We start from the raw sequence: 57,237 nt of genomic DNA on the forward strand, positions 1-57,237 counted from the left end.
CGGCGACGTGCTGCGCGCCACCTGCGAGCTGACCGACCTCGACCCGTCCCGCGTCCGAGTGAAGGCACGGTGTCGGCGCGGCGACGGCAGGACGTCCGCGCAGCTCACGCTGGAACTGCTGGTGCACAAGGAGAACGCCGATGCTTGAGCACGCGGACATCAAGCGGATCCTGCCGCACCGGCACCCTATCCTCCAGGTCGACCGGGTGCTCGAACTCGACCCTGGCAACCGGATCGTTGCGACCAAGGCCGTCACCGGCGCTGAGCCCTGCTACGTGGGACTGCCGGCAGAGGCCCCGGCCTCCGCCTACGCCTACCCGGTCTCGCTGCTGGTCGAATCCCTCGGCCAGGCAGGCGGAATCCTCTGGCTGCACACCGCGGCCCAGCGCGCGGAACCGGTCACCGGCACGCTGATCTTCGGCTCGGCCCGCGACCTGACCCTGACCGGCCACGCCTACCCGGGCGATGTGCTCCGGCACGTCGTGCACCTCGAACTCGTCAAGGGCGACAACGCCTTCATGCGCGGCGAGACGTGGGTCGGCGACACCCGAATCGCCACCGTCGGCGAGATCCTCGCCGTCCTCCGGCAGGACACCACCCTGGTTCCTGCCTAGTTCCGACCGAAACCCAGGAGAAGCAGATGACCCAGGCCGTCACACAGCGCGAGGAGCACTTCGAGGAGCTGCGCGAGATCGCCGCCGAGGTGCTGGAGATCGAGCCGGAGGAGATCACCGACACCAGCCTGTTCGCCGAGGACCACGAGGCGGACTCGCTGCGCGCCATCGAGATCCTGGCCCGCATCGAGAAGAAGTACAAGGTCGACATCCCGCAGTCGGAGCTGCCCAAGATGGTCAACCTCACCGCCGTCTACGAGATCGTCAAGCAGCACGCCAACTGGCAGGACTGACCATGAATCGTCGTGTCGTCATCACCGGCCTCGGCCCGGTGTCGAGCATCGGAATCGGGGCGCGGGAGTTCAGCGCCGCACTACGCGCCGGTCGGAGCGGGATCTCGCCGATCGCCAGCTTCGACGCGGCTGGTTTCCCGCACTACATGGCGGGGGAGGTGCCGGCCTTCGACCCGAAGAGCATCCTCCAGCGCATCTCCCCGGACGCCTGGGGGCGCACCAGCCAGTTCGCCGCCTCCGCCGCCCGACTCGCCGTCGAGGACTCCGGGATCGACCCGACGGAACTGTCCGCGGCGCGCGCGGGTTCCAGCATCGGCACCACCGGCGGTGAGTCGCAGGTGCTCGAACGCCTCACCGGCGACTCGCTGACCGTCGGCTTCGCCGGTGTCGACCGCGAGCTCGCCCGCCAGGTCCCCGCCTCCCGGTTGGCGGTCGCCGTCAACCGGGAGCTGGGCCTGACCGGCGAGGCCATCACGCTGTCCACCGCGTGCTCGGCGAGCAACTACGCGCTCGGCTACGCCTACGACCAGATCCACACCGGCGACCTGGACTACATGATCGCCGGTGGCGCGGACTCCGTCGGCCGCTGGTCCCACGCCGGCTTCTACCGGCTGGGGGCGCTCGCCGAGAAGGCGTGCGCGCCGTTCGACCGGGACCGCAGCGGCATCATCACCGGCGAGGGCGGGGCCGCGCTGTTCCTGGAGAGCCTGGAGTCCGCCACCGCGCGCGGCGCCCGCGTCTACGCCGAGGTGCTCGGCTACGGACTGAACTGCGACGCCAACCACATGGTCGCGCCCGACCCGGTCAGCATCGCGCAGTGCATGCGTCTCGCGCACCGCAACGCCGGCATCAAGGCCGACGAGGTGGACTACATCTGCGCGCACGGCACCGGCACCCCGGCCAACGACGCCGTCGAGGCCAAGGCGGCCGTCGAGGTCTTCGGCGAGCGACCGCCGCCGATCAGCTCGATCAAGTCCATGCTCGGCCACACCATGGGCGCCGCAAGCGGGTTCAGCGCGATCGCGTCGGTGCTCGGCATCGCCGAGTCGTTCATCCCGCCGACGATCAACTTCCGCAACCCAGACCCGCAGATCCCCGACATCGACCCTGTCCCGAACGTGGCGCGCGAGATGACCGTGAACATCGCGCAGGTCAACGGGTTCGCGTTCGGCGGAAACAACGCGATCACGATCTTCGGACGGTACTCATGAGCACGGGAGCCATCGCGATCACCGGCTGGGGCGTGCTGTCCTCGGCCGGGATCGGCGCCGACGAGTTCGCAAGGGCGGTGACGGCGGGGCGCGGCTCCGCCGCCGACGTCAGCGAGATGTTCGAGGAGCCGGTGCCGCGCCAGGACGCGTTCGCCCTGGTGGATTTCAAGGTCCGCGACTACCTCGGCCGCAAGGGAACATCCTTTTTGGACCGAAGTACCTCGCTGGCGATGGTCGCCTGCGGGCAGGCGCTGGCCGACACCGACCTGGTCGTGGACGACAGCAACAACGAACGGGTCGGCATCGCGCTCGGCACCACCGCCGGCAGCGTGAAGTCGACCAGCGACTACAGCCGCGACACCTTCGTGCAGGAGCGGCCCTACCTGGTCAACCCGCTGGTGTTCCCCAACGCGGTGATGAACTGCGCCGCAGGCCAGTCCGCGATCCGCTACCGGCTCAGGGGCGTCAACACCACCGTCGCGGGCGGCGCGCTGGCCGCGCTGAGCGCGCTTCGCTACGCCCGCAACCTGATCGGCTGCGGCTACGCGGACGCGCTGCTGGTCGGCACCACCGAGGAGTTCAGTCCGCAGGTGGCCTGGGCGACGCACTTCGCCATGGAGGCGGGCGGCGGCGACCTGGCCGCGGGGGAGGGCGCCGCGGTGTTCGTGGTCGAGGACGCGGACGCGGTGCGCGAGGCGGGCCGGCGACCCGACGCCGAGGTGCTGGCCATCGAAGTCGGCCTGCACGTGCCGGCCGACGAGGCGACCGCGGGCCCGGAAACCGACTTCTCCGAGAGCCTGGCCGGCTGCGTCGTCCGCGCGCTGAGCAGGGCGGGTGTCGAGCCGGGCGAGGTGTGGGCGGTGGCGTCCGCCGAGAACGGCATGCCGCTGACCGACGGCTTCGAGGACCGCGCCATCCGGGCCGTGCTCGGCGACGGGCCGGTGCGCCTGCGCGTCAAGGAATTCACCGGGGAGAGCCACAGCGCCTCCGGCGCGTTCCAGGTCGCGGCGCTGCTGGCCAGGCACCGCGCGGACCCGACGCTGGACGGCAGGGTGTCGGTCGTGACCACGCGCACCTCCGACGGCGCGATCGGCGCTGCCGTCCTGCGCGGCTGGAGCCGAGGTGTCGAGTAGGGGCGTTAGGGGCGCTGCTGTCACGGGAGGAGCGATGCTCACGTGTCTCGGCGACGCCGACGACACTGTGGCTGCGCTGCTGACCGGCGCGAGCGGCGTCGCGCCACTGCGGTTCGTGGACACCGAGAAGCTGTTCGTGGGCTTCGGTTATCCCATCGACGACGGCGATCGGGAGCGGTCCTTCCGGGCGAGCAGCTGGCTCACCGAGACCGTGGCGGACGCGGTCCGCGAGTCCGGGCTGGACGTCTCGGGCAAGCGGGTCGCCGTCGTCGTCGGCTCCGGGCTGCGCGAGCTGCGCAGCCTGGAGCGGTGGCACGCCGACGGCGCCGGCGCGACCCTGCGGGAGCTGCACTTCGACGCGGCGGTGCGGGCTGTGCTGCCCGAGGCGACCGAGGTGCTGACGGTGTCGAACGCGTGCTCGGCCGGCGGGTACGCGCTGGCCCTCGCGCTGGACCTGCTGGCGCTGGACGAGGCCGACGCGGTCGTCGTGGCCGGCTGCGACTCGATGACCGAGAGCATGCTGACGATGATCGGGCGGGTCGGCGACGAGCTGGTCACCGAGCTGCGGCCGTTCGACCGGGACCGGGGCGGCGTGTTGCTCGGCGAGGGCGCCGCGGCGCTGGTGCTCGAACGCGAGCCCGCCGACGGACGTCCCGTGCTGGCAAGGATTCTGGGCGTCGGACTGAGCTGCGACGCCCACCACGAGACCGCGCCGGACGTGGCCGGCATCGTCGCGGCCATGCGCGACGCGCATACCAGGGCCGGAGTGGCGCCCGAGGACATCGACCTGGTGCTGGCGCACGGCACCGGCACCGCGCTCAACGACCCGACCGAGGCCCGCGCCCTCACCGAGGTGTTCGCCGAGGCGGGGGGCGGACTCGTGACCGCCATCAAGGGCGCGACCGGTCACACCTCCGGCGGCGCGGCCCTGATGAGCCTGCTGGTCGCGGTCGAGGCGATGCGCAGGGGCAGGCTGCCGGCCGTGATCGGCCTCGCCGATCCCATCGACGAGGCCGCCGACCTTGCCGTGCTGGCCGGGGAGTCCGTGCCGATCCAGGCGCGGATCGCCCAGGTCAACGCCTTCGGCTTCGGCGGCGTCAACGCCGTCACGATCGTGGAGGTCTGAGATGACGGTGGCCGTCACCGGCTACGCGACGCACGTGCCCGGCCTGTCCGCGCGCGACCTGCCCGGCTCGCCGGCGGAACCTGCCGTGGCCGCCGACCAGGCGCACGTCGTGTTGGGGCGTAAGGGACTGCTGGCCAAGGAGCCGGCGACCCGGCTGGCGCTGTGCGCCGTGCACGCGGCGCTGGGCCTGCCGCCGGGCCGCCCGACCGGGCCGGTGGCCGGGGCCGGGACGACCGCCGTCGTGGTCAGCTCCAACCTCGGCAACGTGCAGACCGTCTGCGCGGTCGTCGACGAGATGCGCGCCAGCTCGGGGCACGCGGTCAGCCCGCTGCTCGCGCCGAACGCGTCCAGCAACATCATCGCCAGCAGCATCGCCATCCGCTACGGCATCACCGGACCGAACTTCATGCTGTGTGCCGGCGCGACCTCGGGGCTGGACGCGGTGCGGCTCGGCGCGCGACTGCTGCGCGCGGGCCGCACCGACCGCGCGGTCGTGGTCGGCGTGGAACCCGACGACGAGATCGCGCGCGGCCTGCTCGGCCTGCGCGCCACGCCGCCCGGTGGCTTTTCGGAGCCGAGAGCGGCGGCGGCCTGCGTGCTGCTGACCCGGTACGACCCGGCCGCCGAGGGGCCCGCCGTGCTGCTCGACCGGGTCACCAGGTCCGCCCGGCCGCCCGAGGGCGCGGCGGGTCTTCGGCTCGACCCGCATCCCGGGCTCGGCGGCGTCTCGCTCACCGAGCGCGTCGGCGAAACCTATGGGGCGCTTGGGGTGTTGCAGGTCGCCGCAGCGACCGGGTGGCTGCTCGACCCCGCCTCGACCCACACCGCGGCCGAGGTCACCTGCGGCGATCCCGAGGACGGCTACGCCACCGCCCGGCTGTCGCTGACGGCCGCGTCCCAGGACTGGCTCGCCCCCACCGCCGAGGTGATCTTCCGGTGAGGGAGCGGAGCGAGCGAACAGTTCAACACAGTGGACTTGGTGTCTCATCGGCGCCCGGAGCGGAGCGAGGACGTCGATGAGGAACTGGTCACCGGTCGGGGAAATCCCCGATGACGGCATCGGCGCGTGGCGCAGCGGCGCGGCCGGCCCGGCGGTCGTGCTGGTGCACGGCATGGAGGACACCTGGCGCAGCTGGGATGTGCTGGCCGCGCGGCTGGCCGACCGCTGCCGCGTCTACGCCCTCGACCTGCCGTGGCGCGCCGGCAACAACTACGCCTGGCGGACGCACGGCGACCCGGCGACCTGGCTCGCGCGCGGGCTGTCGCTGCTGCCCGAGCCGCCGGACACGCTCGTCGGCCACTCCTTCGGCGCCAACGCCGTCCTTGAGCACCTCGCCAGGCGGCGTCCAGCGCGGACGGCCGTACTGCTGGCCCCCTTCTACCGCCCGGCGTCCGCGCCGGTCGACGCGTTGCTGCGGGAACGGTCCCTTGCCGGCTTCACCGGGATCGTGCGGCACGGCCTGCGGGTGAAACTCGGGGCGCGCGCGGCGAAACTCGGCGACGAGCTCGTCGACGCCATGGGCAACACGCTGCTCAAACAGGTTGTGCCGAAAGCCTTTCCGGTCTTCTTCGACTACTTCGTCGACACCGGGAACCTCGACCTAGGCCGCGTCCGCGCGCCGACGCTCGTGCTGGCCGGCACCAGGGACGCGGCGCTGGCCGGCGAGCGGGCCGTCGCGCTGGCCGCGTCGATGCCGGCCGCCCAGGTCCGCCCACGGGTCCACTACGGACATTTCTGCCACATCGAGCAGGCCGAGGAGGTCGCCACGGAGGTGACCGACTTCCTCGACCGCGAGCCGGTCCGACGAAGCGCTGGAGGAACGAACCCATGACCGCGACCATCCTGTCACCGCCGACACCCTCCGCCCTGGTGGACGGCGGCCCGACGACCATGCTGGGGCGGCCCCGTTACGAGGGCGCGAACATCCGCACCTGGATCGGCTTCAAGCACTTCATGTACCTGGTCGAGGAGGCGGTGCTCGCCTACTTCCGCGAGCGGGGCGTCGGCGCAAGGGACCTGTTCCAGCGGCACGGCCTCGGCCTTGAGATCGTCGACTCCTCGGTGCAGTTGCCGACCGCGCTCGAGGTCGACGACGTGGTGCGGGTGACGATCGCCGCCGGCAGACAGAAGCCGGGCTGTGGCGCCGCGTTCACCGCGCACATCGCGGTCGACAGGGACGGCGTCGACGTGACCGCGCTCAAGGGCAGGCTGCGGGTGGCGCTCATCCGCGAGCAGGACGCGGCCGACGTCGAACCGGTGCCGGACTTCCTTGCCCCCTACGTCTTTCCCGGTGTCGCCGCGCTCGCCGACGCGGCCGACGCGGCGGGCGTCGAGCTGGCGCCCGGCCAGGACGTGGCCGACGCGTTGACCCCGGCAGGCTCCGGCGCGTTCCTGTGGTCCTGGCGGATTCCGTACTTCTACTGCCACTTCTCCGACCGGCTCCAGCACTCGGGCTACGTGCGCGCGATGGAGGAGGTGGTCGACCGCTTCCTGCACAGCAGGGGACTGGCCATCGGCGTGCTGCTCGCGGAGCGCGGCTGGATCCCCGTGGTGTCGCGGGCGCGGGTCCGGCTGCTCGCCGACGCGCACATGGAGGAGACCGTGCACACGGTGTTCGCCGTCGAGGACATCCTGCGCGACATCAGCTACACCGCCAGGATGGACTGCTACGTGCGACGCGGTGACCGCCTCGTGCACACCGCGACCGGCACGATCATGCACGGCTACGCCATCAGCCGGGGGGAGCGAGCGGGCACGGTCGCCGAGCTCGACGCGACCACCCAGGCCGTCCTGCTCGGAGGTGCCCGATGAAGAAGCCGCCACGCCTGTACTTCTCGCTGCGCAGCCCGTTCAGCTGGATGGCCGTCCGGCAGCTGGAGGAGCGGCTGCCCGACGCGCACGAGTTCATCGAGTACATCCCGTTCTGGGAGCCGGACGCGCGGTCGCAGGCCGCGCTGGAGCAGGCCGGTGGGGAGTTCCACTACAGCCTGATGAGCAAGGCCAAGCACCTCTACATCCTTCAGGACACCAAGCGCCTCGCGGAGCGGTTCGGCTACCAGATGAAGTGGCCGATCGACATCGACCCGTGGTGGGAGCTGCCGCACCTGGCCTGGATCAAGGCCAAGCAGCTTGGCATCCAGCGCGAGTACTACCAGGCCGTGATCGCGGCGCGGTGGGAGCGCGGCGAGGACATCTGCGAACCCGAGGTGCTGCGGAGCACGCTGGCCAACGCGGGCCTGCCGGTCGAGCCGCTGGTGACCGCGGTCGACGACGAGGAGATCCGCGCCGAGGGCGTGGCGGCGCTGCTGAACATCTACCACGACGACGTGTTCGGTGTGCCGTACTTCAAGATCGGCCGGCACCGGTTCTGGGGACGCGACCGTCTCGAGGACTTCATGGCCGTACTGGTGCCGGAGTTGGAGAAGGCAATGGAACGCAAGGGAGTCAACGCATGACGATCAGCAGTGTCGAACAGCCCGCCGTGTTGGTGGACGAGCAGTTCGGCCCCGACCCGCTGGCGGGCATCCCGCAGGAAGTCCTCGACGCGACCGGCGACTACGACAGGGACTCGGCCGGCGGCTGCGGCTGACCAATGACTCTCGTGAGTGGAAGCCCGTGCCGAGGGTGGGGGCTTCCACTCACGAGGTCCGAACGCGACCGAGAGGTTCCCCGTGCCTGACCTGAAGGTGAGCCGACGCCGCGTGCTGCTCAGCAGCGTGTCCTCGGACTCGCACACCTGGAACCTCGTGTTCCTCCAACTGCTCATCGAGGAACTGGGCCACGAGGTGGTCAACCTCGGTGCGTGCGTGCCCGAGGACGAGCTGGTGGCGCAGTGCCTGCGGCACGACCCCGACCTGGTGGTGATCAGCACGGTCAACGGGCACGGCTACGCCGACGGCCGGCGGCTGATCGGCGCGCTGCGCCGGACCGGGGAACTCGCCGCCGTGCCGGTGGTCATCGGCGGCAAGCTGGGCGTGGCCGGCGCGGCGGACGAGCAGTACGCCGCCGAGCTGCTCGCGCTGGGCTTCGACGCGGTGTTCCAGGACGGCGCGGACCTGGCGGGCCTTGCGCGGTTCATCGAGTCGGTGCGGCCGCTGGAGGTCACGGCGTGATGAGCGGTTCCTTCGCCGGCTTCGTCCGGGACGCGCGGCGGCGCGGAAACCTCGTGGTGCAGCCGAGAATGGGCTTCAGCGACCCGGCCGAGATGCGCGCGGGGCTGCTCGCGACCAAGCGGGCGCGGGCCACCGCCGTCGGCACGGTCACGCTGGACAGCTACACCAGGGTCGGCGACCACGACGCCGTCGCCCGCGCGCTGGCGGAGGGCTTGGCGCTCAACGGGTATCCCATCGTCGACCACGATCCCGCGACCACCGACGGCGTGCTCGCCGGCGTCCGGGACGAGACGTTCCCAGTCCAGGTGCGGCACGGTTCTCCTTTGCCGGAAAGCATTTTCGCGGCGCTGGTCTCGGCGGGCCTCGACGCCACCGAGGGCGGCCCGGTGTCCTACTGCCTGCCCTACAGCCGGGCGCCGCTCAAGCGGGCGGTCCGCAGCTGGGCCCGATGCTGCGAGCGGTTCGCCACGCTCGCCGACCGCGGCGTCGAACCGCACCTGGAGAGTTTCGGCGGCTGCCTGCTCGGCCAGCTGTGTCCGCCGAGCCTGCTGCTCGCCATGACGGTGCTGGAGGGGATGTTCTTCCGCCAGCACGGCATCCGCAGCATGTCGCTGAGCTTCACCCAGCAGACCAGCGCGGCCCAGGACGAGGAGGCGCTGCGCGGACTGCACCGGCTCATCGACGAATATCTGTCCGATGTGGACAGTCACGTCGTGCTCTACGCCTACATGGGCGTGCATCCGAGGACCCCGGCCGGGTCGTTCCGGCTGCTCGCGGACGCGACCAGGCTCGCGGTCCGTGGCGGCGCGGCGCGCCTCATCGTCAAGACGCCGGCCGAGGCGCACCGCATCCCGACGATCCGGGAGAACGTGGCGGCGCTGGAGTACGCGGCGGAGGTCGCCGTCGACCCCGCCACCCGCCGGTTGGTTGGCGAATCCGTTGCGGACACGGGAGTGCACGCCGAGGCGCGGGCGCTCATCGAGGCCGTTCTCGACCTGCACGACGATCTCGGCACCGCGCTGCTGCTCGCCTTCGCCGCGGGCTACCTCGACGTGCCCTACTGCCTGCACGCGGACAACCGGGGCCGGGCCCGCGCCCGCGTCGACGGGGCGGGCCGACTGCGCTGGACGGCGATCGGCTCGATGCCGATCGGCCACCTCGTGCGGCCGCCGCGCGACGCGGGTGTCACCAGCGCGGAACTGCTGTCCTCGCTGCACTACGTCGAACGCAAGTACGACCGCGCGGCCCTGCACGCCGCGCCGACCAGGGAGCTGAGGGCGCATGAGCTGGACGCTGGACCGGGTGTTGCCGCGCTATGACAAGCGCGAGCAGCACAGCCGCTGGATCGCCGCGCCGCCGCAGCGGGTCTGGGACGCGTTGATGGACCTGCGGGTGCGCGACCTCGCGCTGACCGTCGCGCTCGCGCGGCTGCGCGGCGGACCCGTCGCCTGGCTGCGCGGCGTCGACGGCCCGCTGGACCTGCGGGCCGTCGAGGCGATGGCCCCGCGCCCCATCGCCTCGGACCCGCCGCGCGAGCTGCTGCTCGGCGACATCGCGCGCTACGCGGCCGTCCGCCCGAGCAGGCCCGACATCGAGCGGGGCGACGCGGCCGCGTTCGAGAGCTTCGACGAGCCCGGCTGGTCCAAGGTCGCGATGAACTTCCTGCTCACCCCGGAGCGGGACGGCACGCTGCTGTCCACCGAGACCAGGGTGGTCGGCACGGACGCGGCGGCGCGGCTCGCGTTCGAGTTCTACTGGGTGCTGGTCCGGCTCGGCAGCGGCCTGGTGCGCAGGGACATCCTCAACGCCATCGCGCGATCCGTTGCGTAGTCGGCTCGCTACGCTTGGGGCGCCACCGGTCCCGACGAAAGAGGTCCGATGACCCGGGCAACCGTGAGTTCCGCAGGCCGGTCGACCGCGCGGCCGGCCGCCTTCGCCTGGGCGGGGTACGCGGCATTCGCCTGCGGCCTGCTGTACGCGCTGGTCAGCGCGTACTGGGCGCTCGGCGGCACGGCGGGGGTCGACACGCTCGGCGGCAAGCTGGAGGAGCTGGCCAGGGCGCGCCAACCGGGGCTCATCGCCGTGGTGTGGGTGACCGTCGCGCTCAAGCTGGCCGGCGGCGTGCTCGGGCTCGCGCTGGTCCGGCCGTGGGGACGCCGCCCGCCGCGCTGGATGGTGCTGACGGCGGGCTGGGGCGCGACCGCGCTGCTGGTGCTCTACGGCGGCGTCCTGGTCGGGGTGCAGGCGCTGGTGCAGGCCGGCGTCATCCAGGCGTCGTCGGACATGGACTGGAAGGCCTTCCACTGGCACCTGTTCCTGTGGGACCCGTGGTTCCTGGTGTGGGGGATCTTCCTCGGCCTGGCCGCGCTCGGCTTCACCCGCCGTCGCGGCTGAGTCGCGCCGTGACCCGGGCCAGCGCCGCGGCCCGAGGTCAGCGCAGCCGCTCGGCCAGGTCGCCGAGCAGCGCGGCCTCCTGCTGCACCAGGTAGAAGTGATCGCCCTCCCACACCCGGTGGTCGGCCGGGCCGGTGGTCGTCTTGGACCAGCCGAGCACGGACGCGAGGTCCACGTCGGGATCCCGGTCGCCGAGGTGGGCGACCAGCGGCGCGCTGATCGTGCGGCCCGGCTCGGGGTCGTAGGTGCCGAGCAGGTGGAAGTCGCCCCGGATGGCCGGCAGCACCAGGTCCCGCAGGTCGGGGTCGGTGAAGATGATCGGGTCGACGTCGCCGAGCCGGTTCACCTCGGCGATCAGCGCCTGGTCGCCGCGCAGGTGCAGGTCGCCCCGGTCCTGGAGGTGCGGGGGCTTCTGCGCGGACACGAACAGCGCGCGCGGGACGACGCCGTGCCGGTGTTCCAGCCGCCAGGCCACCTCGTAGGCGACCAGCGCGCCCATGCTGTGGCCGAACAGAGCCAACGGCACGTCGGTGTACGGCAGCAGCGAGTCGGTCACGACGTCGGCCAGCTCGGTCATGTCGTCGATGCACCGCTCGTTGACCAGGTCCTGCCTGCCGGGGTACTGGACCGCCAGCATCTCCACGTCGCCGGGCAGCGACCGTGGCCACTGGCGGTAGGCCGTCGCCGCGCCGCCCGCGTGCGGGAGGCACACCAGCCGAATCCTCGGTGCGGCCACCGGCGTCGGGCGGCGGAGCAGGCTCGAGGGTTCGTTGGCCTTGCCGTTCATGCACGCCTCCGCGTTGTTCGGCCGCGCCGGTGTGCACCGGGCGAAGCCCCAGATCGCCTGGCCGATGATGTTAGTGCCGGGTGGCTCCGGGGGTCACGGGCACAGTCGGCGTTACCCCGTTCAAGCCAAAATTCACCCTTGGCCCTGCCGTTTCTGGCAAGGCCGTTGTGCTGGCAGATGTCATGGGCTACACATGATGCATGACACCAGTAAACAGATCTGCTTACCAAGGTCAGTTAATCGGGCCGGTTCGTCGTGTTCGGGCGATGCTGCTGGCCGCGGTACTGGCCGGCGTGGTGCTGAACGCGGTCGGACTGGCGAGTTGGCCGGCGAGTTCCGCAGCGGCCGATGCTGCGGCGCTCACGGGAGCGGTCACCGTGACTGTGCCGGCGAATCCGGACGGAAGTGACTGGCCCTGGTGCCCGGCGGCGGGCACGAACGGTGGGGACTGGCCTTGGTTGGTGTAGTCGAACAACACTGGGGAGCGCGCCCCGCGCCGGTGGTCCCGCTGGCGCGGGCACGTTCGGTTCGACGCTGATGCCTTTACTCACCGCTTGCCGCTGACTTTACCAAGTCCGAAATGGACGAATTCTCTGTCGCCACTCGCGCACTACCGCAGTTATCATTGGGTTAACTGGAGTGTACGATAGGCTTGACAGGCGGCATCCCTCGAACCAAGGGGCTCGCAGCGGTGAGCATCGTCAACATCCAGCAGCCGGAGTTCGGTCAGCGCCTTCGCGCGCTCCGCGTCGAGCGCGGCCTGTCCCAGCGCGACGCCACAGGCGGTGTGGTCAACCCCAGCTACATCTCACTGCTGGAGTCGGGCGCGCGGGTGCCGACGCTCGAGGTCGTCCTCCAGATCGCCCGCGCGCTGAACGTGCCGCTGGACGCGTTGGTCGACGACGCCGAGCTGCCGGCCAAGGGCATCGGTGGCACCAGCCCCGACGTCCGCCTGGTGCTGGAGATCCTCGGCCGCAGCTCCGCCGACTTCGGCGACCTCGCCGACGCCCAGGTGCACTTCGCCAAGGCCTACGAGTCCGCCCGCCGCGACGGCGTGCCGGTGTCGATCCTCGAACACGGCATCGCCCTCGCCGACCTCCTCACGCTGCGCTCCGAGGGCGAGGCGCGCTACGACCTGCTCGCCGAGCTGGCCACGGTGGCCGAGAACATCGGCGTCGCCGAGCTGATCGTGAAGGTACGCATCGACCACGCGGCCGCCGCCCGCGACACCGGCAGGCTCGCCGAGGCACTCGAACTGGCCGAGAGCGCGGCCGAGCGGATCAGCGCGACCGAGCTGGCCAACACCAGCGAACACGTGCGGACCCTTGGCGTGCTGATCTCCATCCGCTGCGACTCCGGCGACGCCGGGGACGCCGCCCACCTGATCGACCGCATGCTGCGGGTCGCCGAGAAGATCGACAGCCGGCCGATCCTCGGCCGGGCGCACTGGGTGGCCTGCGTGGCCTACGCGCGGATCGGTCATCCGGAACTCGCGGTCCGCCATGTCCGGCAGGCACGGGAAATGCTCGCCACCCCGGGCACCTCGCTGCGCGAGTGGGCCAAGTTCTCCCGCGCGGCCGCGTCGGCGCTGCTCGACGCGGAGGCCGAGCTCGGCGAGATCGACCAGTACCTCACCTGGGCGCGCGCCGCCCTGGACATGGTCGAGGCGCCGGGGGAGGCGCAGCTGCTGGCGAGCCTGGAGGCGCGCTACGCGCTGGCCGCCGGCGACCCGAGGCGCGCGTTGCTGCTGAGCGAGCGCGAACCGGAGGGGCTGCCCGCCGCCGAGCTGGTGCGCCTGCGGCTGACCTGCGGGCGCGCCCTGCACCAGCTCGGCGACCAGGACCGTGCGATGGACCGGTTGCGGTCGGCCGCTGGCCTGTGCGAGGAGCTGTCCGCCTACCGGCTGGCCGCGCAGATCTGGCGGGAGATCGACCAGCTCCGCTCCGCCAACGGTCCCACCGCGGTCTCGGGCCGGGCCTCCGGTGTCGCCTGAGGTTTCCCACGCTGTCTAGCAATCCTGGCGCAGCCTAGGAATCACAGTCCCACCGCGGTCTCAGGCAGGGCCTCTGGCGTCGCATGACGTTTCCCAAGCTGCCTAGGAATCCTGGCGCTGCCTAGGGATCCTGGCGTGGCCCGCGCGGTTGTTGTTGTGTGGCGCAGTGGATTCCGCCGCCGCCCGAGGCGATTCCGTTGATGGTGAGCTGCACGACCTCGCGGCCGGGGTGCAGCTCCCGCAACAGGTCGGCGGCCCGGTCGTCGGCGTCGCGGTCGCCGAACCTCGGCACGATCACCGCGCCGTTGAGCACGTAGAAGTTCAGGTACGAGGCCAGGAACTCGTCGTCGTGCTCGATGATCTCGTTCGGATTCGGCTCGGGCAGCTCGACCACCCGCAGCGCGCGCCCCTGCGCGTCGGTCGCGGTGCGCAACACCGCGAGCGCCTGGTCCGACACCGCGGACCAGGCGTCCGCTGGCGCGTCGGCGCTCGGCCGGTTCAGCACGACGACCCCCGGCTCCACGAAGCGGGCCAGCGTGTCCACGTGGCAGTCGGTGACGTCCTGGCCCGCGACTCCCTTGAGCCAGATGACCTTCCGCACGCCGAGCAGGTCCCGCAGCGCCAGCTCGATCTCGCCCCGGTCCCGTCCCGCGTTGCGGTTGTCGTTCACCAGCGAGCTCTCGGTGGCCAGCAGCGTGCCCTCGCTGTCGACCTCGAGCGCGCCGCCCTCCGTGGTGATCGGCGCGGAGATCCTCGGCACGTCGAGCCGGTCGAGGAGGTTCTCGGCGACCCTCGCGTCGTCGGCGTGCTCCTGCTTGCCGCCCCAGCCGTTGAAGTTGAGGTCGACACCGGCGAGCCCGTCTGGACCGTGCACGAAGACCGGCCCGGTGTCGCGCGCCCACAGGTCGTCCACGGGCACCGGCACGACCTGCACCGACGGGCCGCACTGCGCCTGCGCCCGCGCGCGGTGCTCGGGCCGCGCCATGAGCAGCACCGGCTCGAACCGCGCGATGGCCTTGGCGACCGTGGCCACGTCCAGCTGCGCTTCGGCGATGAGACCGCCCCAGATCCTGCGGTCCGCAGGCCACGCCATGATCGTCCGCTCGTGCGGTTCCCACTCGGCGGGCATGCCGTGCCTGCTGGTCGAGGACATGCGGCCGAGGCTAACGGAGAAAGCCCGGCCCGGCCCGTTCACGGGAATGTGCTGCCCTGGCACGGTTCCTCGGCGGGAGTCCCGTCAGCACACGCGGATGTGACGGCCGACCGTGTGAGATGGGCGGCCGCGGATCATGGCGCGAGAGTCGACCCGGACGGACGATGTCGATCATCACCCAGTTGTGGGACTCCCTGTCCTCACTCGTGCGGGACACGCCACGGGCGGTGGTGGTCGGCGCGGGCCTTGTCGCGCTGTTGGTCGTCCTCAGCCGGGGCCCGTGGCGGCTGGCCAGGAACGCGATCACCATCGCGCACGAGGGCGGCCACGCCCTGGTCGCCCTGCTCACCGGTCGCCGGTTGGCCGGCGTCAAGCTGCACTCCGACACCTCCGGGGTCACCGTCTCGGCCGGCCGCTCGCACGGCCCCGGCATGGTTTTCACCGCGCTCGCCGGCTACGTGACGCCGTCGCTGCTCGGCCTCGGCGCGGCGGCGCTGGTCTCCGCAGGGCACGTGCGGGTGTTGCTGTGGATCAGCATCGCCCTGCTGCTCGCCATGCTGGTGATGATCCGCAACGTCTTCGGCGTGGTGTCCGTGGTGGTGACCGGCGGGGCGCTGTTCGCGGTGTCCTGGTTCACCACCTACGAGGTGCAGGCCGCGTTCGCGAACCTGGTGTGCTGGTTCCTGTTGTTCGGCGGCGTCCGGCCCATCAGCGAGCTTCAGCGCAAGCGCCGCCGGGGCAGGGCGCGCGACTCCGACGCCGACCAGCTGGCCAGGCTGACCCGCGTGTCGGGCACGGCGTGGGTCGCCCTGTTCGCACTGGTCGCCGTCGCCTCGCTAGTACTGGGTGGGCGACTCCTGCTGACCAGCGCCTGACCCCGGCGCCGCGATGGCGTTCGCAGCCGTGGCATCGGCGGCCTTCTGGAGTTCGAGGAGCGCGGCCGCCGGATCGCGGAACAGCGCGGGATTGCGTTCCCAGTGCGCCAGTTCGAGCTGGGACAGGTTCCGGACGAACAGGTCGTCGCCGATCTTCACCAGCAGCAGCGAGCCGATCTGGATCAGCGCCCGCTGCTGGCCGCCGAGCGAGGTGACCAGCTTCGACACCGCCTCGCCCTGCGCGGCGTCGATCTTGGCCTGCGGCGCGTGCAGCACCTGGAGTTCCAGCGCCCTGGTGAGCTTCGCCAGCTGGTCCTCCATCGTGGGCAGCGTGCCGGACCTGCGCAGCCGCACCAGGAACTCGCGGAACCAGGACCCCTCCACGGCGGGGAAGGCGAAGACGATGTCCATCCCGAACGCGTGGACGACCTCGCCGAGCGCGTCCTGCACGGCCGCATTGTCGGCCGCGTCGTCGAGGTAGATCCTGGCGGGAGGCCAGTGCCAGCCGACCTCCCCGGACTCCGGTGGCTCGATCGAGCCGCTCACCAGGCCGAGCCCCGTGGTGAGGTTCGGGGCGATCGCGAACACCTTGGTGAGGCCGGTGATCCGGAAGATCTTGAGCAGCCGTTCCTGCGAACAGACCAAGGCCAGCTCGCCGTGCCTTGACCGAATCCGCTTGAACACGCCGACCAGCACGCCGAGTCCAGTGCTGTCCAGGAAGTCCAGCCCGTCCAGGTCGATGATCAGCCGCACGCGACCGTCGTTGATGAGGTTGATCATGTACTCGCGCATCCTCGGCGCGGTGAGGACGTCCAGCTCGCCGTTGGCCTCGACGATGGTGACGCCGCCCGCGACGGTGACCGAGTTCAGCTCAAGGTCCATGATCCCGCCTCCGATCCTGATCGGCGGGCGTCGCGGTGGACGCCCGCCGACCGTTCAGCGTGCCGGATCGGATCGTGTCGTGGAAGCCGGGTCAGCCAAGTCGCCCAACCGGAGCAGTCGTTCTGGGTAGATGGTCCGGTCGCACCGCCGGTGCACTGTGCACGCCGGGTTCCGGCCGCACCGCGGCGGCCCCGCCGACCACCGGCAGCGACGCGCTCGTGCCGCCGAGCCCGAGCGTGATCGTCGGCGGGTGCGACGGCGCGGTGATCTCGCCGCCGTCCGTGCCGGCCAGCACCAGCGCGAGATGGTGGCCCTGCGGCACCACGTGGTCCACTGTGGACAGTCGGAAGGTCATCGTGTAGGCGCGGCCGGGTGTGAGGGTCCTGCCCGAGGCGAGCGAGGCGTAGTGGCCGAGATCGGCCCAGCCACGGGAGAACACCTCGAGGTCCACGTCGGTGGTCGCGGTCTGGGTGTCGTAGTAGCAGGAGCTGTCGCCCGGCCGGTCCGCGCCCCAGCAGGACTTCGTGCTGAGGGTGTTGATGCCCTCGCCGTTGCCGAGGTAGTCCCGGATGGTGGTCGGGCCGTAGTCGACCAGCACGGCGGACAGTCGCGCCGCGCTCGTGGACGGGGTGGCCGTGACGGTCACCGTCCCGGTACCGGACAGCCGCAGGTCGGCCGCGAGCGGGCCGGTGTCGTAGAGCAGCCTGGCGGAGGAGGCGCTGTCCGGCTGCGCGGCCCAGTCCTGCTCGCCGAGCTGCGGATCGTCGGTGAAGGTCGCGGTCGACCCCGAGGGCGGCGTCGCCGTGCCGAGCTGGCCGAGGCCGGGTGTCTGGCCGTTCACGGGCCGCAGCACGGTGTTCGCGGTGCCGCTCGGCGGCCAGACCGGGTCGGTCGTCCAGGCGTCGGGATGCCGCTCGACGTCCACCATCGGCTCGCGGTCGATGCCGTTGTCCATGCCGAGCAGGGTGTGGTCGAACCACCGGTGCAGGGTGTCCACCCACTGCGCGCGCCGGTAGTCGAACGGGTCGACGTGCCCGGTCTGGGACAGCCACAGCTTGCGCGGCACGTTGTGCGCGGCCAACGCGTCCCACCACTGACCGAGGTTGATGGTCTTCACGTTGAGATCGCCGAGGCCGTGCACCGCGAACACGCTGGCGCGTACCTTGCCGGCGGAGAGCACGTAGTCGCGTTCGGTCCACAGCGAGGTGAAGTCGCCGTTGGGGGCGGCGCCGGACACCAGCCTGCGGTGCACGGCGGCGCAGCGGGACGACGCGGCGCTCGACTCCACCGTGCGGGCGAGGCCGTCCGGGTTCGAGCCGAAGGACGCGCCGTCCGAGCGGTAGTAGTCGTACCAGGAGCTGATGGCGGAGATCGGCACGATGGTCCGCAGCCCGGCGACGCCGGTCGCGGCGACCCCGTCGGCGATGGTGCCGTCGTAGGACTTGCCGATCATGCCGACCGAGCCGTTGGTCCAGTCGGGGCGTACTGCGCTGCCCCCGGACGAGGCGGTGTAGCCGCCGGCGCGGCCGTTGAGCCAGTCGACCACGGCCCGCGCCGAGGCGATGTCCGACCGTCCGCCGACGTCGACGCAGCCCTGGGACTTGTTGGTGCCGGTGAGATCCACGAGCACCACGGCGTAGCCGCGCGGCACGAAGTAGTTGTCGTAGTAGAGCGGGAAACCGACCGGACGACCCTGTGCGTCGTAGGTCTTGACCTGGCTCTCGTTGCCGCGCCCGCAGCAGGAGTAGTAGGGGCTCGCGTCCATGATCACCGGGATCTTCTGGCCGGCCTGCGCCGGTTCCCTCGGCCGGATGATGTCCGCGGCCACCCGGTCGGTGTGGCCGTCGCCGTCACCGTCGATGCCGGTGTCCACCCAGACGGTCTCGCGGATCGCGTTGGTGAACGAGTAGATCGGTTGGCTGCCGCCGTCGCGAACGGTCGAGGCGGGGACGGCCGCCTGCGCGAAACCGGGGGCGGACAACAGCACACAGCCCACCACGGTCAGCAACACGGTCAGCGCACGTGACTTTGCAGGGTTCACAGCACCTCCTTGGGTCCTGTGCCGCAACGCTAGCGAGCGCGGCTCGCGGCCTGGCAGAGCCGATCGTCGGTCGTTGTCGCTGGTGACGCGGCGGGGGAACACAATCCGCCATCCCGGGGGCTTTTTCCGTTGTGTGGGAACGGTTCGGTTCACGCGGCCGCCGACCTGTCGAACGCATAGACTTCGAACCATGGCTGACATCAACTTCTATTTCGACCCCACCTGCCCTTTCGCGTGGATGACGAGCAAGTGGGTCCGAATCGTGCAGTCCAAGCGTGACTACTCGGTTGACTGGCGGTTCATCTCGTTGCGGCAGCTCAATGCGCACATCGACTACGCCACGCACTTCCCGCCGGAGTACGAGGCCAGCCACACGGCCGGGTTGCGGATGCTGCGGGTCGCCGCCCGCACCCGCGCCGAGCACGGCGGCGCCGCCGTCGCGACCCTCTACGCCACCATGGGCGACCACGCCTTCGAGCGCGGGCTCGTGCCCGACGAGGCGGCCAGCGTCGGCCGAAGGGGCACGCCGGACTTCGTCCTGCCGGTGCTCGCCGACGCCGGCCTGCCGGCCTCGTTGGCCGACGCGCTGGAGGACAGCTCCCTCGACGCGGTGATCCAGGCCGAGACCGACGAGGCGCTGTCCCTGACCGGGAAGGACGTCGGCACCCCGATCCTGCACTTCGAGCCGCCGGCCGGGGTCGCCTTCTTCGGCCCGGTGATCAGCAGGCTGCCCGACGAGGAGCAGGCCGTCGAGCTGTGGGACCACGTGGTGGGGCTGGCCAGGTTCCCCGGCTTCGCCGAGTTGAAGCGCAGCCTGCGTGAACTGCCGCAGCTGTCGTCGTTCGGCGTCGGCGCGGACGAGGCCGGCGCGCAGCAGGACTGGCACGGCGGCAGCCGCCGGCAGAAGAAGTAGCTTTCCCTTCGGCGCCCGTCGCACGCGCGGCGGGCATCCGGTGTGCACAATGCCGCCGAACGGTTGAACGGACCTCGGGGGCGTGTGTGTCGGAACCGGTTGTCGGCGAGAAGCGCGTCACCTGGGCGGAGTTGCTGTTCGACCTGGTGTTCGTCTTCGCCGTCACGCAGACCTCGGCGTTGCTGCACGTCGACCACTCGTGGGCCGGGGTCGGGCGCGCGCTGGTGCTGTTCGTGCCGGTTTACTGGGCGTGGGTGGGCACGAGTGTCCACGCGAACACGCACGAGGTGGACAATCCGGTCGACCGGCTGGGCATCTTCGCCGCAGGGCTCGGCGCGCTGTTCATGGCGCTGGCGATCCCGGCCGCGTACGGGGACCGGGGCGTGCTGTTCGGCGCGTCCTACCTCGGGCTGCGTGTCGTCCTCGCGGTCCTGCTGTTCCGGAATCAGCCGGTGACGCTGACTCCGTACACCGTCGCGGTCTGCGTGTCCGGGCCGCTGCTGCTGGTCGGCGGCCTGCTGCCGAACCCGGTGCGGGTGGCGGTCTGGGCGCTGGCGGCGGTCGTCGACCTGGCCACGCCGATGCTGCTGCGCACGCGGTTGCTGTCTCTGCACTTCGAGCCGGCGCACCTGCCGGAGCGGTTCGGCCTGCTGGTGATCATCGCGCTCGGCGAGTCGGTGGTCGCGATCGGCGCCCCGGCCGCCTCGTCCGCGCATCTGGGCGGGGACGTGGTGTTCGCGGTGATGGCGGCCTTCGCGCTGGTCTGCGGGCTGTGGTGGGTGTACTTCGTGTTCGCGGCCAGCGCGGTGCGGCACGCGATGGAGACCGCGGCCGTGCAGACCGACATCCTCCGGCAGGTGCTGTCCTACGGGCATCTCGCGTTCATCGCCGGCATCATCGCGGTGGCGGTGGGCATGGCCGAGGCCGTCGCGCACCCGCTCGCGCACCTCAACGGCGCCATCGCCGGCCTGCTGTTCGGCGGCTGCGCCCTGTACCTCGCCTCGTTCGGCTACACCAGGTGGCGCATGTTCCGGAAGGTGGCGTCCACCCGCCTGGCCGCCGCCGCGGTGGTGTTGGCGCTGCTGCCCGCCGCGACCCTGGTGCCCGCGCTCGCCGCGCTGGTCGTGCTGGTCGTTGTGCTCGGCACACTCAACCTGGTCGAGCACGTCCGGGTGCACCGGGCCGGCCAGATCTGAGCCGTCAGACCGGCCGGGCCGCGCGCACCACGTAGAACACCCGCTGCCCGCCCCCTGTGACCGGAGTCACGGCTCGGGTGACCGCACCGGTAAACGACGCGGTGAATGCGCGGCTATTGCCTATCCTTGGTTCACAATGGGAACGCCGCTTGTGCGAGCCTCGCTCGCTGACCTGCAAGAACGCCTGTCCACGCTGACGCTCCGCGATGAGCGCCGCCTCGGACGGCGGCTGGAGGGCACCAGAAAGGCGCGGTCCCCCGAGGCGCGCCAGGCCATCCTCGACGCGATCGCCGCCGAGATCGACACGGCAGCACAGCGGATCGAGCAGCGCCGCGCCAGCGTGCCGGCCGTCAAGTACCCGGAGTCACTGCCGGTCAGCCAGGCCAAGGACGACATCCTGGCCGCGATCCGGGACAACCAGGTGGTGATCCTGGCCGGCGAGACCGGGTCGGGCAAGACCACCCAGCTGCCCAAGATCTGCCTCGAACTTGGCCGGGGCGTGCGCGGCCTGATCGGCCACACCCAGCCGCGCAGGCTCGCGGCCCGCACGGTCGCCGAGCGCATCGCCGAGGAACTGGGCCAACAGCTCGGCTCCACCGTCGGCTACAAGGTCCGCTTCACCGACCAGGCCGGCGACAACACCCTGGTCAAGCTCATGACCGACGGCATCCTGCTCGCCGAACTCCAGCAGGACCGCATGCTCGAGCAGTACGACACGCTCATCATCGACGAGGCGCACGAGCGCAGCCTGAACATCGACTTCATCCTCGGCTACCTCAGGCAGCTCCTGCCGCGCCGCCCCGACCTCAAGGTGATCATCACCTCGGCGACCATCGACCCAGAGCGGTTCGCCAGGCACTTCGGCGACGCCCCGATCATCGAGGTCTCCGGCCGCACCTTCCCCGTCGAGGTGCGCTACCAGCCCATCGTCGACCCGGACGACCCCGACGCCGACCCGGACCGGGACCAGACGCAGGCCATCTGCGACGCCGTCGGCGAGCTGTCCGCCGAGGGGCCGGGCGACGTGCTGGTGTTCCTCAGCGGCGAGCGCGAGATCCGGGACACCGCAGAGGCGCTTGGCAAGCTGGACCTGCGCAACACCGAGATCCTGCCGCTGTACGCGCGGCTGTCCGCCGCCGAGCAGCACCGCGCGTTCCAGTCGCACACCGGTCGCAGGGTGGTGCTGGCGACCAACGTCGCGGAGACCTCGCTGACCGTCCCCGGCATCAAGTACGTGGTCGACCCCGGCACGGCGCGCGTCTCCCGCTACAGCCACCGCACCAAGGTGCAGCGGCTGCCCATCGAGGCCGTCTCGCAGGCGTCGGCCAACCAGCGCAAGGGCCGCTGCGGCCGCGTGTCCGAGGGCATCTGCATCCGGCTCTACTCGGAGGACGACTTCCTGTCCCGCCCCGAGTTCACCGATCCGGAGATCCTGCGCACCAACCTCGCTTCGGTGATCCTCCAGATGACGGCGATCGGCCTTGGCGACATCGCGGCGTTCCCGTTCATCGACCCGCCGGACAAACGCAACATCGCCGACGGCGTGAACCTGCTCCAGGAACTCGGCGCGCTCGACCCGGACCAGCCCGACGTCCGCAAGCGGCTGACCGACCAGGGCCGCAAGCTCGCGCAGCTGCCGGTGGACCCCAGGCTCGCGCGGATGGTGCTGGAGGCCGACCGCAACGGCTGCGTGCACGAGGTGATGGTCATCGCCGCTGCCCTGTCCATCCAGGACCCGAGGGAGCGGCCGGTCGAGTCGAGGCAGGCCGCCGACGAGAAGCACGCGCGGTTCGTGGACAAGGACTCCGACTTCCTCGCCTACCTGAACCTGTGGCAGTACCTCAAGGAACAGCAGCAGGAGCTGTCGTCCAACCGGTTCCGCAGGCTGTGCAGGGCTGAGTTCCTGAACTACCTGCGGGTCCGCGAATGGCAGGACATCTACAGCCAGCTCCGCCAGGTGACCAAGACCCTCGGCGTGACACTGAACAGCGCGCCGGCCGAACCGCTGCGCGTGCACATGTCCCTGCTGGCCGGGCTGCTCTCGCACGTCGGGCTCAAGGACGAGCGGAAGCAGGAGTACGTCGGCGCGCGCAACGCGCGGTTCGCCGTGTTCCCCGGCTCTGCGCTGTTCAAGAAGCCGCCGCGCTGGGTGATGGCGGCCGAACTGGTGGAGACCTCCCGGCTGTGGGGCCGCATCGCCGCCCGCATCGAGCCCGAGTGGATCGAGAAGCTGGCCGAGCACCTGGTCAAGCGCAACTACAGCGAGCCGCACTGGGAGCAGAACCGCGGCGCCGTGATGGCCAACGAGAAGGTCACGCTGTACGGGATCCCGATCGTGGTGGCCCGCAAGGTGAACTACGGCCGCGTCGAACCTGAGCTGTGCCGCGAGCTGTTCATCCGGCACGCCCTGGTGCAGGGGGAGTGGCGCACGCACCACAAGTTCTTCCACCACAACCGCGAGCTGCTCGCCGAGGTCGAGGAGCTGGAGACCAGGGCGCGGCGGCGCGACATCGTGGTTGACGACGAGACGCTGTTCGCGCTGTACGACCAGCGGGTCGGCAAGGAAGTGGTGTCCGCGCGGCACTTCGACACCTGGTGGAAGAAGACCAAGGTGAGCCAGCCGGACCTGCTCACCTTCGACCGCTCGATGCTGGTCAACGAGACGGTCGACGGGGTCAGCGTGGGCGACTTCCCCGACGAGTGGCAGCGTGAGGGCCTGCGGCTGCCGCTGACCTACCAGTTCGAGCCGGGCGCGCAGGCCGACGGCGTGACGATGCGCGTGCCGCTCGCGGTGCTGAACCAGGTGGCCGGCAACGACTTCACCTGGCAGGTGCCCGGGCTGCGCGAGGAGCTGGTGGTCGCGCTGATCAGGTCGCTGCCCAAGCCGCTGCGCCGCAACTTCGTCCCGGTGCCCGACTACGCCAGGGCCGCGCTCCAGGGCATGGCGCAGGACGAGCCGCTGCTCGACGGGCTGGAGCGCGAGCTGCGTCAGCTCGGCGGCGCGGTGGTGCCGCGCGACGCGTGGGATCTGAGCAAGGTGCCCGACCACCTGAAGATCACCTTCCAGGTGGTCGACGAGACCGACCGCACGCTGGCGCAGGACAAGGACCTCGACGCGCTCAAGGTCCGGCTCAAGGCGCAGGTGCGGGCCACCCTGTCGGCCGCGGCGGAGAGCATCGAGCGGCGCGGGCTCACGGCCTGGACCTTCGGGTCGCTGCCGCGCACCTACCAGCAGGAGGTCGCCGGCTACCAGGCGACGGCATACCCGGCGCTGGTCGACGAGGGTGCCAGCGTGGCGATCCGGATGTTCGACACGGAGATCGAGCAGCGCAGGGCGATGTGGCTTGGCACCCGCAGGCTGCTGATGCTGAACGTGCCGTCGCCGGTGAAGCTCGTCGCGCGCACGCTGGACAACACGGCGAAGCTGGTGCTGACCCGCAACCCGCACGGTGGCGTGGCAGCGCTGCTGGAGGACTGCGTGGCGTGCGCGGTGGACAAGCTGGTGGCCGACGCCGGGGGGCCGGTGTGGGAGCAGGCCGCGTTCGACCGGTTGCGCGAGTCGGTCCGGGTCGGGTTGCCCGACACGGTGTTCGACGTCGTGGCCAAGGTGCAGCGGATCCTGGCGGCCGCGCAGGACGTCGAGCGGCAGTTGGCCGGCGCGTCAGGGACCGCCCTGGCGCCCGCGGTCGCCGATGTCCGCGCGCAGTTCGCCGCCTTGGTGCACAAGGACTTCATCGCGGAGACTGGATGGCAGCGGCTGCCCGACGTCGCCCGCTACCTGCGAGCGATCGAGCGCAGGCTGGAGAAGCTGCCGGAGAACCCGCGCCGCGACCAGGACTGGATGTACCAGGTCGAGGACGTCACGCAGGCCTACCTGGAGCTCGTCGCGCAGGCGCCGGCCGGCCACGCCGACGGCGAGGAGCTGCGGCGGATCAGGTGGATGATCGAGGAGCTGCGGGTCAGCTTCTTCGCGCAGTCGCTCGGCACGCCGAAACCGGTGTCCGACAAGCGGATCTACAAGGCGATGGACGACATCGTCTTCTAGCTTGGCCGCCGGCCGGGGTTCGCCCCTTGTCGGCGCGCCCTGGTTCGCGGCGCCGGGTTGGTGTCGGTGCCGCGAACCGGAAACGCTGTGTGCACGGGGTTTTCTAGATCCGGCCGCCGTGCGCGATGGTCATGAAGGCCGGCTGGTGTCGCGTGGGCTGCCCGGCGCGGAGCTGGTCGTTGTGCTCGACGGGGGCGGACCGCCGCGTCGGCCGGGCGGACAGCAGCGCGCGAAGCGCCGAGGTGCGGCGGGTGGCTGCGAAGGTGAAGAAGGTCATGGCGAGACTCCTTGCGGGGCGTGCCGAACTGCCGCCCCCGGCCTCACCTGACGATGGGAGGCACCGGTGACGGGATCGGGTCCGGCTGCTGGATCGGACGGCTGCTACTTCGGCCGGGACTCATTCCCGCCACCTCCCTTCACGTGAGCAGCGCTGACAAAGTTCAGCGTCTGGACTGCGTGCCGCCGCATTCGGCTGACACGGCCTGGCGTCAATGATGCGCCTGGCCGCACAGATTGTCAAGCGATTACGCAAGCATTGAAGCGGCGTCGCGGCGCTCGGGTGACCTCCCCGCGCGGATCCGTTGGCAGGGCGGGCATCCCGGGCGGCCGTCGCCTGTCACACGTTCGGTTGACAACCAAAGTTGGCGGGGTGTCTACTGCTCACCGCTGACACCTCGTTCGGTGAGGCTTCTGCACGGATACAGGCCACTGATCTTACGACGTCGAGAGACGCCCAGGGTCAGGACAGGTCTCCCCGGCCTAAGGGGTGACCCAAAGTGGCTTCCCGCAAGGGATACGACGTGCAGTGCCGAAGCTCTGACGTGGAGGTGTCGGTCACACCGAACCATCCACTGTGGACCGAAAGCGTAGAAATCCCTTCAACCACGGCATGAACACGCCGTGGTGTGTTTGCTGCGCCCGGCAACCCGTGTCGTGTGCCGGGTCCCTCGAAAGGGAAAGACCAATGAGCTTCAGGACCAATCGCGCCGCCCCGACCAACGCGAGCTCGGCGGCGCTGGACACGGCGCACGTCGGCGACATCGTCGGCGCCCTCGGCACGATCAGGCAGCACGACACCGGTTCCCGGCGCACGTTCTGGCAACGGCTGCGCACCCTGCTGGTCATCATGGGGCCCGGCCTCGTGGTGATGGTCGGCGACAACGACGCCGGCGGCGTGGCCACCTACACCCAGGCCGGCCAGAACTACGGCATGGGCCTGGTCTGGACCCTGGCGCTGCTGATCCCCGTGCTCTACGTGAACCAGGAGATGGTCGTCCGGCTCGGCGCGGTGTCCGGCGTCGGCCACGCGCGGCTGATCTTCCAGCGGTTCGGCCGATTCTGGGGCGCGTTCAGCGTCGCGGACCTGTTCGTCGTGAACGCGTTGACGATCGTCACCGAGTTCATCGGCGTCTCGATGGCGCTGGAGTTCCTCGGCCTGTCCAAGTACGTCGCCGTCCCGCTGGCCGCCGTGCTGCTGTTCGGCATGGTCGCGATGGGCTCGTTCCGTCGCTGGGAACGCTTCCTGTTCGTGTTGATCTCGCTGAACATCCTCGTCATCCCGATGGCGCTGCTGGCCGGTCCCAAGGCGGGCGAGATCGCGAAGGGCTTCGTGCCCAGCTTCCCCGGCGGCCTGAACTCCACGCTGTTGCTGCTGATCGTCGCCATCGTCGGCACGACCGTCGCGCCGTGGCAGCTGTTCTTCCAGCAGTCCAACGTGGTCGACAAGCGGATCACCCCGCGCTGGATCCGCTACGAGCGGGTCGACCTGTGGCTCGGCATCGGCATCGTGATGATCGGCGCGGTCTGCCTGATGGCCGCCGCCGCGTTCGGCCTCGCGCCCGACCTGCTCGGCAACTTCACCGACAACGCCGGTGTGGCGACGGGACTCGAGCAGCACTCGGGCCGCGCGGTCGGGGTGATCTTCGCGATCATCCTGCTGGACGCCTCGCTGATCGGCGCGAACGCGGTCGGCCTCGCCACCACCTACACCCTCGGCGATGTGTTCAAGAAGCGGCACTCGCTGCACTGGAAGGTCCGGCAGGCGCCGATGTTCTACGTCGGCTACGCGTTGTTGCTTGGCGTCGCGGCGTCCATCGTGCTGATCCCCGGCGCGCCGCTCGGCCTGATCACCCAGGGCGTGCAGGCGCTCGCCGGCGTGCTGCTGCCCTCGGCCACGGTGTTCCTCGTGTTGCTGTGCAACGACAGGGCCGTCCTCGGGCCGTGGGTCAACAGCGTCAGGCAGAACGTCGTGGCAGGCGTGATCGTGTGGTCGCTGGTGCTGCTGTCGCTGGCGCTGACCGCGGCGACCTTCTTCCCCGACCTGGACATCTCCGCGCTGAAGATCGGCTTCGGCGTCGGCGCGGCGATCGGCGTGCTCGGTGGCGTCGCGGTCTGGCTGCTGCGGCGCGCCGCGGTGCGGAGGGAGACGGCCGCGACCGCGCGTGCGCTTGGCGGGCTGGACCCCGAGGAGGTCGAGGACCTGGCGGAGGACGCCGTGGAGGCGTTGTCCCGCAAGGAGCGCAGGGCGCTGCTGTGGCAGGACAGGATGGCGTGGCGCACCCCGGCGCTGGACACGCTGGACCGTCCGGCGTTCTCGCCGCTGCGCAAGGCCGGGCTGCTGACGCTGCGCGGCTACCTGGTGATCGCCGTGGTGCTGGTCGCGGTGAAGGTCACCCAGCTGGCGCTTGCCGTCAACTGACTCGACATCAGCCGCCGCCCCGGCCGCCGTGTGCGGCCGGGACGCGCCGTCATCGCGCCGTCCCCGACCTGGTGTGCAGCGACCGATAGGCCGATGGGGCCACGTCGTAGTGGTCGAGGAATGCCTGGCGCAGCGTCTCGCCGGTGGTGAACCCGCAGCGGCGGGCCACCGCGCCGAGCGGCAGCCTCGTCGACACCAGCAGGTGCGCGGCGGCCTCGACCCGGCTGGACCGCACGTAGCGGGCCGGGGTGGTGCCGACGTGCGCGTCGAACAGCCTGGTCAGGTGGCGGGTGCTGACGCCGGCCCGCGCGGCGAGCGCGACCGTGCCGAGGTCGCCGTCCAGGTTGCTGTTGATGTGGTTGGCCAGCGCGCGCACGAGGTGGTGCTCCGGTGTCGGTCCCGCGATGAACATGCTGACCTGGGCCTGGTTTCCCGGCCGGTGCAGGTAGGTGACCAGCACCCTGGCCACGTTTCTGGCCAGGTCGGGCCCGTGGTCGTCCTCGATCAGCGCGAGGGTCAGGTCGAGCGCGCTGGTGACCCCCGCCGAGGTGTAGACGTCCCCGTCGCGGATGTACAGCGGCGACGGGTCGACGGTGACGCGCGGGTAGGTCCTGGCGAACTGGTCGGCGACCATCCAGTGCGTGGTGGCCCGCCTCCCGTCCAGCAGTCCGGTGGCGGCGAGCACCGTCGCGCCGCTGCACACCGACGCGACCCGCCGGCTTTCCCTTGCCAGGCGCCGGATGTGCGCGACGAGGGAAGCGTTGGCCGCCGCGGCCTCGTGGCCCATCCCGCCTGCGACGATCAGCGTGTCGATCGGGCCGGCGAGCCGTTCGAGCGAGGCCTGCGCGGCGAGGGTCAGCCCGGACACGCAGCGCACCGGCCGCTGCCCGAGGGAGGCGAGGCACAGGTCGTAGGCGGGCCGCGCGCCGTAGCGGTTCGCGGCGTCCATCGCGTCGGTCGGGCAGGCGATGTCGAGGAGTTCAGCGTCCTCGTACCCGACGATCACGACGCGTCGCGGTGTCTGCTGCACGCTCCGCACGATAGTCCGGCAGACCGTGATCACAGGATTTCGGACCTGCCTGGCCGTTCTCGTTGTCCGGCGGGGGACCGGGCCGCGACGGTGGTCCGCGTACCCACACCACCAAGGACGGGAGCAGTTTCGTGACCAGCGTCACCGACGAGACCAGGACCCTCGCGCTCGTGCTCTACCCGGGCGCGACCGCGCTCGACCTGATCGGCCCGCTCCAGGTGCTCGCCGCCCTCGACCAGTTCGGGCTCGGCTTCCGCACGGTCGTCGTCGCCGAGCACACCAGCCCGATGGCCACCGACACCCCGGCCGGCCTCACCGCCAGCCACACCTTCGCCGAAGTCCCCGAGCCGCACCTGGTTCTGGTGCCCGGCGGTGTGGCCGGCACGTACCGGGCGATGGCCGATCCGGTGCTGCTGGACTACCTGCGCGTGGCCGCGCGCACCGCGCGGTTCGTCACCTCGGTGTGCACCGGCTCGCTGGTGCTCGCCGCCGCCGGGCTGCTGGAGGGGCGCCGCGCCACCACCCACTGGACCCAGCGCGACCTGCTGGCGAAGTTCGGCGCGACCCCCGTCGCGGAGCGCTGGGTGGATGACGGGCAGATCATCACCGCGGCGGGCGTCTCGGCCGGCATCGACCTCGCGCTGCACCTGGTGGAGCGCCTGGCGGGAGCGAAGATCGCCAGGCAGGTCCAGCTGTTCGTCGAGTACGACCCGCAGCCGCCGCACGGCCCGCTGGACTGGTCCGCCGTGGACATCCCGTCCTACCGGCCGATGGTCGCCGGGTGGATCGGCGAGGCCCTGGCCGACCACCCCGAGCTGCGGGACCGGCTGCTCGCCTGAGCGGTCAGGGCCGCGGGGCCAGGGCGTAGGAGAACCGCCGGATCCTCGGCACCCAGGTCTGGAGGTCCGTCACGGTCGTCATGGTCACGCGTTCGGACGCGCGCACCAGCCCTCGGTGCAGCCTGGACCACTCCGCCACGTCGCGTTCCGGCAGCGTTCCGGCGATCCCGTTGGCCCAGCCTCGGTCATGCCGTCGCGGCTCGAAGTCGGCGACGAACTCGGGCCAGGACGAGTCGCCGGATCGGTGCGCCAGGCCGCCATCGACCGCGTTCGCCGGGTCCGGGGCGCTGTCGACCGTGTGTGCGAGCAGCCGAGCGTGCGCCGTCAGCAGTCCGAGCAGGACGGCGACCGCCTCGTACTCGCCGGGGCGGCCGTCGTCGCCGAGGAACCGGGACGCCGGCGCGAGGTCCCGGGTGGCCCGCACCATCCGGTAGAGGTTGAACAGGCGTTTGGCCTTGCGCGGTGTGTCGACCAGGAGATCGAGTGCGGACAGCAGGGAAAGCTCTGGTTCGGTGAGGGGGTGCGGGGCCTCCGGCCCGCCGCCCTGTCGACGTTGGCCGGCGATCTCCGAACCGCCCTCGATGGGCAGGGACGACAGGCTTTCGATGTCGGCGCCCCGCCCCGACGGCCGGTCGGCCCCCGGCTCCGGCGGGTCCGGTGCGGCGGCCGCCTGCGGTGTCGCGGTGTCCTCGGCCATCGCGCGCAGCAGGCGGTGCAGGCTGCCGGAGTGCATGCCGGGCAGGACCACCGGGATGTTGATGATCTTCTCCAGGTAGTCCTCCGGCGTGACCCGAAGGCCATCCCCCGCTGGGTCGGAATCCGCCGAGCCGTCGTCGAGGACGTCCGCGTAGTGGCTGTGCAGCGAGCGCAGCAACCATCGGGGATCCACCCCGACGACCACGATGAACAGATCCAGCGCCAGCAACAGGTTCACCGCCTGGAGCACCTCGACGACCTGTCGGGGGCCGCACCGGTCGAGGTCGTCGACGTACAGGACGATGCGGTCGACCGCGACGCGGTGCTGGTCGCCGACCTCCGGGTTCGCCCGCCAGTCGGCCATCAGCGCGACCAGTTCCTCGAAGTCCTTGCGGATGGTCGAGACAAGGCCGAGATCACGGGTGTAGGAATCGCCTCGCGCGCGGTTGGCGAGGAACGTGTACAGCCGTCGACCCGGCATCAGCTCGGTGAGTTCCCTGCCGAGTTCGCCGATGTGGCTGGTGACCTCGGTCAGCTGGGCTTCGGTCACCAGCTGGTCGGCCTCCGCCTCGTGCAGGGCGCGCAACTTCTCGGCGATGTCCGGGGTGATCCGTGCCGCCGAGGTGCTGGCCGCGCCGACCCTGAGCTGCTCCGCGATGGCGCGCAGCGAACGGAGCGCCGACCTGGCGCGGACGAGCATGGTGAGCCCGGTCCCGGACACCAGGGCGAACAGCGCGGCCACACCCGACAGCCACTCCCTGGCCGAGGGCGCGAGCGCCACGGCGAGGACGCCGGTGAGCAGGATGACCAGCGCGGCCGCCAGCGTGGTCCGGCCGAGCCGATCGCGCGGCAGGCGGCGCAGCGCGGCAGCCTCGCCGACGACGCCGCGAATCTGTTCGGCCAGCAGGGCGCCCTGCTCGGCCTCGCTGCGGAGGCCGAGTCGGCGCCACAGCGCGTCCAGCGTGGCGGCGAACTCCGGCGACGCCCGCAACACCGTGACCAGGTCACGCGCCGAGAGCCGTTGGTGCGCCGCCGCGTCGTTCAGTTCGGCCTGTAGTTCGGCCGCCGTCGTTTTGGCCTGCTGCGTCGCGGCCTCGAACTCCTTGCGTTGGTCGAGCCGCTTGGCCAGTTCTGCGCGCAACTGGCTGCGGCGGTCCTGCGCGGTCGGATGTGGCCCGGCGAGCTGCCGGAAGATCTCGTCACCAAGGCTCGCCCAGATGTTGCTGTCGGCGTAGTGCCATGCGTTGAAGCCGATCTGCACGACGTCGGCGCAGTAGCCGGCGTTGCCGGACGTGGTCAACGCGTCGACCTGCCCCCTGAGCAGACCCATGAAGTAGCTCTTGCCCGACCCCCATTCGCCGAACACGCCCACCGACAGCGGCGTCGGAGTCCGGCTGTCCGCTATGACCGTGGCGAGCATGGACACATACGGGGCGAGGTCGAGTTGATCTCGCGCGAGCGGAATACCGGTGTTGGGGTCGACGAGGTCGCTGGACACCCCGCCGGCCAGTTCGGACGGCGGAACGGCCAACTTCGCCCTGGACCAACTCGCGTGGATCGCCGCGGCGTCCTCCTGGTCCCGGCAGACGAAGACCAACCGGCGAAGCTGGCTCCGCTCCGGCACCTCCGCGGACGCGCCGATCGCGGCGGCCACGGCGGCGTCGGCGGTTTCGGCCATCGAGAAGCCGAGGGCTCCGGTGCCGATGATCGGCATGCCGACGCTCCTGGCGCCGAGGTCGGCGGCGGATCGAACGGCGGCCGCTGTCGCGCGACCGATCGAACGGAGGTCGACGGGATCGAGATCGTCGCCGGTGGCGTGCGGCGACACGAGCACCGCCCGCAGCCGCTGGTCAGCGGACTCGTCACCAGCGGAGTCCGGGGCGAGGAGGTCGAGCAGGCGTGGGTTGTCCGCGGTGATCGAACCGTAGGGGATCGCATCCCACGCGGCCTGGGGAAACTGAGCTCTGACCGCCGATCCCAGCACGCCAAGGGTGCCGCCGACCGACAGGACGATGACGTCGATGTCGAGTCGCCACGGCTCGTCGGTCAACCCGATGCCGTACTGGATTCTGCCGATTCTGCCGAGCGCGGTGTACGCGAATTCCTCAGTGCTGTGCTCTCCGTTGTCACGCAGTGCCACCGAGGCAATCTAGCGCGGTCGCCATTTCCTCAGTGACCATTTCCTCGGCGATCAGTCGCCGAAGTCGCGATCCAGTTCCGGCGCGGGCCCAGCCGGCCCGCCGTAGAGCCCAGGGCCGGCCACCCGCAGTTCGTCCAGGAACGATCCGGACGCCTCGTAGGAGGCGGCCACCAGCTCGGCGGTGTGGCCGAAGTCCAGCGGTGTGACTGCCTGCACCGGTGGCCCCGGCAGGTACACCACGGGCACCGCGGCGGCGGCCAGGTCGGCCTCCAGCACGGCCTGGTTGCGCATGCCGAGAGTGGCCCAGAACAGCAGCGTCTCGGCGAGCGTCCTCGGCACGGTCGGCAGGTGGCCGGGGAACGTGCAGTCCAGCACCACCAGGGAACGCGCGCCCATCGCCAGCGCCTGCCGGATGGGGACGTTGGCCAGCACGCCACCGTCGTAGAGCACCCGGCCGGCCAGGTGCACCGGCGGGTAGATGCCGGGAATCGCGCTGCTGGCCAGGATCGCGGGGACGAGCGGGCCGGACCGCAGCAGCGCCGGCAGCCCGGTGTGCGCGTCGACCGCGACCGCGCCGAAGGGCAGCCGCAGCTCGGCGAAGTCGCGGGCCCCGGACAGTCCCTCGGCCAGCACCTCGGCGAGCCCGGTGTTACGGAACAGGTGGGTGCGGCCGCGCCGCAGGGTCCGCAGCTGGCTGACCGGGCCGCCGGGGAACACCCGGCTCCTGGTCATCCGCGCCCAGATCGCCGCCAGCCGCGCGGGGGCCGCGGCGGGGTCGAGCGCGAGCAGCGCGCCGTTCACCGAGCCGACCGAGGTGCCGACCACCAGGTCGGGCACGACGTCGCGTTCGGCGAGCGCGCGCAGCATGCCGACCTGGATGGCGCCGAGGCTGCCGCCCCCGCCGAGGACGAAGCCGACCGGTGCCGGCAGGGAGATCGGGCGCACCCGGGCATCGTCGCATGTGGACCGCGTCACGAACGGCCAACGCGCTGGCCGGACCGGCTCATGGGCGTGCGGGGGACGCGGTTAACATCGCGGACGAACTTGTCCCGTCGGTAGGAGAGAACGTCATGGCTCAGGCTCCTGTCAATGTCACCGTCACCGGTGCGGCCGGCCAGATCGGCTACGCGCTGCTGTTCCGCGTGGCCTCGGGCCAGCTTCTGGGGCCTGACACCCCGGTGAAGCTGCGCCTGCTGGAGATCCCGCAGGCGGTGAAGGCCGCCGAGGGCACCGCGATGGAGCTGGACGACTGCGCCTTCCCGCTGCTCAAGGGCATCGACATCACCGACGACGCCAACAAGGCGTTCGACGGCACCAACATCGCGCTGCTGGTCGGCGCCCGCCCGCGCGGCAAGGGCATGGAGCGCGGCGACCTGCTCCAGGCCAACGGCGGCATCTTCAAGCCGCAGGGTGAGGCCATCAACGCGGGCGCGGCCGACGACATCCGCGTGCTGGTGGTCGGCAACCCGGCCAACACCAACGCGCTCATCGCGCAGCAGCACGCGCCGGACGTGCCGGCCGACCGCTTCACCGCGATGACCCGGCTGGACCACAACCGCGCGATCGCCCAGGTCGCCGCGAAGCTCCAGGTTCCGGTGACCGACATCAAGAAGATCACCATCTGGGGCAACCACTCGGCCACCCAGTACCCCGACCTGTTCCACGCCGAGGTCGACGGCAAGATCGCCGCCGAGCAGGTGGACGGCGAGTGGCTGCGGGAGACCTTCATCCCGACCGTGGCCAAGCGCGGCGCGGCGATCATCGAGGCGCGCGGCGCGTCCTCGGCGGCGTCGGCGGCCAGCGCGGCCGTCGACCACGTGTACACCTGGGTCAACGGCACCCCCGAGGGCGACTGGACCTCGGCCGCCGTGGTGTCCGACGGCTCCTACGGCGTGCCGGAGGGCCTGATCTCCTCGTTCCCGGTGACCTCGCGGGGCGGCCGGTACGAGATCGTGCAGGGCCTGGAGATCGACGAGTTCTCCCGTGCGCGGATCGACGCCTCGGTCGCCGAGCTCGCCGAGGAGCGCGACACCGTGCGTCAGCTCGGCCTCATCTGATTTCTCGCGACGGCTGATTTCTCGCGACAGCACCGCGTGACGGGCACCCGGCAGACGGCCGGGTGCCCGTTCGTCGTTCCTGGTCGCGTCGGGCTGGGCCAAATCGGTGAAATGTGGTCTGTACCTTTGACTTCCCGACTGGTCTAGTCCAATCCTGCCATCGGATCCGACCGCTGGGAGGCGTCGATGGCACACCGATGGTTGCGCGCACTGGTCGCGTTCGCCGTGGCCTCGGCCACCGCCGTGACGCTGACCGGCACCGCCGACGCCGACAGCAACCTGCTCGCGAACCCCGGCTTCGAGACCGGCGACCTCACCGGCTGGTCCTGCGCGGCCGGCAGCGTGGTCAACGCCCCGGTGCACACGGGCGCGCACGCGCTGGCCGGGGCCGTCACCAGCGGCGACACCGCGCAGTGCACCCAGACGGTCGGCGTGCGGCCCAACACGAAGTACACGATCTCCGGCTGGGTGCGCGGCAGCTACGTCTACCTCGGCGCCACCGGCACCGGCGGCACGGACCCGCAGCTGTGGACCCCGGGCGCGACCGACTACCAGCAGCTCAGCGGCACCTTCACCACCGGCGCGTCGACCACAGCCGTGACCCTCTACGTGCACGGCTGGTACGCCCAGGGCGCCTACGACGCCGACGACCTAGCGCTGACCGGGCCCGGCGGGACCGTCACGGTGCCGCCGACGCCGACCGGCCTCGCCGCGACCGGCACCACCGCGTCCTCGGTGTCGCTGACCTGGGCCGCGTCCGCCGGCGCCACCGGCTACACCGTCTACCGGGGCGGCGCGAAGGCCGCGTCGGTGACCGGCACCAGCGCCACCGTGACCGGGCTCGCCGCGTCGACCGCGTACTCCTTCACCGTGTCCGCCGGCAACTCCGCAGGGGAGTCCGCGCAGAGCGCCGCCGTCTCGGTCACCACCTCCGCGACGGGCGGTGGCGGCGGTGGCGGCGGGTTCTCGCACCCCGCGTACTTCATGCCGCTGGACGGCAGCCCCCAGCAGGTCAACGACATCATCGCGGCGGGGGAGAAGGAGCTGAACCTCGCCTTCGTGCTGGACTCCGGCGGCTGCACCCCGGCCTGGGGCGGCCTCGCCAGCACGCCGGTGTCCGGCGACACCACGGTGCTCGCCGACGTGGCCGCCATCCGCGCCGCAGGCGGCGACGTGGCCGTGTCCTTCGGCGGCTACAACGGCACCGAGCTCGGCTCGACCTGTGGCAGCGCGGGGTCGCTCGCCGCCGCCTACCAGAAGGTGATCGACAAGTACGCGCTCAGGCACGTCGACTTCGACTACGAGAACGGCTCGCTGGACAGCAACACGGCGGTCCGCTTCGGCGCGATCAAGATCCTGGAGCAGAACAACCCGACGCTCTCGGTGTCGCTCACCATCCCGATGACCACCGTCGGCCTGCCGGGCAGCGGCCAGGACGAGATCAGGCAGGCCGTCGCGAACGGCGCGCGGCTGGACATCGTCAACATCATGGACTTCGACTTCGGCCTCATCGGCTCGACCCAGGTGTCCGCCGACGAGACCATCGCGAACGACGTGGTGGCCCAGTTGCAGTCGATCTACGGCTGGGACGCGCCGACCGTGTGGTCGCACCTCGGCCTCCAACTGATGAACGGCCACACCGACCAGCCGAGCGAGCTGTTCACCCAGAACGACTTCACCCAGCTGCTCGCCTTCGCGCAGCGCAACAAGGTCGGCTGGTTCTCCTACTGGGACGTCAACCGCGACCGCGCGTGCGACCCGAACACGCAGCACAACTGGGCCGACCCGGCGTGCAGCAGCGTGCCGCAGAACCCCTACGACTTCACGAAGATCCTTGTGCAGTACGGAAACTAGTCAGGGGCGGACAAGGCCGATCTGGTAGGCGAACACCACGGCCTGCACGCGGTCGCGGAGGTCGAGCTTGCCGAGCATCCTGCCGACGTGCGTCTTCACCGTCGCCTCGGACACCGACAGCCGCTCCGCGATCTCCGCGTTGGACAGCCCGCCGGCGACCTCGACCAGCACCTCCCGCTCGCGGTCGGTCAGCCGCTCCAACCTCGCGTTGGGGACGGTCGGCCGATCTCCGCGCAGGTCCGGCAGCTGGTGCGCCATCGTGTCCAGCAGCCGCCGGGTGATCCTCGGCGCCACCACCGCGTCCCCGCTGGCGACCGCGCGGATCGCCGACAGCAGGTCCTCCGGCGGGACGTTCTTGAGCAGGAAGCCCGACGCGCCGACCCGCAGTGCCGAGAACGCGTACTCGTCGACGTCGAAGGTGGTCAGGATCAGCACCCGCGACCGTTCGTGCCGCGCGACGATCTCCCTGGTCGCCTCGATCCCGTCCACGCCGGGCATCCGCACGTCCATCAGCACCAGGTCCGGGTCGAGCAGCCCGGTCTGCGCGATCGCGGCGGCCCCGTCGCCGGCCTCGCCGACCACCCGCAGGTCCGGCTGGGACTCCAGCACCAGCCGGAAACCGAGGCGCAGCAAGGGCTCGTCGTCGACGAGCAGGATCGAGATCGTCACGGGTCCACCCTGACAGACTCCGTCACGGCGTCGACGCGAAGCCGCGCCCACACCCGCCAGCCGCCCTCGCGGGTCGGTTCTGCGGCCAGCTCGCCGCCGAACATCGCGGCCCGCTCCCGCATGCCGACCAGGCCGTGCCCGCCGCCGGGACCGGCAGGCCCGCCGTGCCCGTCGTCAGTGACCTCCACCTCGACGCTCGGCTGGTCATAGCGCAGCGTGACCCGCGCCCGCGTGCAGGACCTGGCGTGCTTGAGCACGTTGGTCAGCGCCTCCTGGATCAGCCGATAGACCGCGAGGCCCGCCGTCGGCGGCAGCGGGAACGGCGTGCCGACGACGGTCCACGACGCGTCGAGGCCCGCCCCGCGCACCTGCGCCAGCAGGTCGTCGACCTGGCCGACCCCCGGCTGCGGGGCGAGCGGGCCGTCCGGGCCCGGCTCGCGCAGCACACCGAGCAGCCGGTGCATCTCGCCGAGCGCCTGCCGCCCGGTGTCGGAGACCTGGCGGGCCGCGCCCTCGGCGTCGGGGGACCCGGTGCGCGCGGCGAACGCGGCGCCGTCGGCCAGCGAGATCATCACCGACAGGTTGTGCGTGACGATGTCGTGGATCTCGCGGGCGATCCTGGCCCGCTCGTGCGCGGTGGCGATCTCCGCCTGCTGGTCGCGTTCCCGTTCGGCCCGCACCGCGCGGTCCTCCAGCGAGGCGAGGTACGCGCGCCGGTTGGCGACGTTGATGCCGAGCACCAACGCGGCGGTCACCGTGCCGGACATCAGGATGAACGCGGTCAGCGCGATGGCAGGGGCGACCCACCAGGCGACGACCACGCCGACGCCGACCTCCAGCACGCCGGCCGCGATCAGCGCCTGCCGGCGGGTGCAGCGCGACGCGACCGTGTACAGGGCGACCAGCACGGCGATGTCGGCGGCGGCGACCGGCGCGAGCGTCCACTCCTGCACGGCGGCGACCACGCACAGCGCGCCGAACACCGACAGCGGATATCGGCGGCGCAGCACCAGCGGCGCGCACAGCAGCGCGGCGAAGATCATCGGCGGCAGGGGATCCGGCGTCACGGGATGCAGCGCCCGGATCTGGTCGTGTTTGCCGACTCCCCGGCTGGCGGTCAGCAGGAACACCCCGAGGGCGAGCGCCGCGTCGGTCACCACGGGATGGCGGCCGACGCGGTCCCGCAGCCAGGACAGACCGGGCAGCTCGGCGGCCGCCCGGTCCGGCGCGAGTGGTGTCACGCGCCTCATCATGCCCCTGACTCAGGCGTCCCGACGCTTGAGCAGCACCGCGCCGACGACCAGCGCGACGACCGCGTAGCCGCAGAACACCGCGAAGCCCGCCCAGGGGCCCAGCATCGGCGCGGGCGCCGGGTGCGCCTCGAGCAGCTGCTGGCCCGCGTTGCTCGGCAGGTAAGGGTTGATCTTGTCGGCCCAGTCCGGCGGCAGCGCCTCGCCGAGCACCGGCAGCACCAGCAGCAGGCCGAACAGGGTGGCGATGCTGCCGGCGGTGCTGCGCACGATGAAGCCGATCCCGGTGCCGAGCAGGCCGACCACGGTCAGGTAGAACCCCGTGCCGAGCACCGCGCGCGTCACACCGGCGGCGCCGAGCGTCGTCTCGATGTGCTGCGAGCTGAGGATCTGCTGCCCCACCAGGAAGGCGACGACGGCCGCGACCGTGGTGACCAGGACGGTGATCACCGCGAACACCGCGGCCTTGCCGATCAGCACGGGCAGCCGCCTCGGTGCGGCGCTGACGCTGGACCGGATCATCCCGGTGCCGTACTCGCCGGTCACCACCAGCACGCCGAGCACGCCGACCACGAGCTGCGCGAGGAAGTAGCCCCGCAGGCTGACCGCGGTCGGGTCGAAACGGGCCTGCTGGGCGGGCTTCATCCGGGTCCAGTGGCTCGAGGTGACCGTGGACACCAGCACGCTGAGGCCGATCATCGCGACGACCATGCCGGCGATGGAGAAGTACGACGAGCGCAGCGACCAGAACTTGAGCCACTCCGAGCGCACCACCCTCGGCAGCGTCACCCGGACGTCGCTCGGCAGCGTCGACTTCCTGGCCGTCGGTGCGTCGTCGGTGAGCAGCGCCGCGCTCATGATGCCTTCCTCTCGGTGTCGTCGTGCACGCCGAACTCGACGGCGTCCTTGGTGAGATCCATGAACGCCTCTTCGAGGGAGGCGACCACCGGCGTCAGCTCGTCGAGGGCGATGGCGTTGTCGCGGGCGACCAGGCCGATCGCCGTGCTGCTCAGGCCGTGCACCTCCAGCACCCCCCGCTCGACGGCGGTGACGCTCACCTCGGGCCCGGCGAGCAGCTCGCGCAGCCGCGCGGAGTCCTCCGTGCGCACCCGCACGACCTTGCCGGACGCCTGCTCGGTGAACTCGGCCATCGGCGTGTTGGCGATCAGCCTGCCCTTGCCGATGATGATCAGGTGGTCGGCGGTCAGCGCCATCTCGCTCATCAGGTGCGAGGACACGAACACCGTGCGGCCCTCGGCGGCCAGCGAGCGCAGCAGGTGCCGGATCCACCGCACGCCCTCGGGGTCGAGGCCGTTGACGGGCTCGTCGAGCACCAGCGTCGCCGGGTCGCCGAGCAGCGCGACCGCGACGCCGAGCCGCTGCCCCATGCCCAGGGAGAAGCCGCCGACCCGCTTGCGCGCCACGTCGCCGAGGCCGACCAGGTCGATCACCTCGTCGACCCGGCTGCGCGGAATGCCGTGGGTCAGCGCCATCGCGCGGAGGTGGTTGTAGGCGGACCGCCCGGTGTGCACGGCGCGGGCCTCCAGCAGCGCGCCGACCTCGCGCAGCGGCGCGGTGTGCTCGGCGTAGTGCTTGCCGTTGACGCGGACGTCGCCGCCGGTTGGCGCGTCCAGTCCCATGATCATCCGCATGGTGGTGGACTTCCCGGCGCCGTTAGGTCCGAGGAACCCGGTCACGATGCCCGGTTTGACCGTGAACGTCAGGTCGTCGACGGCGACCCTGTCCCCGTAGCGCTTTGTTGCTCCGACTACCTCGATCATCCGATCCTCGTCTCGTGGTGGCGACGGGGAAAAGCTAGTGAGCGGGCGCGCGGGACGCGCCCCCACCAGTGCTGATCTTTGGCCGAGCGCGCGTACGACCTTTGGGCTACCGACTACGCCGGAAGTCGCACGGCCGACCGTGCGCGGACCCGCAGCGAACCGTGCGCGGCCGCCGGCATCGTGGGTCGGGTCAGCAGCAGAGATCCCTTGTGAAGGCGGAACAATGGCAGTGAACGACAACGCGGCGGCGGTGACCGTCATCGGCCTCGGCCCGATGGGTCAGGCGATGGTGCGCGCGTTGCTGGCGGCCGGTCACCGGACGACCGTGTGGAACCGGACCGCGAGCAGGGCCGACGAGCTGGTCGCCGAGGGCGCGGTCCGCGCGGCCACGGTCGCGGACGCGGTGGCGGCCAGCGAGCTGGTCGTGCTGAGCCTCACCGACTACCGGGCCATGTACGACATCCTCGGCGCGGCCGGCGACGCGCTGGTGGACCGGGTCGTGGTCAACCTCAGCTCCGACACGCCGAACGAGACCAGGGCGGCCGCGACCTGGCTGGCGCAGCGCGGCGCGGACCTGGTCGCCGGCGGCGTGATGGTGCCGGCGCCGCTGGTGGGCACCGACGCGGCGTACGTGTTCTACAGCGGCCCTCGGGCGGCCTTCGAGGCCAACCGAGAGACGCTGGCGGTCATCGGGCGGCCCGAGTACCGGGGCGAGGACCACGCGCTGGCGCAGCTGTACTACCAGGCCCAGCTCGACATCTTCCTGACGTCGCTGTCCGCGTACCTGCACGCCGTCGCGCTGGTCGGCTCGGCAGGCGTGTCGGCGGAGGAGTTCGCGCCCTACGCGGTCGACAACCTGAACAGCCTGTCGATGTACGTCGCGCAGGCGGCGAAGAACATCGACAGCGGGCAGCATCCCGGTGACCTGGCCAACGCCGCGATGATGGGCGCCACCGCCGACCACATCCTCGGCGCGAGCCGGGCCGCCGGCATCGACCTCGAGCTGCCCGGCACGGTCAAGGCGCACTACGACCGCGCGATCGCGGCCGGGCACGGCGCCGACAGCTGGACGAGCCTGTTTGAGGTGATCAGGAAGCCCTCGGCGTGACCGGGTGCTTCGCCCGCAGGACGCTGCTTCCGGGGCCACAGCGAACGAATCCGGTGGGCTGACTCAACCGTTCCCGGCGCCATCGCGTCCTACACTCATCGCTTCCATACCGATACCCGCCGTGACACCAGCTCGTTGGCAACGCTTCGACGAGCTGGTGTCCGACCGGTCGCAGGCGCTGCTGCGATCGGCCTGTCTCCCGCGAGGCACCGGTGGCCGCCGCGGTGGGCTGCTCGGTCGGCACGGTGTCGCGCAGCCTCGCCCAACTGCGCAGGCCGACGGCCGCAGCCAGTCAGGAGGGTCCATCATGAGCGACCGCAACGAGTTACGCGCGGAGTTCGACACCATGGCCGCCGATCCGCCGCCGACGCCGGACCGCGCGGACGTGGTGCGGCAACGGATCGCGCGAGTCCGCGGCCGGTGGTTGGCCGCGGGTGCCGCCGGGGCGGTGTGCGCGCTGGCGCTCGGCGTGGTGGTGGCCACGCAGCTGCGCGGCTCGGGCGGCGAGACCAATCACTCGGCGGCCGTCGGCGGCGACTGCGCGTCGGTCGGCGCCACGCTCCTGTCGACCATGCGGTCGCTGACGACCCACGACGGGCAGTGGTCCGCCATAGCGCCGGTGTATCCCGGGTCCCTGCCGCACTTGTCGGCGGGCTCGGCCTCCGTCGGAAGGCCATCCTATCCGTCTTACGCCACGGACTCGCCGCCGTCGACGCACCCGACCCTTCTGACTGCGACCGCGCCGCCCCTGCTCCCGCCCAGTCGCGCCGACGCCGCGCGGACCACCCGCCCGCCCTATCCCACTACGGCCGACAGCTGCGCGAAGCCTCGGCAGTCGGTCTCCGGCGCGTCCGTCCGGTGCTGCTGACCGCTACGGCGACCTTCGTCGCCTAGCTGACGTGCCCAACGGTCAGGCTCGCAGGCCGGGATCGCGGGGCGGTTCGATCGGCGAGATGCTGATCGAGGCGACCCGCCATCCGCTGTCCCGCTCGGTCAGCACGTAGACGGCACGGGACCGCCGGTTGGGCTCCACCCGCAGTTCGTGCGCGACGGCGACACCGTTGGCGGCGATGCGCACCGACTCGGTGGTGTGCTCGGCGGTGAAGATCTCCGGAAAGCCCTTGGCCACCATCCATTCCAGCTGCTCGGCGAAGGCGGCCTTACCGGCCAGCCACTTGCCGCCTCGGTTCACCACGTCCACGTCCTCGTCGAGGTGGGCGAGGTAGCCGGGGATGTCCCGTCGCTGCCACGCGGCGAGCAGGTCGGCCAGCACCGCGCGGATCTCGGTCGTCGGCTCGCTCAACACTGCCTGGGTCGTCGTTGTCTGGGTCATCGCTTCCTCCAAATTGTGTGACTGAAGCATTTATATGCGATGCGCATATAAGTGTCAAGGGCACTTTGTTAGGATTAGGCAATGGATGGCAGCGAGACCGACGAGGACCCACGGCGAACCCTGGCCGCGGTCGAGCGCTCGATGATCCAGCTCCGCCGCAACATGGCCAGGAGGACGCTGGGCAGGCAGGTTGCGCGCGAGTCCGGCCAGGCCGTCGACCTCTCGCTGGCCGGCGTCGTCGACGCGATCGACGAGGGCCCGGAACGCGAGGGCCAGGAGATCACCGTCGGGCTCGTGGCCGACCGGATGGGCGTCGACCCGTCCAGGGCCAGCCGGCTGGTCGCCGCCGCCATCGAGGCCGGCTACGCCAGGCGGGTGGCCTCGCAGGTCGACGGCAGGCGGATCCAGCTCGAACTGACTCCGGCCGGTCACGACATGGTGACCGCGAGCCACCGGCACCGGCAGGATCTCTACGAGCGGCTGATGCGCGGCTGGTCGGAGCAGGATCGCGGCACGTTTGCCCTGCTGCTCAACCGTTTCACCGACGCGATGGCCGAGTTTCGTCGTGAGCAGCGATAGCCACCCCCGTCCGCACGCAACGTCGCGGGGTGTTAGAACGTCTATCAGTGGTGTGTGCCGTGCGATCTCCTGCCGGCATGGGACATCAGGGACACAACGTCCACGTGGTCGCGGTACGCGGGTGGGGAGCGAAGAGGTAGACATGCTTGGCGTCAACAAGTCGAGGCGCGGAGCGCGCCGAGGAACCATCACCATCGCCGGGCTGATCGTGGTGTCGCTCGGCCTTGCCGCCTGCTCCTCGGGCAACTCGCCGTCGACCAACGGCCAGTCCGGCGCGAACAGCCCCGCGGCCGCCGCCGCGGCCAAGGTGAGCATCACTCCGGCAGGCGGGGACCAGGCCAACCCCAAGACGCCGATCGTGGTCACCGCGAGCGACGGCACGCTCAGCGCGGTCACCGTCACCAACGCCGCCAAGGGCACCCAGGTCGCCGGCGCGCTCTCCGCCGACAAGCTCACCTGGACCAGCAGCGAGCCGCTCGGCTACGGCGCGAGCTACCAGGTGGTCGCCAGCGCGGTGAACAAGGACGGCAAGACCACCGAGCAGAAGTCCACGCTGCAAACCGTCACCCCGACGACGCAGGCCTATCCGGCGATGATTCCCGCGCCGCCAGGGCAGGGCGCGACCTTCGGCGTCGGCCAGATCTTCGGGATCTCCTTCGACCAGGACATCACCGACAAGGCCGCGGCGGAGAAGGCGGTCACCGTCACCACGACGCCGCCGCAACCCGGCGCGTGGTACTGGCTGGACAAGAAGACCGCGCACTACCGGGCGCAGACCTACTGGCAGGCCGGCACCGTCCTCAAGATGGACGTCAACGTCTACGGCGTGAACCTCGGCAACGGCGTCTACGGCAAGACCGACCGCACGGCCACCTACACCATCCACGACTCGTGGATCGCCAAGGCCGACGGCAACACCGACCAGATGCAGATCCTGCACAACGGCCAGCCCGTCAAGTCGATGCCGGTCAGCCTCGGCAAGGACTCGACGCCGACCCACGTCGGCCCGCACGTCATCTCGGACAAGAACCAGGAGATCGTCATGGACTCCTGCACCTACGGCGTGTGCAAGGGCGACCCCAACTACTACAAGGCGACCGAGCACTGGGCCGAGCGGATCTCCAACGACGGCGAGTTCGTGCACGAGAACCCGAACAGCGTCGGCGCGCAGGGCAACACCAACGTCTCGCACGGGTGCATCAACCTCAACACCGAGAACGCCACCTGGTTCTTCAACAACTTCAATCTCGGCGACGTGGTCGAGGTGACCAACGTGTCCGGCCCGAAGCTGCCGATCTACGACACCTACGGCGACTGGGAGCTGGACTGGGCCGAATGGCAGCAGGGCGGCGCCAGGTAGCCGTTCTCCCGGTTCTCATGCGGTGGCCGGTTTTCCCGGTGGCCGCTGTTCACGCGGTGGCCTCGGAATCCACTTGGCGCGGCAGCTCGGCGATGAGCTGCCGCGCCGTGGTTTCCGGTAGCGCACAACCGATCTCGTCGGCGACGGCGCGCGACCGTTCGTAGCAGGCGAGCGCCGCCTCGGCGTCGCCCATGGCCAGGTGCGCGGCGCCGAGGTCGAGCAGGATCTCGCACTCGCCGCGCCGGTCGCCGAGGCTGCGGATGGCCTCGAGTGCCTGGCGCGCGTAGCCGAGGGCCGCTTCGTGGTTGCCGAGTTCTCGGTGCAGCATGCTGAGATAGCCCAGGACGCGCGGCTCCGCCCATTTGTTGCTGATCGCGCGGGTCAACTCCAGGGTCCGTTCGGCGTGACCGACCGCCTCGGTGTAGCGGCCGGAGTGCTCACTGACGAGCGTGAGCGCCTGGAGGACCGCGAGTTCGCCTCGGTGATCCCCGACCTCGCGCAGCGCCACCAGCGTGGCCCCGCTCGTCGCCGAGTCGAGCAGGTGCAGTACGCGACGCGCCCAGTCGACGGCGTCGGCGTTCCGAGCCAGGTGCCGGTAGATATAGCTGAAGTCGCTCAGTGCCAACGCCTCGGCCCGCGTGTCGCCGTGCTCGCGATACGTCGCCAGCGCCAGCCTGGTGAAGTTGTCGACGTCGTCGTCCCGACCGGTGTCGTAGCTGACGTGCGCCAGGTCCGCGAGCAGCGACGCGACCTTGCTGGTGTCGCCGAGTTCCCGCCTGATGGCGAGGGCCGTCTCGAAGCACTCGCGCGCCTTGGCGTGGCGACCCAGTTGGGCGTGCACCACCCCGAGGTTGTGCACCGCGGCGGCCTCGCCGGTGCGGGTGCCGGCCCGGCGCATCAGCACCAGTCCGCGTTCGAAATGGTCGAGTGCCCCGGCGTAGTCGCCGAGGATGTTCGCGACGGTGCCCAGGTTGCCGTGCACGGAGGCCTCGCCGCGCAGGTTGCCCGTGTCGCGCATGAGGATCAGCGCCCGGCGCAGGTGCTCCAGTGCCTCCTCGTACCGGCCTGCCTGCCAGTATGCGGTGCCGAGGCTCTTGCGCGCCTCCGCGTGGGCATCGGGATCCGACAGGTGTCGGGTCGCGGCGACGGCGAGTCGGCTGGTGGCAATCCTTTCCTTGGTGTGGCCCCGGATCGAGAAGAAGTGCTGGATGGCGTGCGGCAGTCGCCAGGCGTGCGTCTGCCAACCGTGGTCGGCCGCGTACACGGCGGCAGCGGTGAGGTTGGCATGTTCGGCCTCGTACCAGGCGAGCGCCGAGCCGGTCGTCCGCACATCCGGCACGTGTGCGGGAGGGTGGTCGAGGTCGAGGGGTAGTCGGGGATATCCGACTGTGAGCGGCTCGATCGCGACGCTCGCGGTGTGCAGGTAGTAGTCGAGCACGCGGCCGACGGCTTCGTGTTGCCGCGCCTGGGTTTCCTCACGGCGGGCCGTGGCGTTGGCGTGGTGGCCGAGCAGGTCGTGGAAGCGGTAGCGGCCCGGCTCGGCCTGCTGGAGCAGGTGCGCGTCCACCAGGTCCTCCAACAGGAGTTCGGCCTGCCGCGGGCTGGTTTCGGTCAGGACGGCGGCGAGGTGGCTGTCCCAGTCGGGTCCCGGATGCAGGCCGAGCAGCCGGAACATGCGTTGCCGCGGCGCGTCGAGGTGTTGGTAGGACAGGGCGAACGCCCCGGCCACGCTGCGGTCGCCCGCCGTCAGTTCGGCGAGCCGCTCCTCGCTGTCGGCGAGCCGGTTCGCCAGCCCGCGCACGGTCCAGGCCGGCCGGGTGCGCAGCCGAGCTCCCGCGATCCGGATCGCCAGCGGCAGGTGTCCGCACAGCTGCACCACCTCCCCGGCGGCGTCGGGCTCGGCCGCGATCCGGTCGGCTCCGGCGATCCCGCTCAACAGCGCGAGCGCGTCGTCCTCGTCGAGCGCGTCGAGCGAGACGCCGCGCGCCGTGTCCAGGTCGAGCAGCCTGCGCCGGCTGGTCACCAGGACGAGACAACCGGCCGACCCCGGCAGCAGCGGCCGGACCTGCGCCGCGGTCGCGGCGTTGTCGAGCACCACCAACGCTCGCCTGCCGGCAAGTTCGGCCCGCCAACGCGCGGCCCTGCGCTCGCCGGGAGCGGGGATGTCGGCCTCGGCGACGCCGAGCGAGACCAGCAGGGTGTGCAGGGCGTCGTCCGGCGCGGTTGGCCGCACGCCCGAGGAGTGGCCGTGCAGGTCGATGAACAGCTGGGCGTCGGGATAGCGGGGCGCGAGGCGGTGGGCGACGCGCACGGCCAGGCTGGTCTTGCCGACCCCGGCCATGCCGTCGATCGCGACGACCGACACGGTGTCGGCCGCCGCCTGCTCGTCCAGCAGCAGCCGCAACTCGGTGTCGCGGCCGGTGAAGTCGGCGACCTCGCCAGGCAGTTCGTTGCGCCCCTTGACGTTCGGGTCGGTGCCGGCCGGGGCCGACTCGACCGGCGCCGTGTCGACCGTCGCGCGGCCGGGCGACGGCGCGCCGCCCGGTGTCGCGGCTGGGTCAGCCAGCAGCGTGGGATCGCCGAGGAGAACGCGGTGGTGCAGCCGCCGAAGCTCCTCGCCGGGGTCGAGGCCGAGCTCCTCGGCGAGGGTGTCGCCGAGCGTTCGGTAGGCGTGCAGGGCGTCGGCGCGTCGGTCGGCGCGGTACAGCGCCAGCATCAGGCGTGCCCACAGTCGTTCCCGCAGCGGGTGCAGCGCGGTGAGGGTGCGCAGTTCGGCGATGAGGTGATCGTGCCGGCCCAGTCGCAGGTCGAGGTCGATGCGGCGTTCCACGGCGGCGAGCCGCTGCTCGACCAGCACGGGCACGACGTCGCGATGCAGCGAGTCGTTGCGCACGTCCGCCAGCGGCTCCCCGCGCCACAGCCCGATCGCCTCGCGGAGCGTGTCCGCCGCCGCGCCGATGCCGCCGTCGCGCTCCGCCCGCGTCGCCCGGTCGAGCAGCGACCGGAAGCGGCCGAGGTCGACCTCGTCGGCGGCGACGTCCAGGAGATAGCCGCGCGACCTGGTGCGGACGAACTCGCGCCCGTGCGCACCCCTGGCCAGGTCCGCGCGCAGCCGTCGCACGGTCGTCTGCACGGCGTTCACCGCGCCCGCGCCGGCCTCCGCACCCCACAACCGGTCGACCAGCTCGTCCATCGACACCGGCTCACCGGCCCGCAGCGCCAGCGTGGCCAGCAGCGCCCTGCGCTTGCCGGCGGCGATCGGCACGATCCTGCCGTCCAGCAGCACTTCCAGCGGACCCAACAGCCCGAACATCGAACCCTTGACGGAACGCTCCTCCCCGAGAACCGCCACGGGCACCCCCGATTCCCCCCCCGTGGGCGTCGGCCGTGCCGACGCGCGTCGATGGTGACAGTCGCCGTGCGGCACCGTCGAACCGATTCGGTGACCGCAGTGCCAACCGAGTGTCAACACCGATCCCCAGTGTTGTCCTGCCGGGACCGGGCGGATGCCGGGTTCGCGCACGGCGAATCGCAGGGGGAAACCGATGACAACAGGTGGCTTGCGGACCCGACGAGACCGGACGGCCCAGGCGGTGGCCGTCCTGATCGTGCTGGCCGCGTTGGCGGCGCTCGTGGTCATCGCGGCGCTGGATCCGCCGCTGACGGCCGACCAGGTCGCCCCGCCGGCCGGAACGAGCCGGCCGGCGACGCCTTAGCCCTTAAGTTCGGGCGCGGACGTTCCGGACGCCTCGGACCAGCAGGAACAGCCCGCCGACCACCACGAGCGAGCCGATCGCCGTCCACAGCCGTTGTCCGGTCATGAAGCTGCCGGCCAGGTAGCCGAGCCCCTGGAACACCCACACCGCGCCGAGCAGCACCAGCACCGCGCCGATCACGACCAGACCCCAACGCCTCATGGCCACCTCCGTCTTCCGGAGCGATACTCCTCCAGGACGGCGCGATCGAACAGTCCGGGGTGGAGGAACGCGTGGGCGAGTCCGAGGTGACGCCGGTCGAGGCGCGGCGAATGCTCGCGGTCGCGGTCGAGGAGGCCAGGGCGGGCCTCGCCGAGGGCGGCATCCCGATCGGCGCGGCCCTGTTCGGGCGCGACGGCACGCTGCTCGGCCGGGGACACAACCGCAGGGTGCAGGACGGCGACGCGTCCACGCACGCCGAGACGGCGGCCTTCCGCGACGCGGGCAGGCGGCCGGGCTACCGGGACACGATCATGGTCACCACGCTGTCGCCGTGCTGGTACTGCGCCGGCCTCGTCCGCCAGTTCGGCATCCCGTCGGTGGTGATCGGCGAGGCGCGCACCTTCTCCGGCGGACACGACTGGCTGGCCGAGCACGGCGTCGCCATCACCATCGTCGACGACGCCGAATGCGCCGAGCTGATGACCGCGTTCGTCGCGGCGCGTCCTGAGCTGTGGTCGGAAGACATCGGGTCGGAGTGACTGTTGACCGCGTTCATCGCGGCGCGTCCCGAGCTGTGGTCGGAAGACATCGGGTCGGAGTGACCGTCGACGGTCGCTGTCCGCAACCCCGGTAGCCCCCGATGGCTGCTTGACACCCCTCGCCGCCGGCGATTTGCTGTGGTGCGAAACAAATTTCACACCCGGTCCCTGCCGGAGGGTTTCGATGGCAACGACGCCTCGGTTACTGCTCGCCACCCTGTCCGCGGCAGCCCTCGGCGGCGGCCTCCTGACCGGCGCGGCCGAGGCCGCCGCGCCACCGGGGACGCCGAGCGCGTCCTGTCCGTGGGTCGGCTCGACCGCGCCGGTCGAGCAACGCGTCAACCAGGTTCTCGCGCTGATGAGCATCGGCGAGGAGATCACCATGGTGCACGGAGCCGGCGGCCCCTACGTCGGGAACGTGCCGGCGAACACCCGGCTCTGCATCCCGGCCATGAACCTGGAGGACGGCCCCGGCGGCGTCGCCGACGGCCTGACCGGCGTCACCCAGTTGCCCGCCTCGGTGTCGGCCGCCGCCACCTGGGACACCGCGCTCACCCGCCAGTACGGCGACGTGATCGGCGCGGAGGAAGCCGGCAAGGGCGCCAACGTCAACCTCGGCCCGACGGTCAACATCGTCCGGGATCCGCGCTGGGGCAGGGCGTTCGAGTCGATGGGTGAGGACCCCTACCTCGCGGGCCAACAGGGTTCCGCCTACATCCAGGGCGTGCAGGGGCAGGGCGTGCTGGCCCAGGTCAAGCACCTCGCGGTGTACAACCAGGAGACCAACCGCAACACCCCGGCCGACAACGCGATCGTCGACGAGCGCGCCATGCAGGAGATCTACCTGCCACAGTTCCAGGCCGCGGTCACCCAGGGCGGCGCGTCGTCGGTGATGTGCTCCTACAGCAGCGTCAACGGCCCGTACGCGTGCGAGAGCCCCTACCTCCAGAACACCGTGCTGAAGGGCCAGTTCGGCTTCACCGGCTTCGTCACCTCCGACTGGGGCGCAACGCATTCGACGGTGAACTCGGCCAACAACGGCCTGGACCAACAGATGCCCGACGCAGGCTACTTCGGCGCGCCGCTCCAGGCAGCCGTCCAGGGCGGGCAGGTCCCGCGCGCCAGGCTCGACGACATGGTCCGGCGGATCCTGCGACAGCTGTTCCGCTTCGGCCTGTTCGACCGCGCGCCGTCCGGCTCGACCGGCGCCGTGGTGACCTCGCCGCAGCACGCGGCGCTGGCCAGGCAGGTCGCCGAGCAGGGCACCGTGTTGCTCAAGAACGCCGGTGGCGCGCTTCCCCTTGACACCACGAAACTCCACTCCGTCGCCGTGATCGGCGACGACGCCGGCAGCCACGCGCAGAGCAGCGGCGGCGGCAGCGCGAGCGTCACCGCGCCCTACGTGGTCACGCCGTTGCAGGGCATCCGCGACCGCGCCGGCAGCGGCGTCAACGTCCAGTACGCCCAGGGCGTCAGCAACAACGGCCTGCCCGCCGTCCCCACCAATGCGCTGCGCCCCGCCACGGGCGGCGGCAGCGGCCTGACCGGGCAGTACTTCGGCAACATGACGATGTCCGGCTCCCCGGTGCTGACCAAGACCGACGCGACGGTCGACTTCGACTTCCACGGCGGCTCGCCGGGCCAGGGCCTCGGCGGCACCGGCTGGTCGGCGAAGTGGACCGGCACCGTCACGCCGCCGGTCAGCGGCAGCTACACCTTCTCGCTCAACAGCGACGACGGCAGCCGGCTTCTGGTTGGGGGACAACGGATCATCGACAACTGGGGCGACCACGCGCCCCTGACCGTCACCGGCACGGTCACCCTCACCGCGAACCAGCCGGTGCCCATCGAGGTCGACTACTACCAGAACGGTGGCGGCAGCAATGTCACGCTCGGCTGGCAGCCGCCCGGCTCCTCGCCGATCGGCGCCGCGGCCGACCTGGCCCGCAACTCCGATGTGGCGGTCGTGTTCGCCAGCGACACCGAGTCGGAGGGCGGCGACCTGACCGGCATCGACCTGCCTGGGCAGCAGAACCAGCTCATCGCCGCCGTGGCGGCCGCGAACCCGCACACGATCGTCGTGCTGAACACCGGTTCCGCCGTGACGATGCCGTGGGTCGACCAGGTCGCCGGGGTCGCGGAGGCGTGGTACCCGGGCCAGGAGGACGGCAACGCCATCGCGTCGGTGCTCTTCGGCGACGTCAACCCGTCCGGCAAGCTCCCGGTGACCTTCCCGAAGAGCCTCGCCGACGTGCCGGCGAACACCGCGGCCCAGTGGCCCGGTGTCAACGGCCAGGTCCAGTACTCCGAGGGCCTCGGCGTCGGCTACCGCTGGTACGACACGAAGAACATCGCCCCGCTGTTCCCCTTCGGGCATGGCCTGTCCTACACCAGTTTTGCCTTCGGCGGCCTCCAGATCTCCGCGCCGGGGGCGGACGGCTCGGCCACGGTGTCCGCGACCGTCACGAACACCGGGCAGCGCGCGGGCGCTGACGTGGTGCAGCTCTACGTCGGGCACCCCGGCGGCACCGGCGAGCCGCCCAAGCAGCTGCGGCACTTCCAGCGCGTCGACCTCGCGCCGGGACAGAGCCAGGTCGCGCAGTTCACGGTGACCGCGCAGGACCTGGCCTACTGGAACGTGGCGACGCACGGCTGGGTCACGCCGTCGGGCACCTACCGGATCATGCTCGGCGACTCCTCGGCGAACCTGCCGCTCGCCGGCGACCTCCCGGTCACCGGCGGCGGCCCGATCCCGGGAACCGGCCCGATCGTCGGCATCGCCGGCCTGTGCGTCGACGTCGCGAACGCGAGCACCGCCAACGGAACCAGCGTCCAGACCTACACCTGCAACGGCAGTGCGGCGCAGACCTGGACCGTCGGCGCGGACGGCACCCTGCGGGCGCTGGGCAAGTGCATGGACGTCAACGGAGGCGGCGTGCTCAACGGCACCAAGGTGCAGCTCTACGACTGCAACGGGACCGGGGCACAGGTGTGGCAGCCGCAACCGAACGGCGCGCTGCGCAACCCCCAGTCCGGGCGCTGCCTCGACGTGCCGGCCGCGAACACCACGCCAGGCAGCCAACTCCAGCTCTACGACTGCAACGGCACCAACGCCCAGACCTGGCGGCTGCCCTAGAACTCCAAACACAATGGCGTTCGACTGGGCGTCGCTTTGTCGAACAGTCATTGAGCCTTTCTCGGTAACGTGCGGTGGCTGTGTGTGATCTTCAGATGGTGCAGTCGCGAGCATTGCTCAGGACTTGTGGATCGGTTCCGGAGGAACGCGGAGGCGTACCTTCCCGAATGATCCTGTGATGGTTACCGAGTAGGCCCGCGTTCGCAGCGCGGGTCGGGAAGGTACACCCGTGCTCAGCGGAGTCACCGACGACGGTTCCACCCAGTCCGGCTCCTTGATCGACGAGATCGTTCGGGAGGGCGCCCGCCGCATGAACGCCCACGACATCGTGCAGGAGCCGGACGAGCACGCCCGCTTCGCGGCCTACCTCGATCAGCTGCAGCAGGTCGCTAAAGCGGACGAGGTCGACTTGATCAGCCACGTCCTCAGTGATCCGGACCAGACGATGGCTCAGTCCGCCGTGTTGCGGCACCTGGACCGCCGAGCCGCTGACCTCCATCTCGACCCTGCCTACGCCAAGTGGTCCAAGGCTATGGCGCAGGCCGTGATCGGCCATTCCTTCCTCACTCGACGCCTGCATGAGTGGTCGCTCTTCCGCGCCATCACGCTCACCCTGTCCTGGCGCCCTGACGACCTGCTCGCAGCGTCGGACTGGCTCCAACTCAAGGCCGCCGTCGAGTCGAGCACCGCCGCCATCGAGATCCTCGCCGAAGACGGCCGCACCAAGCGGATCCGCAACACTGCCACGGTCAGCCTCAAGCGCCAGAGTCAGCGCTGAACTCAGCTCACCCGCAACTCACCGTCGCCAACCGTTACGGAGAGGCTCAGTGCGCCGCGTCCAGTTTGGCGCGCTGCTCCCCGGTCAGCTCCAGGTCCACGGCCGCCAGACTCTCCTCCAGCTGCGCCACCGAGGACGCGCCGACCAGGGGGATGACCGGTATCTCGCCGCCGATGAGCCAGGACAGCACCACCTGGTTGAGGGTCGCCCCGGTTTCGTCGGCCACCTGGTGCAGCGCCGCGAGGCGGGCGGGCGTGCCCGCGTGGTCGAAGCCGGCGTCCAGGGGCTTGTCCTGGCGTACGTAGGCGCCGCCCAGCAGCGGGGAGTAGGCGACCAGCGCGAGGCCGGGCTCGGCCCGCACATAGCTGAGCAGGTCACCAGAGACCGTGCCGATCTCCCCGTCCGGGGAGCGCCTGCTGGGCAGGTCGCCCCGCCGCCGCAGGTAGCTGTGGTGGTACTGGAGGACCTCGTAGCCGGGCAGGCCGGCGGCGGCAGCCAGGTTCCTGGCCCGCTCCACACTCCACGCCCAGTGGTTGCTGGCGCCCAGCAGGCCGACCGTGCCGTCTGCGACTAGTGCGCCGAACGCCTCAACGATCTCCTGCCACGGCGCGTCCGGGAACCCGATGTGCGCATACAACAGGTCCAGCCTCTCCACGCCGAGGCGCTCGCGGCTGGCGGCCGAGGCCTCCCGGATCACCTTGGCGTTCACCCCCTCAACGCCGTCGGAGGGGATCAGCCTGCTGGTGGAGCCGGTCGGCTCGGTGGTGACGGTCGGCCGGCCGCCGAGCTTGGTGGCGATGGTGATCTCCTCGCCGACGCCGCGGCTGCGCCGCCAGCGGCCGAGCAGCGCCTCGCTTTCCCCGCCCTGGCTGCCGGTGTTCCAGTACGCGTAGTTGTTCGCGGTGTCGATGAACGTGCCGCCCGCCTCGACATACCGATCGAGAATCGCGAACGACGTCTCCTCGTCGATGGTCGTGCCGAACAACATCGCGCCGAGACTGAGCACGCTCACCTCGCGCCGCGTCGCCGGGTCAGCGCCGATAGTGCGGTATTTCACCAAGTTGCCTCTCAGTTAGCCCAGCGTCTTCATGTTGATGATCATCACGTAGGCGTACCGCGGTGGCGTAGAAGATTCTTGTTCATATCCACTCACCCGGGCTGGCCGGTCTCAGCATCACCCGGATCGCGCTGGGTACCTGTCCTGTGTGCTGTCGGAACACGCGGGTCAGGTGGGCCTGGTCGGCGAAGCCGTAGGTGGTGGCCAGCGTCCGCAGCGAGGAGTGTCCGTCGGCGAGGTCTTCGGCCACGGCGCGGACCCGTAGCTGGTTGCGGTAGTGGTTGAGGGTCTGCCCGGTGACCTGGTGGAACACCCTGCTGAGGTGGAAGGGGGAGCAGCCCACCTGACGGCCGAGTTCCTCCAGGCTCACCGTCAGCGGCCCGTCGATCAACACCGCCCGCGCGTGGTCGACCAGCCTGCGGTGCGCCTGGACAGTGGCCGCGCGCCGCCCGGTCCGTGCCGGAGTGTGCGGGGCGGGGACCGTGGTGAGCAGGTGATGCACCCGCTCGGCGACCTCGAAGCGGTCAATCCCCGCCCGGCAGGCGGAGACCAGCCGCCGATGGGCCAGGTCGAGCGCGGCGGTAACCGGTACGACAGGATTCTGGGCCGATGGCAGGAGGTCGCCGTAGACGTCCTGGCCGAGATCGAGCATCGTGCTGATGTCGCGGGTGTGGGCCGGGTGGGCGAAGGCCACCTCATCGCCCTGGCGGAGCACAAATCCCGTCACCGGGTCGGTGAATTCCTCACGGCCGTTGACCCGCGCCAAGAACCCGCCGGAGCGGACCAACAGCATCCGCGTGACCCTGGCCTCGGGCCCGGAAACCAAGACCGGCGGGCGAAACGACCGCCGATCGTCACAACAGGTGATCTCGACAATGTCGAGGGACGAATCCTCCGCCAGAGGACGTCTGATTCCCCGCCCGTCACCCAGCGTCTCCCGACACATCGCGGCCACCCGCCCGAGACCCTCGATCACCTCAGCGCCACCCACAGATCTACACGGCAAGGACCCACTCAGCCGTATTCCCTCGCAGTACCACCGCCGACGCCGTCACCGCCAGAGACCGGATCCTGTTTCAGGGCAGCATGTTCGAGGTCATCGGAAGCTGCTGGCGACCGCCACCGCCGCGGTGCTGGCCTCAAGTGGATCTACTTCCGGTGAGCTCGTGACCTCCGTCGCCGTCGCGCTCGCCGGACGAGTGCCACCGTGGGACCCACGACGATCGCGACGATGGTGCTGCGGATCACGATGCCGACGACATCGAGCTCTGTGCTGTACTTTCGTGGTTCGCAGGCGCAGGACTGGTTCGGATCACGGGAGTCGTAGACGATCCTGATCCGATTCCCGACGCTGAGTTCGCGCGCTAGCGGGTTAGGCGGGTCCGCCGACCCGACCCGTGCGTAGGTCTGCCCGGCGGCGTGGAACTCGTAGTGGACAGTGTTGCGATTCTCCGGCTCTGTCTCGGTCACCACTGCCTCGCTGTGGATTCCGTGTTCGTAGAGCGCCTGTTCAGCTACCGCGCTTGGATGAGACGTCATGTGGAGGTCGACCAGGGCCGCCGTGACCAGGACCCAGGCCGCCACGAACGCCACCACTAGATCGCGGGCAAAGTCACCGCGCTGACGGACAGAACCGGTAGTCACGGCCGTGAGCCTACGTCCGACTTGCCGGCCAATCTGCGCCAATGGCGCGTAAATGCCTGGGACATCACGTCGTTCCTTCTCGTGCCCGCAACGCGCAGTAACGGCACGGGCTCGCCACACGGCAACGTCGGCCCCGACCAGTACACGAATCGACCCGACCCGAAATATGGGGATCCGGCCCCCATGCCCCGCGACACCCCTGATGGCAGTTTCGGCTGTGCAAACGACACTGGGGGAGACCGCATGAGGAGAATCGTCGCGCGCAGGACCGGACCGGTGAAGCTGGCCAGCGCCAGCACGCTGTACTACGCCTGGTGTCCGTGACGGCCCGGCACGGCTGGCTCGTCGGCGCGCGCCGCGCCGACCGGGCCGGCGCCGCCACCGGGATCGACGGGAACCACCTCGGGGTCGACTGCCACCGCAGGCTGCGCGGCCCGTACAGCGGCGCCGGCGCGCTCGTCCGCGCGCTGGTGCCGCTGGCGCGCGACAACTCGCCTCGGCTCGTCCGCGACCACCTCGTCGAGATCCTGTCCGTCGCGCCGGAACTGCGCGAAACCCTCGGCGCGCCACCGGAAACGCTGACGTCGCTGGCGATTCCCGAGGAACGGATCAGGTTCTACTCGCCGCTGCGCACCCGCAGGCTGGCACACGGGCTGGTGGAGTTCGTCGCGGGCTGCGCCGAACTCCGGCCGCTGACCCTGTTCTTCGACAACGCGCACGCCGCCGACCCCACCGACCAGGAGTTCCTGGCCATCCTGGTGCGCCGCGCGTCGCCGGGCACGCGCGTGCTGGTCGGCACGGCGACCACCGACCTGCCCGACTCGTTCGCCGCCGCGCTGCGCGAGCACACCGCAACAATCGCGGTCCGGCCGGCACCGGCCACACACGCCGACGATGCGGACCTCGTGCGCCGCCACGTCGACTCCGACGGCACCACCGACGATCCGGCGGAGATCGCGGCCTATGCGTGCGCGGACGCTGCGCTTCGCGCGGCGTTGCACGACCGGCGGGCCGCCGAACTCGAATCCCTCGGCGACTGGCCCGCGCGGCTCGGCGCCGTGCCCTACCACCGAGAACGCGGCACCGACCCGGCCGGCGCCGGCGTCGCCGCGTGGACCGTCGCGTTCGACTGGTGTCTGTCGATGGGCTACTACCACGCGGTCCTCGACGGCGCCCTGCGCTGCCGCGACCTCCTTGACCCGGACACCCAGCCCCAGCAGTATCTTCGGGCGTCGACGCGGGCGGGCACCGCGCTGGCCGTGCTCGGCCGCCCCGACGAGGCCGAGCGCATCTACCGCGACCTCCGCGCCCGCCACGACGATCCCATGACGCGCCTGCTCACCGGCTACGCGCTGGCCATGCTGCACACCCGTTTCCATCCTCGGCGGGACCACGTCCTGGCCAGGGCGCACATCGAGGACGCCATCGCGGCTGGCGCGCTGGCCGGCGACCCGGCGGCCAGGACGTTCCACACGGTGTTCTGCCGCAACGGTCTCGCCCTCATCGAGGCCAACCTCGGCAACCTGACCGAGGCGTTGGCGCTGGTCGACGACGGGCTGGCGAGCCTGGATCGGGAACTCGGACCGGACCGGCACCGGTTGCACCGCTCGGTGCTGCTGCACAACCGAGCCCAGGTGCACGCCGCCCTCGGCGACCTCGACGCGGCGCTCGCCGACCTGACCGCCGTGCTCGAGGCCGATCCGCACTACCCGGAGTACCACGTCGACCGAGCGGCGATCCTGCGTCGCAGGGGCGAGCACGCGGCCGCGCTGGCCGACTACGACCGGGCCGTCGAGTTGACCCCGCCGATCGCCGAGCTGCACTACAACCGCGCGGACCTGCACGCCGAACTGGGCAACACGGCCGAGGCCGTCGCCGACCTCGCCTACGTGCTGGAGCTCGAGCCCGCCGACCTACTCGCTCGCGTCGCCCTGGCCACGCTCCTGTTGGAGTCCGGGGACGAGGCGGCCGCGCGTCGCCACGTTGACGAGGGCCTCGCCCGG

The 57,237-nt window shown here is 71.1% G+C and carries 51 protein-coding genes and 1 riboswitch (2 of these 52 running past the window's edge); of the genes, 33 read left to right on the forward strand and 18 right to left on the reverse strand.

Features of this window, described 5'->3' with window-relative positions:
* From F0L68_RS30140 to F0L68_RS30205, 15 genes are all read left to right on the forward strand, one after another.
* Positions 1-148 carry the end of a 3-hydroxyacyl-ACP dehydratase FabZ family protein gene (locus F0L68_RS30140; protein WP_149853242.1) on the forward strand. The gene continues 278 nt to the left of window position 1, outside the view, so only the last 148 of its 426 coding nucleotides appear in the window; its start codon lies beyond the left edge, outside the window; the stop codon is at positions 146-148.
* Positions 141-614 (forward strand): 3-hydroxyacyl-ACP dehydratase FabZ family protein, encoded by a 474-nt coding sequence (locus F0L68_RS30145; protein ID WP_149853243.1) that lies wholly within the window; start codon positions 141-143, stop codon positions 612-614. The genes F0L68_RS30140 and F0L68_RS30145 overlap by 8 nt, the downstream gene beginning before the upstream one ends.
* A gap of 26 nt (positions 615-640) precedes the next feature.
* On the forward strand, positions 641-907 hold the full coding sequence (locus tag F0L68_RS30150) for an acyl carrier protein (RefSeq protein ID WP_149853244.1): 267 nt from the start codon (positions 641-643) through the stop codon (positions 905-907).
* A 2-nt stretch (positions 908-909) separates the two neighbouring features.
* A complete protein-coding gene (locus F0L68_RS30155; protein WP_149853245.1) occupies positions 910-2,118 on the forward strand; it encodes a beta-ketoacyl-[acyl-carrier-protein] synthase family protein in 1,209 nt (402 codons plus the stop codon).
* Complete coding sequence (locus tag F0L68_RS30160) at positions 2,115-3,251, forward strand: beta-ketoacyl synthase N-terminal-like domain-containing protein (protein WP_149853246.1); 1,137 nt, start codon at positions 2,115-2,117, stop codon at positions 3,249-3,251. The genes F0L68_RS30155 and F0L68_RS30160 overlap by 4 nt, the downstream gene beginning before the upstream one ends.
* Positions 3,252-3,285: 34 nt before the next feature.
* Positions 3,286-4,377 (forward strand): beta-ketoacyl synthase N-terminal-like domain-containing protein, encoded by a 1,092-nt coding sequence (locus F0L68_RS30165; protein ID WP_149853247.1) that lies wholly within the window; start codon positions 3,286-3,288, stop codon positions 4,375-4,377.
* A gap of 1 nt (position 4,378) precedes the next feature.
* A complete protein-coding gene (locus F0L68_RS30170; RefSeq protein WP_149853248.1) occupies positions 4,379-5,317 on the forward strand; it encodes a beta-ketoacyl synthase N-terminal-like domain-containing protein in 939 nt (312 codons plus the stop codon).
* 76 nt (positions 5,318-5,393) lie between these two features.
* Positions 5,394-6,209 carry an alpha/beta fold hydrolase gene (locus tag F0L68_RS30175; protein ID WP_149853249.1) on the forward strand — a complete coding sequence of 272 codons (816 nt, stop codon included), beginning with the start codon at positions 5,394-5,396 and terminating at the stop codon, positions 6,207-6,209.
* Positions 6,206-7,189, forward strand: a complete 984-nt coding sequence (locus F0L68_RS30180; protein WP_149853250.1) for a thioesterase family protein — start codon at positions 6,206-6,208, stop codon at positions 7,187-7,189. Before F0L68_RS30175 ends, F0L68_RS30180 begins: the two co-directional genes overlap by 4 nt.
* The gene (locus F0L68_RS30185) at positions 7,186-7,833 is read left to right on the forward strand and encodes a 2-hydroxychromene-2-carboxylate isomerase (RefSeq protein WP_149853251.1); all 648 of its coding nucleotides are present in this window, start codon (positions 7,186-7,188) and stop codon (positions 7,831-7,833) included. Before F0L68_RS30180 ends, F0L68_RS30185 begins: the two co-directional genes overlap by 4 nt.
* The gene (locus tag F0L68_RS42730) at positions 7,830-7,967 is read left to right on the forward strand and encodes a hypothetical protein (protein ID WP_188316908.1); all 138 of its coding nucleotides are present in this window, start codon (positions 7,830-7,832) and stop codon (positions 7,965-7,967) included. The genes F0L68_RS30185 and F0L68_RS42730 overlap by 4 nt, the downstream gene beginning before the upstream one ends.
* 82 nt (positions 7,968-8,049) lie before the next feature.
* A complete protein-coding gene (locus F0L68_RS30190) occupies positions 8,050-8,490 on the forward strand; it encodes a cobalamin B12-binding domain-containing protein (RefSeq protein ID WP_149853252.1) in 441 nt (146 codons plus the stop codon).
* Complete coding sequence (locus tag F0L68_RS30195; protein ID WP_149853253.1) at positions 8,490-9,809, forward strand: methylaspartate mutase; 1,320 nt, start codon at positions 8,490-8,492, stop codon at positions 9,807-9,809. Before F0L68_RS30190 ends, F0L68_RS30195 begins: the two co-directional genes overlap by 1 nt.
* Positions 9,772-10,320, forward strand: a complete 549-nt coding sequence (locus tag F0L68_RS30200) for a hypothetical protein (protein WP_149853254.1) — start codon at positions 9,772-9,774, stop codon at positions 10,318-10,320. The genes F0L68_RS30195 and F0L68_RS30200 overlap by 38 nt, the downstream gene beginning before the upstream one ends.
* 48 nt (positions 10,321-10,368) lie before the next feature.
* Positions 10,369-10,884: a DUF3995 domain-containing protein gene (locus F0L68_RS30205; protein ID WP_149853255.1), complete on the forward strand. Its 516-nt coding sequence runs from the start codon at positions 10,369-10,371 to the stop codon at positions 10,882-10,884.
* A gap of 37 nt (positions 10,885-10,921) precedes the next feature.
* On the opposite strand, the gene F0L68_RS30210 is transcribed toward F0L68_RS30205, so the two are convergent.
* On the reverse strand, positions 10,922-11,671 hold the full coding sequence (locus F0L68_RS30210) for a thioesterase II family protein (protein ID WP_149853256.1): 750 nt from the start codon (positions 11,669-11,671) through the stop codon (positions 10,922-10,924).
* A gap of 691 nt (positions 11,672-12,362) precedes the next feature.
* Between F0L68_RS30210 and F0L68_RS30215 the strand changes: the two genes are divergently transcribed.
* The gene (locus tag F0L68_RS30215) at positions 12,363-13,664 is read left to right on the forward strand and encodes a helix-turn-helix domain-containing protein (protein WP_149853257.1); all 1,302 of its coding nucleotides are present in this window, start codon (positions 12,363-12,365) and stop codon (positions 13,662-13,664) included.
* A gap of 121 nt (positions 13,665-13,785) precedes the next feature.
* On the opposite strand, the gene F0L68_RS30220 is transcribed toward F0L68_RS30215, so the two are convergent.
* Positions 13,786-14,817, reverse strand: coding sequence for an agmatine deiminase family protein (locus F0L68_RS30220; protein WP_149853258.1), 1,032 nt, complete (start codon positions 14,815-14,817; stop codon positions 13,786-13,788).
* Between the two features lie 164 nt (positions 14,818-14,981).
* Between F0L68_RS30220 and F0L68_RS30225 the strand changes: the two genes are divergently transcribed.
* Positions 14,982-15,692 (forward strand): M50 family metallopeptidase, encoded by a 711-nt coding sequence (locus F0L68_RS30225; protein WP_149853259.1) that lies wholly within the window; start codon positions 14,982-14,984, stop codon positions 15,690-15,692.
* On the opposite strand, the gene F0L68_RS45535 is transcribed toward F0L68_RS30225, so the two are convergent.
* Positions 15,654-16,574, reverse strand: a complete 921-nt coding sequence (locus F0L68_RS45535) for an STAS domain-containing protein (protein ID WP_188316909.1) — start codon at positions 16,572-16,574, stop codon at positions 15,654-15,656. The genes F0L68_RS30225 and F0L68_RS45535 overlap by 39 nt on opposite strands.
* Before the next feature lie 91 nt (positions 16,575-16,665).
* The gene (locus F0L68_RS30235; protein WP_223199271.1) at positions 16,666-18,555 is read right to left on the reverse strand and encodes a Xaa-Pro dipeptidyl-peptidase; all 1,890 of its coding nucleotides are present in this window, start codon (positions 18,553-18,555) and stop codon (positions 16,666-16,668) included.
* A gap of 250 nt (positions 18,556-18,805) precedes the next feature.
* On the opposite strand from F0L68_RS30235, the gene F0L68_RS30240 reads away from it, so the two are divergent.
* From F0L68_RS30240 to hrpA, 3 genes are all read left to right on the forward strand, one after another.
* Positions 18,806-19,528 carry a mycothiol-dependent nitroreductase Rv2466c family protein gene (locus F0L68_RS30240; RefSeq protein WP_149853261.1) on the forward strand — a complete coding sequence of 241 codons (723 nt, stop codon included), beginning with the start codon at positions 18,806-18,808 and terminating at the stop codon, positions 19,526-19,528.
* Between the two features lie 86 nt (positions 19,529-19,614).
* Positions 19,615-20,724 (forward strand): low temperature requirement protein A, encoded by a 1,110-nt coding sequence (locus F0L68_RS30245; protein ID WP_149853262.1) that lies wholly within the window; start codon positions 19,615-19,617, stop codon positions 20,722-20,724.
* A 136-nt stretch (positions 20,725-20,860) separates the two neighbouring features.
* The gene (hrpA, locus tag F0L68_RS30250; protein WP_149853263.1) at positions 20,861-24,769 is read left to right on the forward strand and encodes an ATP-dependent RNA helicase HrpA; all 3,909 of its coding nucleotides are present in this window, start codon (positions 20,861-20,863) and stop codon (positions 24,767-24,769) included.
* Positions 24,770-24,872: 103 nt separating this feature from the next.
* Here the strand turns inward: hrpA and F0L68_RS42740 are convergent, their stop codons facing one another.
* Positions 24,873-25,046 (reverse strand): hypothetical protein, encoded by a 174-nt coding sequence (locus F0L68_RS42740; RefSeq protein WP_188316910.1) that lies wholly within the window; start codon positions 25,044-25,046, stop codon positions 24,873-24,875.
* A 389-nt stretch (positions 25,047-25,435) separates the two neighbouring features.
* Positions 25,436-25,603, forward strand: a riboswitch (M-box (ykoK) riboswitch).
* 130 nt (positions 25,604-25,733) lie between these two features.
* Here F0L68_RS42740 and F0L68_RS30255 point away from each other — a divergent pair.
* Positions 25,734-27,467, forward strand: coding sequence for an NRAMP family divalent metal transporter (locus F0L68_RS30255; protein WP_149853264.1), 1,734 nt, complete (start codon positions 25,734-25,736; stop codon positions 27,465-27,467).
* 49 nt (positions 27,468-27,516) lie between these two features.
* Here the strand turns inward: F0L68_RS30255 and F0L68_RS30260 are convergent, their stop codons facing one another.
* Positions 27,517-28,497 carry a GlxA family transcriptional regulator gene (locus F0L68_RS30260; protein ID WP_149853265.1) on the reverse strand — a complete coding sequence of 327 codons (981 nt, stop codon included), beginning with the start codon at positions 28,495-28,497 and terminating at the stop codon, positions 27,517-27,519.
* A gap of 131 nt (positions 28,498-28,628) precedes the next feature.
* On the opposite strand from F0L68_RS30260, the gene F0L68_RS30265 reads away from it, so the two are divergent.
* Positions 28,629-29,336, forward strand: a complete 708-nt coding sequence (locus F0L68_RS30265) for a DJ-1/PfpI family protein (RefSeq protein ID WP_223199264.1) — start codon at positions 28,629-28,631, stop codon at positions 29,334-29,336.
* Between the two features lie 4 nt (positions 29,337-29,340).
* Here the strand turns inward: F0L68_RS30265 and F0L68_RS30270 are convergent, their stop codons facing one another.
* Both F0L68_RS30270 and F0L68_RS30275 read right to left on the reverse strand, forming a co-directional pair.
* Positions 29,341-32,172, reverse strand: a complete 2,832-nt coding sequence (locus F0L68_RS30270) for a P-loop NTPase fold protein (RefSeq protein WP_149853266.1) — start codon at positions 32,170-32,172, stop codon at positions 29,341-29,343.
* 51 nt (positions 32,173-32,223) lie between these two features.
* Positions 32,224-33,117, reverse strand: a complete 894-nt coding sequence (locus tag F0L68_RS30275) for a patatin-like phospholipase family protein (protein WP_149853267.1) — start codon at positions 33,115-33,117, stop codon at positions 32,224-32,226.
* Positions 33,118-33,242: 125 nt separating this feature from the next.
* On the opposite strand from F0L68_RS30275, the gene F0L68_RS30280 reads away from it, so the two are divergent.
* Together F0L68_RS30280 and F0L68_RS30285 are read left to right on the forward strand one after the other, a co-directional pair.
* Complete coding sequence (locus F0L68_RS30280) at positions 33,243-34,229, forward strand: malate dehydrogenase (RefSeq protein ID WP_149853268.1); 987 nt, start codon at positions 33,243-33,245, stop codon at positions 34,227-34,229.
* A gap of 186 nt (positions 34,230-34,415) precedes the next feature.
* Positions 34,416-36,083, forward strand: a complete 1,668-nt coding sequence (locus F0L68_RS30285; protein ID WP_188316911.1) for a carbohydrate binding domain-containing protein — start codon at positions 34,416-34,418, stop codon at positions 36,081-36,083.
* On the opposite strand, the gene F0L68_RS30290 is transcribed toward F0L68_RS30285, so the two are convergent.
* From F0L68_RS30290 to F0L68_RS30305, 4 genes are read right to left on the reverse strand one after another with little or no spacing between them, the layout of a single operon-like run.
* Positions 36,084-36,752, reverse strand: a complete 669-nt coding sequence (locus F0L68_RS30290) for a response regulator (RefSeq protein WP_149853269.1) — start codon at positions 36,750-36,752, stop codon at positions 36,084-36,086. It abuts the gene before it with no gap.
* Positions 36,749-37,993, reverse strand: coding sequence for a sensor histidine kinase (locus F0L68_RS30295; protein WP_149853270.1), 1,245 nt, complete (start codon positions 37,991-37,993; stop codon positions 36,749-36,751). The genes F0L68_RS30290 and F0L68_RS30295 overlap by 4 nt, the downstream gene beginning before the upstream one ends.
* Positions 37,994-38,014: 21 nt before the next feature.
* Complete coding sequence (locus F0L68_RS30300; RefSeq protein ID WP_149853271.1) at positions 38,015-38,860, reverse strand: ABC transporter permease subunit; 846 nt, start codon at positions 38,858-38,860, stop codon at positions 38,015-38,017.
* Complete coding sequence (locus F0L68_RS30305) at positions 38,857-39,783, reverse strand: ABC transporter ATP-binding protein (RefSeq protein WP_149853272.1); 927 nt, start codon at positions 39,781-39,783, stop codon at positions 38,857-38,859. The genes F0L68_RS30300 and F0L68_RS30305 overlap by 4 nt, the downstream gene beginning before the upstream one ends.
* A gap of 223 nt (positions 39,784-40,006) precedes the next feature.
* Here F0L68_RS30305 and F0L68_RS30310 point away from each other — a divergent pair, with 223 nt between their 5' ends.
* Both F0L68_RS30310 and F0L68_RS30315 read left to right on the forward strand, forming a co-directional pair.
* Complete coding sequence (locus F0L68_RS30310) at positions 40,007-40,891, forward strand: NAD(P)-dependent oxidoreductase (protein WP_149853273.1); 885 nt, start codon at positions 40,007-40,009, stop codon at positions 40,889-40,891.
* 307 nt (positions 40,892-41,198) lie between these two features.
* A complete protein-coding gene (locus F0L68_RS30315) occupies positions 41,199-41,759 on the forward strand; it encodes a hypothetical protein (protein WP_149853274.1) in 561 nt (186 codons plus the stop codon).
* Positions 41,760-41,801: 42 nt separating this feature from the next.
* On the opposite strand, the gene F0L68_RS30320 is transcribed toward F0L68_RS30315, so the two are convergent.
* Entirely contained in the window at positions 41,802-42,224 is a 423-nt protein-coding gene (locus tag F0L68_RS30320) for a YybH family protein (protein WP_188316912.1), read from the reverse strand.
* A gap of 81 nt (positions 42,225-42,305) precedes the next feature.
* Between F0L68_RS30320 and F0L68_RS30325 the strand changes: the two genes are divergently transcribed.
* Entirely contained in the window at positions 42,306-42,803 is a 498-nt protein-coding gene (locus F0L68_RS30325; RefSeq protein WP_149853276.1) for a MarR family winged helix-turn-helix transcriptional regulator, read from the forward strand.
* A 142-nt stretch (positions 42,804-42,945) separates the two neighbouring features.
* Positions 42,946-44,163 (forward strand): L,D-transpeptidase, encoded by a 1,218-nt coding sequence (locus tag F0L68_RS30330; protein ID WP_149853277.1) that lies wholly within the window; start codon positions 42,946-42,948, stop codon positions 44,161-44,163.
* Positions 44,164-44,212: 49 nt separating this feature from the next.
* Here the strand turns inward: F0L68_RS30330 and F0L68_RS30335 are convergent, their stop codons facing one another.
* Entirely contained in the window at positions 44,213-47,521 is a 3,309-nt protein-coding gene (locus F0L68_RS30335) for an AfsR/SARP family transcriptional regulator (protein WP_188316913.1), read from the reverse strand.
* A gap of 202 nt (positions 47,522-47,723) precedes the next feature.
* Between F0L68_RS30335 and F0L68_RS42745 the strand changes: the two genes are divergently transcribed.
* The gene (locus F0L68_RS42745) at positions 47,724-47,879 is read left to right on the forward strand and encodes a hypothetical protein (RefSeq protein ID WP_188316914.1); all 156 of its coding nucleotides are present in this window, start codon (positions 47,724-47,726) and stop codon (positions 47,877-47,879) included.
* Positions 47,880-47,882: 3 nt separating this feature from the next.
* Here the strand turns inward: F0L68_RS42745 and F0L68_RS30340 are convergent, their stop codons facing one another.
* A complete protein-coding gene (locus F0L68_RS30340; RefSeq protein ID WP_149853279.1) occupies positions 47,883-48,080 on the reverse strand; it encodes a hypothetical protein in 198 nt (65 codons plus the stop codon).
* 110 nt (positions 48,081-48,190) lie between these two features.
* On the opposite strand from F0L68_RS30340, the gene F0L68_RS30345 reads away from it, so the two are divergent.
* From F0L68_RS30345 to F0L68_RS43785, 3 genes are all read left to right on the forward strand, one after another.
* On the forward strand, positions 48,191-48,619 hold the full coding sequence (locus F0L68_RS30345) for a nucleoside deaminase (protein ID WP_149853323.1): 429 nt from the start codon (positions 48,191-48,193) through the stop codon (positions 48,617-48,619).
* Between the two features lie 184 nt (positions 48,620-48,803).
* The gene (locus tag F0L68_RS30350) at positions 48,804-51,755 is read left to right on the forward strand and encodes a glycoside hydrolase family 3 C-terminal domain-containing protein (protein ID WP_149853280.1); all 2,952 of its coding nucleotides are present in this window, start codon (positions 48,804-48,806) and stop codon (positions 51,753-51,755) included.
* 229 nt (positions 51,756-51,984) lie between these two features.
* Positions 51,985-52,533 (forward strand): hypothetical protein, encoded by a 549-nt coding sequence (locus tag F0L68_RS43785; RefSeq protein WP_149853281.1) that lies wholly within the window; start codon positions 51,985-51,987, stop codon positions 52,531-52,533.
* Positions 52,534-52,579: 46 nt separating this feature from the next.
* Here the strand turns inward: F0L68_RS43785 and F0L68_RS30360 are convergent, their stop codons facing one another.
* The 3 genes from F0L68_RS30360 to F0L68_RS30370 form a co-directional block, all read right to left on the reverse strand.
* Positions 52,580-53,590 (reverse strand): aldo/keto reductase, encoded by a 1,011-nt coding sequence (locus F0L68_RS30360; RefSeq protein ID WP_149853282.1) that lies wholly within the window; start codon positions 53,588-53,590, stop codon positions 52,580-52,582.
* Between the two features lie 82 nt (positions 53,591-53,672).
* A complete protein-coding gene (locus F0L68_RS30365; RefSeq protein WP_188316915.1) occupies positions 53,673-54,383 on the reverse strand; it encodes a helix-turn-helix transcriptional regulator in 711 nt (236 codons plus the stop codon).
* 356 nt (positions 54,384-54,739) lie between these two features.
* Positions 54,740-55,234, reverse strand: coding sequence for a DUF3592 domain-containing protein (locus F0L68_RS30370; protein WP_149853284.1), 495 nt, complete (start codon positions 55,232-55,234; stop codon positions 54,740-54,742).
* 314 nt (positions 55,235-55,548) lie between these two features.
* Here F0L68_RS30370 and F0L68_RS30375 point away from each other — a divergent pair, with 314 nt between their 5' ends.
* Positions 55,549-57,237: the 5' portion of a tetratricopeptide repeat protein gene (locus tag F0L68_RS30375; RefSeq protein WP_149853285.1), read on the forward strand. Its footprint extends 297 nt past the window's final position; only the first 1,689 of its 1,986 coding nucleotides appear in the window; its start codon is at positions 55,549-55,551; its stop codon lies off the right edge, out of view.

Origin of the sequence: Solihabitans fulvus (assembly GCF_008386585.1) — a bacterium.
Classification (GTDB): Bacteria; Actinomycetota; Actinomycetes; order Mycobacteriales; family Pseudonocardiaceae; genus Solihabitans; species Solihabitans fulvus.

Bases quoted from the DNA above. Each gene is read 5' to 3' on its own strand.
- F0L68_RS30180 (WP_149853250.1), top strand. From the start codon at position 6,206: ATGACCGCGACCATCCTGTCACCGCCGACACCCTCCGCCCTGGTGGAC.
- F0L68_RS30240 (WP_149853261.1), top strand. From the start codon at position 18,806: ATGGCTGACATCAACTTCTATTTCGACCCCACCTGCCCTTTCGCGTGG.
- F0L68_RS30185 (WP_149853251.1), top strand. From the start codon at position 7,186: ATGAAGAAGCCGCCACGCCTGTACTTCTCGCTGCGCAGCCCGTTCAGC.
- F0L68_RS45535 (WP_188316909.1), bottom strand. From the start codon at position 16,574: ATGGACCTTGAGCTGAACTCGGTCACCGTCGCGGGCGGCGTCACCATC.
- F0L68_RS30350 (WP_149853280.1), top strand. From the start codon at position 48,804: ATGGCAACGACGCCTCGGTTACTGCTCGCCACCCTGTCCGCGGCAGCC.
- F0L68_RS42740 (WP_188316910.1), bottom strand. From the start codon at position 25,046: ATGACCTTCTTCACCTTCGCAGCCACCCGCCGCACCTCGGCGCTTCGC.
- F0L68_RS30300 (WP_149853271.1), bottom strand. From the start codon at position 38,860: ATGAGCGCGGCGCTGCTCACCGACGACGCACCGACGGCCAGGAAGTCG.
- F0L68_RS30220 (WP_149853258.1), bottom strand. From the start codon at position 14,817: ATGTCCTCGACCAGCAGGCACGGCATGCCCGCCGAGTGGGAACCGCAC.
- F0L68_RS42730 (WP_188316908.1), top strand. From the start codon at position 7,830: ATGACGATCAGCAGTGTCGAACAGCCCGCCGTGTTGGTGGACGAGCAG.
- F0L68_RS30305 (WP_149853272.1), bottom strand. From the start codon at position 39,783: ATGATCGAGGTAGTCGGAGCAACAAAGCGCTACGGGGACAGGGTCGCC.
- F0L68_RS30255 (WP_149853264.1), top strand. From the start codon at position 25,734: ATGAGCTTCAGGACCAATCGCGCCGCCCCGACCAACGCGAGCTCGGCG.
- F0L68_RS30150 (WP_149853244.1), top strand. From the start codon at position 641: ATGACCCAGGCCGTCACACAGCGCGAGGAGCACTTCGAGGAGCTGCGC.
- F0L68_RS30165 (WP_149853247.1), top strand. From the start codon at position 3,286: ATGCTCACGTGTCTCGGCGACGCCGACGACACTGTGGCTGCGCTGCTG.
- F0L68_RS30285 (WP_188316911.1), top strand. From the start codon at position 34,416: ATGGCACACCGATGGTTGCGCGCACTGGTCGCGTTCGCCGTGGCCTCG.
- F0L68_RS30225 (WP_149853259.1), top strand. From the start codon at position 14,982: ATGTCGATCATCACCCAGTTGTGGGACTCCCTGTCCTCACTCGTGCGG.
- F0L68_RS30325 (WP_149853276.1), top strand. From the start codon at position 42,306: ATGGATGGCAGCGAGACCGACGAGGACCCACGGCGAACCCTGGCCGCG.
- F0L68_RS30365 (WP_188316915.1), bottom strand. From the start codon at position 54,383: ATGCTGTTGGTCCGCTCCGGCGGGTTCTTGGCGCGGGTCAACGGCCGT.
- F0L68_RS30340 (WP_149853279.1), bottom strand. From the start codon at position 48,080: ATGAGGCGTTGGGGTCTGGTCGTGATCGGCGCGGTGCTGGTGCTGCTC.
- F0L68_RS30160 (WP_149853246.1), top strand. From the start codon at position 2,115: ATGAGCACGGGAGCCATCGCGATCACCGGCTGGGGCGTGCTGTCCTCG.
- F0L68_RS30175 (WP_149853249.1), top strand. From the start codon at position 5,394: ATGAGGAACTGGTCACCGGTCGGGGAAATCCCCGATGACGGCATCGGC.
- F0L68_RS30320 (WP_188316912.1), bottom strand. From the start codon at position 42,224: ATGACCCAGACAACGACGACCCAGGCAGTGTTGAGCGAGCCGACGACC.
- F0L68_RS30155 (WP_149853245.1), top strand. From the start codon at position 910: ATGAATCGTCGTGTCGTCATCACCGGCCTCGGCCCGGTGTCGAGCATC.
- F0L68_RS30210 (WP_149853256.1), bottom strand. From the start codon at position 11,671: ATGAACGGCAAGGCCAACGAACCCTCGAGCCTGCTCCGCCGCCCGACG.
- F0L68_RS30195 (WP_149853253.1), top strand. From the start codon at position 8,490: ATGAGCGGTTCCTTCGCCGGCTTCGTCCGGGACGCGCGGCGGCGCGGA.
- F0L68_RS30315 (WP_149853274.1), top strand. From the start codon at position 41,199: ATGAGCGACCGCAACGAGTTACGCGCGGAGTTCGACACCATGGCCGCC.
- hrpA (WP_149853263.1), top strand. From the start codon at position 20,861: ATGGGAACGCCGCTTGTGCGAGCCTCGCTCGCTGACCTGCAAGAACGC.
- F0L68_RS30145 (WP_149853243.1), top strand. From the start codon at position 141: ATGCTTGAGCACGCGGACATCAAGCGGATCCTGCCGCACCGGCACCCT.
- F0L68_RS30330 (WP_149853277.1), top strand. From the start codon at position 42,946: ATGCTTGGCGTCAACAAGTCGAGGCGCGGAGCGCGCCGAGGAACCATC.
- F0L68_RS30280 (WP_149853268.1), top strand. From the start codon at position 33,243: ATGGCTCAGGCTCCTGTCAATGTCACCGTCACCGGTGCGGCCGGCCAG.
- F0L68_RS30170 (WP_149853248.1), top strand. From the start codon at position 4,379: ATGACGGTGGCCGTCACCGGCTACGCGACGCACGTGCCCGGCCTGTCC.
- F0L68_RS30205 (WP_149853255.1), top strand. From the start codon at position 10,369: ATGACCCGGGCAACCGTGAGTTCCGCAGGCCGGTCGACCGCGCGGCCG.
- F0L68_RS30200 (WP_149853254.1), top strand. From the start codon at position 9,772: ATGAGCTGGACGCTGGACCGGGTGTTGCCGCGCTATGACAAGCGCGAG.
- F0L68_RS30345 (WP_149853323.1), top strand. From the start codon at position 48,191: ATGCTCGCGGTCGCGGTCGAGGAGGCCAGGGCGGGCCTCGCCGAGGGC.
- F0L68_RS30310 (WP_149853273.1), top strand. From the start codon at position 40,007: ATGGCAGTGAACGACAACGCGGCGGCGGTGACCGTCATCGGCCTCGGC.